Origin of the sequence: Streptomyces sp. NPDC058701 (assembly GCF_042715295.1) — a bacterium.
Classification (GTDB): Bacteria; Actinomycetota; Actinomycetes; order Streptomycetales; family Streptomycetaceae; genus Streptomyces.
This window is the reverse complement of the sequence record NZ_JBHXSY010000025.1, coordinates 55,574-110,737: the sequence shown is the minus strand read 5'-3', so window position 1 is coordinate 110,737 and position 55,164 is coordinate 55,574. Positions and strand designations below refer to the sequence as shown.

General features: G+C 70.6%; 52 protein-coding genes and 6 pseudogenes (1 of these 58 running past the window's edge). 31 read left to right on the top strand and 27 right to left on the bottom strand.

Features of this window, described 5'->3' with window-relative positions:
• The first annotated feature begins 386 nt into the window (after nucleotides 1–386).
• Entirely contained in the window at nucleotides 387–1,055 is a 669-nt protein-coding gene (locus ACFWW8_RS24925; protein WP_386531434.1) for a hypothetical protein, read from the top strand.
• 109 nt (nucleotides 1,056–1,164) lie between these two features.
• Here ACFWW8_RS24925 and ACFWW8_RS24920 read toward each other — a convergent pair whose 3' ends face one another.
• From ACFWW8_RS24920 to ACFWW8_RS24910, 3 genes and pseudogenes are all read right to left on the bottom strand, one after another.
• The gene (locus ACFWW8_RS24920; RefSeq protein WP_386531432.1) at nucleotides 1,165–1,956 is read right to left on the bottom strand and encodes a CAP domain-containing protein; all 792 of its coding nucleotides are present in this window, start codon (nucleotides 1,954–1,956) and stop codon (nucleotides 1,165–1,167) included.
• A gap of 810 nt (nucleotides 1,957–2,766) precedes the next feature.
• On the bottom strand, nucleotides 2,767–3,090 hold the full coding sequence (locus ACFWW8_RS24915) for a hypothetical protein (protein ID WP_386531430.1): 324 nt from the start codon (nucleotides 3,088–3,090) through the stop codon (nucleotides 2,767–2,769).
• Nucleotides 3,074–3,588 (bottom strand): annotated as a pseudogene (locus ACFWW8_RS24910) (IS5 family transposase); the annotation flags it as partial. The pseudogene ACFWW8_RS24910 and the gene ACFWW8_RS24915, both read right to left, overlap by 17 nt.
• A gap of 215 nt (nucleotides 3,589–3,803) precedes the next feature.
• Here ACFWW8_RS24910 and ACFWW8_RS24905 point away from each other — a divergent pair.
• The 4 genes and pseudogenes from ACFWW8_RS24905 (at nucleotide 3,804) to ACFWW8_RS24890 (ending at nucleotide 6,845) form a co-directional block, all read left to right on the top strand.
• A complete protein-coding gene (locus ACFWW8_RS24905) occupies nucleotides 3,804–3,977 on the top strand; it encodes a hypothetical protein (protein ID WP_386531429.1) in 174 nt (57 codons plus the stop codon).
• A gap of 21 nt (nucleotides 3,978–3,998) precedes the next feature.
• The gene (locus ACFWW8_RS24900) at nucleotides 3,999–4,610 is read left to right on the top strand and encodes an alpha/beta hydrolase-fold protein (protein WP_386531440.1); all 612 of its coding nucleotides are present in this window, start codon (nucleotides 3,999–4,001) and stop codon (nucleotides 4,608–4,610) included.
• Between the two features lie 9 nt (nucleotides 4,611–4,619).
• Nucleotides 4,620–5,349, top strand: a pseudogene (locus ACFWW8_RS24895) (Tn3 family transposase); the annotation flags it as partial.
• 95 nt (nucleotides 5,350–5,444) lie between these two features.
• Nucleotides 5,445–6,845 (top strand): SMI1/KNR4 family protein, encoded by a 1,401-nt coding sequence (locus ACFWW8_RS24890; protein WP_386531428.1) that lies wholly within the window; start codon nucleotides 5,445–5,447, stop codon nucleotides 6,843–6,845.
• Between the two features lie 221 nt (nucleotides 6,846–7,066).
• Here the strand turns inward: ACFWW8_RS24890 and ACFWW8_RS24885 are convergent.
• A pseudogene (locus ACFWW8_RS24885) lies at nucleotides 7,067–8,056 on the bottom strand (hypothetical protein); the annotation flags it as partial.
• A gap of 437 nt (nucleotides 8,057–8,493) precedes the next feature.
• Between ACFWW8_RS24885 and ACFWW8_RS24880 the strand changes: the two are divergent.
• The 3 genes from ACFWW8_RS24880 (at nucleotide 8,494) to ACFWW8_RS24870 (ending at nucleotide 10,029) form a co-directional block, all read left to right on the top strand.
• Nucleotides 8,494–8,727, top strand: coding sequence for a hypothetical protein (locus ACFWW8_RS24880; RefSeq protein ID WP_386531426.1), 234 nt, complete (start codon nucleotides 8,494–8,496; stop codon nucleotides 8,725–8,727).
• Between the two features lie 50 nt (nucleotides 8,728–8,777).
• Nucleotides 8,778–9,515, top strand: coding sequence for an ATP-dependent DNA ligase (locus ACFWW8_RS24875; protein WP_386531424.1), 738 nt, complete (start codon nucleotides 8,778–8,780; stop codon nucleotides 9,513–9,515).
• Nucleotides 9,516–9,885: 370 nt separating this feature from the next.
• Nucleotides 9,886–10,029, top strand: coding sequence for a hypothetical protein (locus tag ACFWW8_RS24870; RefSeq protein ID WP_386531422.1), 144 nt, complete (start codon nucleotides 9,886–9,888; stop codon nucleotides 10,027–10,029).
• Nucleotides 10,030–10,520: 491 nt separating this feature from the next.
• Here ACFWW8_RS24870 and ACFWW8_RS24865 read toward each other — a convergent pair whose 3' ends face one another.
• The gene (locus ACFWW8_RS24865) at nucleotides 10,521–11,126 is read right to left on the bottom strand and encodes a TetR/AcrR family transcriptional regulator (RefSeq protein WP_386531421.1); all 606 of its coding nucleotides are present in this window, start codon (nucleotides 11,124–11,126) and stop codon (nucleotides 10,521–10,523) included.
• 148 nt (nucleotides 11,127–11,274) lie between these two features.
• On the opposite strand from ACFWW8_RS24865, the gene ACFWW8_RS24860 reads away from it, so the two are divergent.
• Complete coding sequence (locus tag ACFWW8_RS24860; protein ID WP_386531419.1) at nucleotides 11,275–12,219, top strand: NAD(P)-dependent oxidoreductase; 945 nt, start codon at nucleotides 11,275–11,277, stop codon at nucleotides 12,217–12,219.
• 766 nt (nucleotides 12,220–12,985) lie between these two features.
• Here the strand turns inward: ACFWW8_RS24860 and ACFWW8_RS24855 are convergent.
• The gene (locus ACFWW8_RS24855) at nucleotides 12,986–13,432 is read right to left on the bottom strand and encodes a DUF6228 family protein (protein WP_386531418.1); all 447 of its coding nucleotides are present in this window, start codon (nucleotides 13,430–13,432) and stop codon (nucleotides 12,986–12,988) included.
• Between the two features lie 291 nt (nucleotides 13,433–13,723).
• On the opposite strand from ACFWW8_RS24855, the gene ACFWW8_RS24850 reads away from it, so the two are divergent.
• Both ACFWW8_RS24850 and ACFWW8_RS24845 read left to right on the top strand, forming a co-directional pair.
• Nucleotides 13,724–14,371: a DUF402 domain-containing protein gene (locus ACFWW8_RS24850; protein WP_386531416.1), complete on the top strand. Its 648-nt coding sequence runs from the start codon at nucleotides 13,724–13,726 to the stop codon at nucleotides 14,369–14,371.
• 84 nt (nucleotides 14,372–14,455) lie between these two features.
• Complete coding sequence (locus tag ACFWW8_RS24845) at nucleotides 14,456–14,980, top strand: alpha/beta fold hydrolase (RefSeq protein WP_386531414.1); 525 nt, start codon at nucleotides 14,456–14,458, stop codon at nucleotides 14,978–14,980.
• A gap of 389 nt (nucleotides 14,981–15,369) precedes the next feature.
• Here the strand turns inward: ACFWW8_RS24845 and ACFWW8_RS24840 are convergent.
• From ACFWW8_RS24840 to ACFWW8_RS24830, 3 genes and pseudogenes are all read right to left on the bottom strand, one after another.
• A pseudogene (locus tag ACFWW8_RS24840) lies at nucleotides 15,370–15,510 on the bottom strand (IS5/IS1182 family transposase); the annotation flags it as partial.
• Nucleotides 15,511–15,554: 44 nt separating this feature from the next.
• On the bottom strand, nucleotides 15,555–15,737 hold the full coding sequence (locus tag ACFWW8_RS24835) for a hypothetical protein (protein WP_386531412.1): 183 nt from the start codon (nucleotides 15,735–15,737) through the stop codon (nucleotides 15,555–15,557).
• Between the two features lie 1,129 nt (nucleotides 15,738–16,866).
• Nucleotides 16,867–18,150 carry a hypothetical protein gene (locus tag ACFWW8_RS24830; RefSeq protein WP_386531410.1) on the bottom strand — a complete coding sequence of 428 codons (1,284 nt, stop codon included), beginning with the start codon at nucleotides 18,148–18,150 and terminating at the stop codon, nucleotides 16,867–16,869.
• Nucleotides 18,151–18,594: 444 nt separating this feature from the next.
• On the opposite strand from ACFWW8_RS24830, the pseudogene ACFWW8_RS24825 reads away from it, so the two are divergent.
• Both ACFWW8_RS24825 and ACFWW8_RS24820 read left to right on the top strand, forming a co-directional pair.
• A pseudogene (locus ACFWW8_RS24825) lies at nucleotides 18,595–18,947 on the top strand (Tn3 family transposase); the annotation flags it as partial.
• Nucleotides 18,948–19,424: 477 nt separating this feature from the next.
• Nucleotides 19,425–19,766, top strand: coding sequence for a DUF5713 family protein (locus ACFWW8_RS24820; protein WP_386531408.1), 342 nt, complete (start codon nucleotides 19,425–19,427; stop codon nucleotides 19,764–19,766).
• Nucleotides 19,767–19,924: 158 nt separating this feature from the next.
• On the opposite strand, the gene ACFWW8_RS24815 is transcribed toward ACFWW8_RS24820, so the two are convergent.
• The 3 genes from ACFWW8_RS24815 to ACFWW8_RS24805 form a co-directional block, all read right to left on the bottom strand.
• Nucleotides 19,925–20,809 carry an alpha/beta fold hydrolase gene (locus ACFWW8_RS24815; protein WP_386531407.1) on the bottom strand — a complete coding sequence of 295 codons (885 nt, stop codon included), beginning with the start codon at nucleotides 20,807–20,809 and terminating at the stop codon, nucleotides 19,925–19,927.
• Between the two features lie 362 nt (nucleotides 20,810–21,171).
• Entirely contained in the window at nucleotides 21,172–21,348 is a 177-nt protein-coding gene (locus ACFWW8_RS24810; RefSeq protein ID WP_386531405.1) for a CsbD family protein, read from the bottom strand.
• A gap of 494 nt (nucleotides 21,349–21,842) precedes the next feature.
• Nucleotides 21,843–22,505: a GNAT family N-acetyltransferase gene (locus ACFWW8_RS24805; RefSeq protein ID WP_386531403.1), complete on the bottom strand. Its 663-nt coding sequence runs from the start codon at nucleotides 22,503–22,505 to the stop codon at nucleotides 21,843–21,845.
• Nucleotides 22,506–22,918: 413 nt separating this feature from the next.
• Here ACFWW8_RS24805 and ACFWW8_RS24800 point away from each other — a divergent pair, with 413 nt between their 5' ends.
• A complete protein-coding gene (locus tag ACFWW8_RS24800; RefSeq protein ID WP_386531401.1) occupies nucleotides 22,919–23,488 on the top strand; it encodes a DinB family protein in 570 nt (189 codons plus the stop codon).
• 105 nt (nucleotides 23,489–23,593) lie between these two features.
• Here ACFWW8_RS24800 and ACFWW8_RS24795 read toward each other — a convergent pair whose 3' ends face one another.
• Nucleotides 23,594–25,603, bottom strand: a complete 2,010-nt coding sequence (locus ACFWW8_RS24795; protein WP_386531400.1) for an ABC transporter ATP-binding protein — start codon at nucleotides 25,601–25,603, stop codon at nucleotides 23,594–23,596.
• A 690-nt stretch (nucleotides 25,604–26,293) separates the two neighbouring features.
• On the opposite strand from ACFWW8_RS24795, the gene ACFWW8_RS24790 reads away from it, so the two are divergent.
• The 3 genes from ACFWW8_RS24790 (at nucleotide 26,294) to ACFWW8_RS24780 (ending at nucleotide 28,114) form a co-directional block, all read left to right on the top strand.
• A complete protein-coding gene (locus tag ACFWW8_RS24790; protein WP_386531399.1) occupies nucleotides 26,294–26,836 on the top strand; it encodes a GNAT family N-acetyltransferase in 543 nt (180 codons plus the stop codon).
• Between the two features lie 339 nt (nucleotides 26,837–27,175).
• A complete protein-coding gene (locus tag ACFWW8_RS24785) occupies nucleotides 27,176–27,550 on the top strand; it encodes a hypothetical protein (protein ID WP_386531398.1) in 375 nt (124 codons plus the stop codon).
• Between the two features lie 189 nt (nucleotides 27,551–27,739).
• Nucleotides 27,740–28,114: an ArsR/SmtB family transcription factor gene (locus ACFWW8_RS24780; RefSeq protein ID WP_386531396.1), complete on the top strand. Its 375-nt coding sequence runs from the start codon at nucleotides 27,740–27,742 to the stop codon at nucleotides 28,112–28,114.
• Nucleotides 28,115–28,380: 266 nt separating this feature from the next.
• Here the strand turns inward: ACFWW8_RS24780 and ACFWW8_RS24775 are convergent, their stop codons facing one another.
• From ACFWW8_RS24775 to ACFWW8_RS24760, 4 genes and pseudogenes are all read right to left on the bottom strand, one after another.
• Nucleotides 28,381–28,911 (bottom strand): hypothetical protein, encoded by a 531-nt coding sequence (locus ACFWW8_RS24775; RefSeq protein ID WP_386531394.1) that lies wholly within the window; start codon nucleotides 28,909–28,911, stop codon nucleotides 28,381–28,383.
• A 500-nt stretch (nucleotides 28,912–29,411) separates the two neighbouring features.
• Nucleotides 29,412–29,954: a GNAT family N-acetyltransferase gene (locus ACFWW8_RS24770; RefSeq protein ID WP_386531392.1), complete on the bottom strand. Its 543-nt coding sequence runs from the start codon at nucleotides 29,952–29,954 to the stop codon at nucleotides 29,412–29,414.
• A gap of 632 nt (nucleotides 29,955–30,586) precedes the next feature.
• Nucleotides 30,587–31,327, bottom strand: coding sequence for an NUDIX hydrolase (locus ACFWW8_RS24765; protein WP_386531438.1), 741 nt, complete (start codon nucleotides 31,325–31,327; stop codon nucleotides 30,587–30,589).
• A gap of 369 nt (nucleotides 31,328–31,696) precedes the next feature.
• Nucleotides 31,697–32,024, bottom strand: a pseudogene (locus ACFWW8_RS24760) (alanine--tRNA ligase-related protein); the annotation flags it as partial.
• A gap of 40 nt (nucleotides 32,025–32,064) precedes the next feature.
• On the opposite strand from ACFWW8_RS24760, the gene ACFWW8_RS24755 reads away from it, so the two are divergent.
• Nucleotides 32,065–32,826, top strand: a complete 762-nt coding sequence (locus tag ACFWW8_RS24755) for an isocitrate lyase/phosphoenolpyruvate mutase family protein (RefSeq protein WP_386531390.1) — start codon at nucleotides 32,065–32,067, stop codon at nucleotides 32,824–32,826.
• 177 nt (nucleotides 32,827–33,003) lie between these two features.
• On the opposite strand, the gene ACFWW8_RS24750 is transcribed toward ACFWW8_RS24755, so the two are convergent.
• Nucleotides 33,004–33,402 carry a hypothetical protein gene (locus tag ACFWW8_RS24750; protein ID WP_386531388.1) on the bottom strand — a complete coding sequence of 133 codons (399 nt, stop codon included), beginning with the start codon at nucleotides 33,400–33,402 and terminating at the stop codon, nucleotides 33,004–33,006.
• A gap of 597 nt (nucleotides 33,403–33,999) precedes the next feature.
• Here ACFWW8_RS24750 and ACFWW8_RS24745 point away from each other — a divergent pair.
• Nucleotides 34,000–34,431 carry a hypothetical protein gene (locus tag ACFWW8_RS24745; RefSeq protein ID WP_386531386.1) on the top strand — a complete coding sequence of 144 codons (432 nt, stop codon included), beginning with the start codon at nucleotides 34,000–34,002 and terminating at the stop codon, nucleotides 34,429–34,431.
• Nucleotides 34,432–34,627: 196 nt separating this feature from the next.
• Here the strand turns inward: ACFWW8_RS24745 and ACFWW8_RS24740 are convergent, their stop codons facing one another.
• Complete coding sequence (locus tag ACFWW8_RS24740; RefSeq protein ID WP_386531384.1) at nucleotides 34,628–35,131, bottom strand: N-acetyltransferase; 504 nt, start codon at nucleotides 35,129–35,131, stop codon at nucleotides 34,628–34,630.
• 974 nt (nucleotides 35,132–36,105) lie between these two features.
• Here ACFWW8_RS24740 and ACFWW8_RS24735 point away from each other — a divergent pair.
• The 4 genes from ACFWW8_RS24735 to ACFWW8_RS24720 all read left to right on the top strand — a co-directional run bounded on the left by ACFWW8_RS24735 (nucleotide 36,106) and on the right by ACFWW8_RS24720 (nucleotide 39,507).
• Nucleotides 36,106–36,453, top strand: a complete 348-nt coding sequence (locus ACFWW8_RS24735) for an STAS domain-containing protein (protein WP_386531382.1) — start codon at nucleotides 36,106–36,108, stop codon at nucleotides 36,451–36,453.
• A 346-nt stretch (nucleotides 36,454–36,799) separates the two neighbouring features.
• The gene (locus tag ACFWW8_RS24730; RefSeq protein ID WP_386531380.1) at nucleotides 36,800–37,450 is read left to right on the top strand and encodes a hypothetical protein; all 651 of its coding nucleotides are present in this window, start codon (nucleotides 36,800–36,802) and stop codon (nucleotides 37,448–37,450) included.
• 821 nt (nucleotides 37,451–38,271) lie between these two features.
• Nucleotides 38,272–39,153, top strand: a complete 882-nt coding sequence (locus ACFWW8_RS24725; RefSeq protein WP_386531378.1) for a helix-turn-helix domain-containing protein — start codon at nucleotides 38,272–38,274, stop codon at nucleotides 39,151–39,153.
• A gap of 27 nt (nucleotides 39,154–39,180) precedes the next feature.
• Nucleotides 39,181–39,507, top strand: coding sequence for a hypothetical protein (locus ACFWW8_RS24720; protein ID WP_386531376.1), 327 nt, complete (start codon nucleotides 39,181–39,183; stop codon nucleotides 39,505–39,507).
• Nucleotides 39,508–39,566: 59 nt separating this feature from the next.
• Here the strand turns inward: ACFWW8_RS24720 and ACFWW8_RS24715 are convergent, their stop codons facing one another.
• Nucleotides 39,567–39,947: a MerR family DNA-binding protein gene (locus ACFWW8_RS24715; RefSeq protein WP_386531375.1), complete on the bottom strand. Its 381-nt coding sequence runs from the start codon at nucleotides 39,945–39,947 to the stop codon at nucleotides 39,567–39,569.
• Between ACFWW8_RS24715 and fdxA the strand changes: the two genes are divergently transcribed.
• Nucleotides 39,895–40,245 (top strand): ferredoxin, encoded by a 351-nt coding sequence (gene fdxA / locus ACFWW8_RS24710; RefSeq protein WP_386531373.1) that lies wholly within the window; start codon nucleotides 39,895–39,897, stop codon nucleotides 40,243–40,245. The genes ACFWW8_RS24715 and fdxA overlap by 53 nt on opposite strands.
• 472 nt (nucleotides 40,246–40,717) lie before the next feature.
• Here fdxA and ACFWW8_RS24705 read toward each other — a convergent pair whose 3' ends face one another.
• Nucleotides 40,718–41,167, bottom strand: coding sequence for a spore-associated protein (locus ACFWW8_RS24705; protein WP_386531372.1), 450 nt, complete (start codon nucleotides 41,165–41,167; stop codon nucleotides 40,718–40,720).
• 2,004 nt (nucleotides 41,168–43,171) lie between these two features.
• Between ACFWW8_RS24705 and ACFWW8_RS24700 the strand changes: the two genes are divergently transcribed.
• The gene (locus ACFWW8_RS24700) at nucleotides 43,172–43,996 is read left to right on the top strand and encodes a hypothetical protein (RefSeq protein ID WP_386531370.1); all 825 of its coding nucleotides are present in this window, start codon (nucleotides 43,172–43,174) and stop codon (nucleotides 43,994–43,996) included.
• Nucleotides 43,997–44,344: 348 nt separating this feature from the next.
• Nucleotides 44,345–44,566 carry a hypothetical protein gene (locus ACFWW8_RS24695; RefSeq protein WP_386531368.1) on the top strand — a complete coding sequence of 74 codons (222 nt, stop codon included), beginning with the start codon at nucleotides 44,345–44,347 and terminating at the stop codon, nucleotides 44,564–44,566.
• Between the two features lie 337 nt (nucleotides 44,567–44,903).
• Here ACFWW8_RS24695 and ACFWW8_RS24690 read toward each other — a convergent pair whose 3' ends face one another.
• The 6 genes from ACFWW8_RS24690 to ACFWW8_RS24665 all read right to left on the bottom strand — a co-directional run bounded on the left by ACFWW8_RS24690 (nucleotide 44,904) and on the right by ACFWW8_RS24665 (nucleotide 49,495).
• Complete coding sequence (locus tag ACFWW8_RS24690; protein WP_386531366.1) at nucleotides 44,904–45,518, bottom strand: pyridoxamine 5'-phosphate oxidase family protein; 615 nt, start codon at nucleotides 45,516–45,518, stop codon at nucleotides 44,904–44,906.
• Nucleotides 45,519–45,555: 37 nt separating this feature from the next.
• Nucleotides 45,556–46,641, bottom strand: coding sequence for a globin domain-containing protein (locus ACFWW8_RS24685; RefSeq protein ID WP_386531364.1), 1,086 nt, complete (start codon nucleotides 46,639–46,641; stop codon nucleotides 45,556–45,558).
• A 562-nt stretch (nucleotides 46,642–47,203) separates the two neighbouring features.
• Complete coding sequence (locus ACFWW8_RS24680) at nucleotides 47,204–47,569, bottom strand: hypothetical protein (RefSeq protein ID WP_386531362.1); 366 nt, start codon at nucleotides 47,567–47,569, stop codon at nucleotides 47,204–47,206.
• Between the two features lie 282 nt (nucleotides 47,570–47,851).
• The gene (locus ACFWW8_RS24675; RefSeq protein ID WP_386531361.1) at nucleotides 47,852–47,959 is read right to left on the bottom strand and encodes an ion channel; all 108 of its coding nucleotides are present in this window, start codon (nucleotides 47,957–47,959) and stop codon (nucleotides 47,852–47,854) included.
• Nucleotides 47,960–48,180: 221 nt separating this feature from the next.
• Nucleotides 48,181–48,918, bottom strand: coding sequence for a dienelactone hydrolase family protein (locus tag ACFWW8_RS24670; protein WP_386531359.1), 738 nt, complete (start codon nucleotides 48,916–48,918; stop codon nucleotides 48,181–48,183).
• A gap of 238 nt (nucleotides 48,919–49,156) precedes the next feature.
• Nucleotides 49,157–49,495 (bottom strand): hypothetical protein, encoded by a 339-nt coding sequence (locus ACFWW8_RS24665; RefSeq protein ID WP_386531357.1) that lies wholly within the window; start codon nucleotides 49,493–49,495, stop codon nucleotides 49,157–49,159.
• An 856-nt stretch (nucleotides 49,496–50,351) separates the two neighbouring features.
• Here ACFWW8_RS24665 and ACFWW8_RS24660 point away from each other — a divergent pair.
• The 5 genes from ACFWW8_RS24660 to ACFWW8_RS24640 all read left to right on the top strand — a co-directional run.
• Nucleotides 50,352–51,110, top strand: coding sequence for a hypothetical protein (locus tag ACFWW8_RS24660; protein WP_386531356.1), 759 nt, complete (start codon nucleotides 50,352–50,354; stop codon nucleotides 51,108–51,110).
• 2 nt (nucleotides 51,111–51,112) lie between these two features.
• On the top strand, nucleotides 51,113–51,547 hold the full coding sequence (locus tag ACFWW8_RS24655) for a phage holin family protein (protein ID WP_386531354.1): 435 nt from the start codon (nucleotides 51,113–51,115) through the stop codon (nucleotides 51,545–51,547).
• Entirely contained in the window at nucleotides 51,523–52,197 is a 675-nt protein-coding gene (locus ACFWW8_RS24650) for a DUF3618 domain-containing protein (RefSeq protein WP_386531352.1), read from the top strand. The genes ACFWW8_RS24655 and ACFWW8_RS24650 overlap by 25 nt, the downstream gene beginning before the upstream one ends.
• Nucleotides 52,198–53,059: 862 nt before the next feature.
• Nucleotides 53,060–53,566 (top strand): DUF5133 domain-containing protein, encoded by a 507-nt coding sequence (locus ACFWW8_RS24645; protein ID WP_386531350.1) that lies wholly within the window; start codon nucleotides 53,060–53,062, stop codon nucleotides 53,564–53,566.
• A 770-nt stretch (nucleotides 53,567–54,336) separates the two neighbouring features.
• Nucleotides 54,337–55,164 carry the beginning of a catalase gene (locus tag ACFWW8_RS24640; RefSeq protein ID WP_386531348.1) on the top strand. The gene runs 1,446 nt beyond the window's last position, so the window shows 828 of its 2,274 coding nt (coding positions 1–828); its start codon is at nucleotides 54,337–54,339; its stop codon lies off the right edge, out of view.

The following is a 55,164-nucleotide window of genomic DNA, read 5'->3' as shown; positions in this document are numbered from 1 at the left end:
GATCAGTGCCAGCAGAAGAACGAGAAGCAGGGGAACCATAGTTATCAACCTCCGAAGCACCGTGTGCCCGGCCCCGCCCCGGTCATGCATACCGGCACGTCATCGGCACGCTCTGGCCCGTCAACGGCGCCGCCGCGACGGGCATCGCCCGGGAGACCTACACGTCCCCGACCGCGGACGCGCCGAACGGCTCCCGGGTGGAGCGGGCCGCCCCCACGCTCCACGGGGCCGTGCGTGGCCTGCGTGCGCAGTACCCCGCCGGCCCGCCTCCGGGGGCCGCCCGCGTGCACCTCGGCGCGTGATACCGCCCCGAGGCCTTCGCACGCCCAATGCGATCATGGGGGCCATGAGCGTCGCCGTGCGGCGACGCGGAGGAAGGACGGGACGTGGCCCAGGGACGGATGACGTACGACGTGCGCTACGGGGCGGCCTCGCCGGTCGTTGTGCGCCACGGCGAGGGCGCCGGACCCGAGGGGCACCTCGTCGTCGGGACGCTCTGCCGCGTGCCCGACGACTTCGGAGATGCCGCGCACCCCTCCGCGCGTACCTTCGACGTCGTCGGGGAGGGCCGGGCCGCGATCGCCCGGGTGTCGACGCAGGACGTGGGCTCGTGGGTGCGCGGACGCCCCGCCGTGTACCGCGTCGACGATCCGTACGGCGTCCCGCTGGGCCGGATCACGTACCGGCGCGGACGCGCCCTGCGCGGGGCCCGGGCGCGCTGGACCGTCGAGTCGGCGACCGGCCACTCCGTGCGCGGCTTCCGCGGGCGCCTGTTCTGGTGGGCGGTGTGGTGGCCCGTCGGCCTGCCCGTGAGCCTGGTGTGGCTGGTGCTGTCGCTGCTCGGTGAGGGCGACGACGCCTTCGGCAAGCCGCGCAGGGTGATCTGGCGCGACTCCTCACGCCGGGCGCACCTCGTCTTCCGGGGTGTCGCGGACGAGTACCGGGTCCTCGACGGGAGTTGGGACCCCCGGCTGGTGGCCGCGCTGCTCGGACTGCACCAGTCGTACGATCCGTCGGAAGGCAGCGGCGAAAACGGCTGGTACGTCGGCCGCTGAGCCGGCGCGCAGCGGAAGGCCCCGCCGGAGACGTTCTGGCGGGGCCGTGGGGCGAGGGCCGCGGCCGGCTCGTTGGCCGGTGCTGCGGGCCGTACCGGTCTCCGCCGGGTCAGCGGGCGGCGCCGAAGTCCTGCGTCCAGTAATGGCCCGGCTGCGCGAGGCCGATGCCGATCTCCTTGTAGGAGCAGTCGAGGATGTTCCGCTTGTGGCCCGGGCTGTTCATCCACCCCTCCATGACCTTGGCCGCGGTGCTGTAGCCGTAGGCGACGTTCTCGCCGTACGTCCGCCACTGGTACCCCGCGCGGGTGATGCGCCGGCCCGGGTCGGAACCGTCGGATCCGGTGTGGGACATGTTGCTGTTCGCGGCCATGTCGGCGCTGTGGTCCTGTGCGGCCTTCGTGAGCTTCGCGTTGAGGGTGAGGACCGGACACCCGACGGCGGCGCGCTCCTTGTTGACGAGCGCCAGGACCTCGGCCTGAGCACCGGAGGGCGCCGCGGTGTCCGGCGGAGCCGCGGGCCCGGTCGCCTGCTGCGTGGGCTTCACGGGCTTGACGGGCGCCGCCGGCTTGACGGGCGCCGTCGGTGCGGCGGGCCGCGGTGCGGGCGGAGTGGTCTCGGCGGCCGGCTGCTCCGCGGGTTCGGCGGGCGCCTCCGGGGCGATGTCGGGTCCCGCCGGGGCGCTGTCCGGGACCGGGATTTCCACCGGCTGCTGCGCGGCCGGTGTCCCGAAGGGGGCGTTCTGCCAGGGGCGGCTGTCCTGCTGGGCCGCGGTGTTGCGTATCGGCCCGGTGTCCCGGGTGTCCAGGCAGGCCATGGCGGCGCCGGGCACGCCCACGACGGCCAGGGCTCCGACGGCTATGACCATCTTCCGGTGGTGCGTCTTCTTACGGTGCTTCTTCATGCGTGACCTCACTCGGTGATCCCGAAGCTCCCGGCGCCGGACCGCGAGGGCGCCGGAGGAGCCGCCATTCTTAGAAGGGCGGCAGCGGCCTGGCAAGCTCGGCACCCCGAGCCGCACCGGACGCTCCGGACCGGGCTTGAAACAGCCGGAAGGTCGTGCATGCCCGCGTGGCGGCAGCCCGGGGAGGACCTGACATGGCGCTAGAACCGTCTCTCGACAGCCGCGTTGGAAGCGGAGCGGCCGGAGCTACCTATTCCGTTCCCGTCGGAATGAGGCATGTCAGTGTCAAAAAGGTGCAAAGAGTGATATGTCGAGTGCGGGAGGGCCCTGCGGGATCCGCCGGACCGGCGGGGTGCGCCGTGACGCATCTCACGGGTTCCGGTGAGCGGGGGAGTGTCCGGTCGAAGCTCTGGAGTTCCTCAAAACATGCTTGGGGTGCGGGTCGCGAAGGGCATCTCCCCTCACACGAACGTAAGGGGGGTGGGGCACGTGGAGTTCTTGTTGATCATGGGGATCGGACTCGTCGTGGTGTTCATCTTGGTGATGCTCGGCGGCGGTAACGGCGGCGGCGGGTCGTCACGGGGCCGGTCCCGCAGAGGCGATGGCGGCGGTGGTCACGGCTGCGGCGGCGGGTTGTCCTGCGGTGGGGGCGGATCGTCCTGCGGGGGTGGCGGCGGAGGCGACTGACCGGCGGCGGCCCGCCGCTCCATGGCCGGGGCGGCGGGCGGCCGGTGGCGGGCGGCCGGTGGCTCTCGGATCGGGGTCGCGGGCACGGACCGACCCCTCTTTGCCTGCCGATAAGGGGCCGTTTCATTTGGTGCTGGGAAGGTTCCTCGACGCAAGCACAGCTAGCTGGTGCAACCGCCGGCAGTACTGGGCTCCTACAGGGTCATTGATCTCAGGGATGACTCGGTCCAGGTCCTCGATGCGGCTCTGCAGGAGGATCCTGTTCTTCGAGTCGAGGGTGCCGCCGTTGTCGAGCCAGCGAAGAACGCAGCCGACGATGTCCAACTCGAGGAGCCACACATGTGTGTCCCCGAACGTGGCATGTCGCAAGCTGTCGGGGAAGGGCTCTTGGCGGAATTCCTGCCAGAGACGACCTGTGGTCTCCACCTGCTCAGTCGATTCGTTCATTTGAGCCATCTTGCAGTAGCCGTTGAGCTGGTTTGGTGTTTATCTTCAAGCGGCGGTAGCAGATGAGGGCTGCAGCGATGCCTGCGAACGCCAGGAAGTGTTCGGCCTTGCGTTCGTAGCGCCGGCGTAAGCGACGGCAGCCCGAGAGCCAGGACATCGTCCGCTCTACGACCCATCGGTGCCGGCCGAGCCGGTTCGACGGCTCGATTCCCTTGCGGGCGATGCGGTGACGGATGCCGCGCTTGCGCAGCCATCTCCGCAGGTGGACGCAGTCGTAACCCTTGTCGCCGTGGAGCTTGCCGGGTCGGCGGGGACGGGGTCCGCGGAGCGACCGGATTGGCGGGATGTCGCGGACAAGAGGTTGAGGGCCTGGCTGTCGTGGAGGTTCGCCCCAGAGATTCCGACGGACAGGGGCAGACCGGTCCGCTCAGTGATCAAGTGGATCTTCGACCCGAACTTGCCCCTGTCGACAGGATTCGGACCCGTCAGGTCCCCCTTTTCAGGGCCCGCATGTTGACGGAGGCCGCGATGGAGCCTCCGGCACCACCCGCTGGAACAGCTCCCACAACTCATCCGGCACCAGCCGCTCAACGATCCCCGCCATGACCGGCAGCCTACCCAAGCCGCCAAGTGAGATCGCTTCTAAGGAACTGGTTCACCCTTTTCTGACTTCTAGAGGAGGTATACGGCCTTTACGTGTGTGGAGTTGTTGAATGAAGCGTCAGGCAGTCCTGCTGGTTCCGGCCCTCGTTCTGGCCTCGGCGCTGTCCCTGGCCGGATGTTCCGGCGGCTCCGAGGAGGCGACGTTCGACCAGCGCCCGCCCGCGGGTTCGGGGAAGAACGGGCAGAGCCCGCAACCGACGGCCTCCGGGTACCCGACGAACTAGTGGTTCGGCTCCGGCTTCACGCTGCAGGAGCGCATCGTCGAGCAGGTCGACCAGGGCAAGTCTCTGCCGTTCATCGTCATGATGCCGGTGCTGAACGCCAAGCTGGACCAGTACTGGGACAGCAGCGACATCCCCGGCCAGCCCAAGATGGGGACCTGGATGTCGGACGACGTGCCCGACCTGGCCCGCGAGAACTTCCGGACCTACAAGGACCCCAGGGGCTGGGGATTCTTCGGCTCCTCCGCAGGCGGTTACGTCGGGATGAAGATGGTCCGCCAGTACCCCGACCGCTTCAGCACCGCCGTCGCGGGCGGACCCGATACGGCCTCCGACGCGCCCTTCTGGAAGGGCCACGACCAGGAGAAGCGGGCCAACGATCCCAGCTACCTCGCCGAGCAGCGCGGCAAGAAGAACGGGCCCGAGGTGCACCTCTCGTTCCTGCTCGGCGACAGGGAACCGGGCGACACGGTCAAGGCCTTCAAGGAGAAGATCACCAAGGGGCCGGTCGAAACCGACCTCCACATCATCCCGAACGCCGGACACGACGGCCACAAGTACGCGGACGGACTCTTCCAGGGGCCCCTTGAATGGATCAGCAAGCGCATGCTCGGCCCCGTCCCGGCCGGCCGCTGACCACGCCACCTGCTCACGCTCGCCGGATTCGCGTACGCGCCGCAGCTCGCGGACCTGCCTGATCAGAAGATGTGGCGTATCGACCGCACGACCGACTACGGGGCTTTTTAGGACGCGGCCCGTGGCCGGGTCGACCTCGCCCGCATCGAGCGGCACTGGGAGGACATCCTGCGGATCATCGGCTCCATCCACACCGGTGCCGTCCGCGCGTACGACGTGATCCGGATGCTCTCCCGCGACGGGCGCCCGACCCCGCTCGGCGACGCGATCGCACACTACGGGCGGATCGCGACTGCACATCCTGCGCCTGGCCGACGAGCCCGGCCACCGGCGGCAGATCAAGGTTCAAACCAACCACCAGGAAGGCCGGCACGCGCTCGCCCGGACGATCTTCCACGGCCGGGCCGGGCAGCTCTGCCAGCGCTACCAGGACGGCATGGAGGACCAGATCGGCGCCCTCGGCCTCGTCCTCAACGCCCTGGTCCTCTTCAACACCCGGTACACGGACGCCGCCGTCACCCAGCTGCGCGCCGACGGCTTTGACGTTCGGGACAAGGACGTCGCCCGCCTCTCCCCGTTCGTGCGGCACCACGTCAACATGCTGGGCCGGTACTCCTTCCAGCTCCCCGACCTGCCCGGCAGCCTGCGGCTCCTGCGGGACAAGAACTCTGCCTCCGAGAGGAGCAGGTGCCGACGCGAAGCCATCGGGCGGAAAGTCGGACCAGGCCGTACGCGGTGACTCCGATCCATGGCTTGCGAGTCCGACTGCTACCTGCGCGAGCAGCCCGGCCTCCTGTGACTCCGGGTGTCAGCCGCCCCGCGTACGGTCTGCGCATGGCTACTCAGAAACCCCCCGGGCAATCGATACGTGACTTCGCGACCTGGCAGCCCGTGCTGAGACTCTTGCGGGCCGCCAAGGCGGACAAGGCCGGTGCCGAGCCCATGCGCGTGGCGGGTCGCATCGGGCGAAGCGGTTGGAGTCTGGCCCTCCCGCACCCGGTACCACCGCCCGGTCGAGCCCTCCAGACCGAGGACATACAGGACGAGCTCGACGCGGTGGAGCGGGTGCAGACCGCGATGACGGAGGCTGGTGTCGACGACGTCTCGTTCTCGGCGAAGATCGAACCGACCGGGACGACCGTGCTTCGTCTGCTCGGCCCCAGCCCGGCGGTGGAACCCGGGATCGGAAACCCTCATCCCGGTGCACTCATCCTGATCGAAGACTCCCTTCCCGAGCCCTGGCGCCGCCTCCCCGATCCGACGCACGAAGCGAGGCCGGCCTCCTCAGCGGACCCGGAGTTGCTGGAGCGGATGCTGCGAGAACGGCTACCCGACGCCATCGGCGCGACGGAGGGGGAGATCGCCGCCGCCGAAGCACGCCTGGGCGTCTGCCTGCCCGAGGAACTCAAGGTGCTCTACCGGGTGACCCGGGCGCGCTGGGAGGACTGGGGCGACGACTACGAGACGGCGGATGGTGTCTTCGAAGCGGTGCGCTGCGAACTCTCCTCCGTGGACGACCTGTACATCGCCGAAGCCTCGACCCGCCACTGCCGCTGGGAGCACGCTGCCATGAAGGCGGTCGTCACGCGCCCCGACGCCGCGGTACAGGGCGTCGTCGGGTCACCCGGGTGGATCGTATTCGGCGAGAACGGCGGAGGAGATCAGCTGGCGGTCGACCTGACGCCCGGCCCCCGCGGACACACCGGGCAGATCATCCTGCTCAGCCACGAGGAGAGCGTCGGCGCCGAGTTGCTGGCCGACTCGCTCACCGACTGGGTCCTGGACCGGGAGACGCACGAGCACCGGCACCGCAGGGAGGAGCCACCGCTCGTGGCCCACGTCAACCACGCGAGCATCAAGAGCGTCCGGGAAGCCGCCCACCCCGGCCTGGAAGTCCTCTCGATCGGGGTGTGGGACGGCGCGCCGTTCAGCCTCGCCCCGGTCATCGGGCTGCCCTGCCTGCGCACCCTCGCCGCGTACGCCGGTACGCTCGCCGACCCGCTGGAGATCGCCGAGCTCACCAGCCTGGAATTCCTGGAACTCGGCCCGCAGGATTGGCGTGTCCTTCTGGATGCCGGCGCCGTCCCCCGGAGCCTGTTGGCTGCGTCCATCAAGGCGTACGGCGACCACGACCCCCTCCCCATCGTGGCCATCGCCAACGAAATTCTGGCTCTCTGGGACCGGCCCCAGATCATCCAGACTGTCCTGGAAGGAAACCTCGGACCCCTTGCATAGGCCCGCAAAGTCAGGCTTTTCACTCCTCTAGCTGAAGCGGTCGAGGACATCCTTCACGCCGAGACGGCCGACGGCGGGATCACGCGCCTGCGCTGGTACTACTTCTGCCCCGACGTCCTCACCGCGGTCGGCGACCGGCTGGCCGTGCCCGTCCAAACCCACTGGCACGTCGTGTAGCACCCACAGGCCGGTTGGCACCCCGGCCAACCGCTGCGCACCCAGCGGCGGCTGTCGCCCGGGGCGAGCGGGCTGGTGAGCTCGGCGATCGCGTCCGGGGACGGCTTGAAGTAGCGCCGGACGTTCTCCGGCTTCTTGTGCCGAGACTTCGCCATCAGCATCAGCATCAGCATCAGCATCAGCAGCGACGCGCCCTGCTCGCCGAGGTGAGTCAGGGAGGAGTGGCGGTACTCGTGCAGATCCCAGCCCGTCCCAGGTCCGCGTACCGCGGTGTGCTCGTCCAGCAGGGCGCGGGCCTGCCCGTACGAGAGACGGGCGAACCCGGTGTCCGGGCAGACGTCGCGTGGGCTGACGACCCTGCCGGGACCAGGGCGGCGGTGGGTGACGAACACCGGTCCGCGGGTGCGGTTCTTCAGCAGGCGGGGCAGGAGCCGGGCGGTGCCGGCGTCCCAGTACACGGTCTCCAGCACGTAGTCCTCACGAGCCTGCCCGCGCCGGCGAGCCTTGGTCCGGGCGCCCTTCGCCTTGATTGGGCAGCGGCGCCCGGCGAAGTCCAGGTCCTCGATGTTCACGCCGAGGATCTCCTCCGCCCGGCCCGAGGTCTCGTAGAGCATCCGCCAGAGGGTCTTCTCCCGGAGGTGCACCTCGCGCCGGGCGATCAGCCGGTCGACGGCCATCTTCGAGCGGGCCGGGGTCTCGGAGTCCGGCACCGCCAGCCGCTTCGTCCAGGCCGGGACCTTCGGGCCCTCGTGCCCGCGCTCGGAGCACCAGCCCGTCCAGGACAGCACGGCGCCGCGGCGGGCATTCCACGTATTCACCGCCGAGCGGCCCCACAGCAGCTCCAGCGCCTCACCGATCTCGGCGTCCTCTACCGAGGCGAGCGGTCGGCCCTCGCCGAGGCGCTTGGAGGTCTTCCCGACGGCGATGCCGTAGTTCCGGACGGTATTCGGGTTGCCGAGCTATTCGAGGAACAGGTCGGCCGCCGTCCGGACGGTCACCGCCTTCCCGGTCGGCAACTGAACGAGCGTGGGCACCGTTTTCCCCTTGCCGCAGATAACAGGGCCGCTTCACGCAGCCGCCGGGGAACTTCACCGCAGGTGACAGATCAAGCTACCGCAGATATCGGGGTGTTATCTGGGGAAGACTTCAGACCGGTCCTGCCGCCGACGGCCCGCCGGCCTCCCCCCAGGACCGACAGCGGCTTGGCGCACGATCTGACATTGATGTTCGTCAGACCCCGAGTAGCGCAACGTCGCCGACCGCTAGGTGCCGGTGCCCTGGGCCGGGGCAGCGACAGCGCCAGGCGTTCGGAACGCAGCAACGAGCGTGGCCTCGGCGCCGTCGGCCTTGCCCTGTGAGAGCGGGTGGGAAGGCAGGCGCTGCTGCTGGGAGCACGTCGCTGTTGTGGGCAGGGCTGTCTCCGGCTGGTTTGGCAGACAAAGAGGGTCAGGCAAGCCGTGAGGGAGGCCCCGTGACGCTTAGACCGCCGGTTGAGCCGATGCTGGCGCAGGCCGCGGAAGCCGTTCCGGGCCCGGCCGTTTTGCGGGCGTGGGTGGCGTACGAGCAGAAGCTGGACGGTCACCGGGCGCTGTTGTTCACTCCGGTCGGCCCCAGCGGCACGGTGGTAGTGCAGACCCGCCGCGGTGCGCTGGTCCAGGACCGGTGGCCGGACCTGGTGGCGGCCGCCGAGGCACAGTTGCCGTAGGGCCTGGTCCTCGATGGCGAACTGGTCGTCTGGGCACCGAGGCGGGCCGGTTGTCGTTCGAGGCGTTGCAGCGCCGGGCCGCCACCCGAGCCCGCGGCGCCCTGGCCGCCCGGTGGCCGGCCTACTTCGTCGCGTTCGACCTCTTGCAGCACGACGGCCAGGAGCTCCTCACGCGCCCGTACGCCGAGCGGCGCACCCTGTTGGAGAGCGTGTTCTCCGAGCACGCCCTGACCGCGCCGTGGACGCTCTGCCCGATGACGACGTACCTGGCCAAGGCGCGGGAATGGCTGGAGTCCTGGACGAACGTATCCGGTGTGGAGGGGATCCTGATCAAGCCCCTGACCAGCCGCTATCTGACCGGATACCGCGGCTGGACCAAGATCAGAAGGCGGGACGCCACGGAGACGATCGTCGGCGCGATCACCGGCACCCTAACCCCCGGGCAGCTCCTCGTCCTCGGCCGCCACGACCAGAACGGCCGACTCAGCGCTGTCGGCCGCACGGTACCGCTGCGCCCCGGCGCCTCCCGGCAGGTAGCCGAGCACCTCACCGCGGCCGCACCCGGGCACCCATGGGAGGGGGTGCGCTTCTCGGCGACGGGGGGAGCCGCAACGTCCTCGAAACCAGCCCTCGTCCACCCCACCCTGGTCGCCGAGGTCAGCGCTGACCGTGCCATCGACCACGGCGGCGTCTACCGACACCCACTCCGGTTCCAGCGGCTGCGCCTGGACGTGGGGCTCGAAGACGTACCCGGGTTCGGCGAGGGTCCGGCGCCGGCCGCCGGCTGATCGGGCGGGGGTCGGGTGCAGTGGTGTTTCGCCGGTGAACCGGCGTGCTCGGGCGGGTGAATCGGGCCGGGCTGACCGGTGCGCGAGCAGCGTCAAGACCATCGACGACGCCGGGTACTCCGGGCCCCGGCCCGACAACTGGGAGATCGCGTGCAGGTGTGCGCGGCGCGGGCCAACGTGACCGTCTACGCGTACGCCGAGGCACGCTGGGACGGTCCGACCTACCCGGTCCTCGACGACCCGACGATCCTCGACGGCGCCAAGCTGCGCGTGCAGTCAAGCAGGCCCGGGAGGGCACCGACCCACCCGGTGGTGGTCGAGCGCGACTTCACCGCGATCGAGAGCCGGATGGAGAACAGCGACTCCCAGGGTGACCACAACGGCCGCTACCGCACCCCCCACCATCAGCCACCGGGCCGCGCCCGGCGCCCTCGGCGACGCCGCCCTCTTGGACTGGCACGGCGTCGGACGCGGCTACCAGCGCCACGAGTACACCGGATCCCCGACCGTCTGACCCGCTGCGCCCGCGTACGGGCCACGGCGCGGGCGGCGTCGTACGACGTCGGCCTGCTGAGCTCGTACTGTCGCTGTCCTGGAGCCGGCTCTTGCCTGGGCGGCCTCGGGCGTCTGCGTCCTGCAGCAGTCCCTGCCCTACCCCTTCCGCAACGTCCTGCGCTACGCCGACACCTACAACCGACCCGCCCACCGGGTTCTGCTCGCATACGCCCAGCTCCTGCGGATCAAGGCCCCGGCCAAGGCCGCACCCTGGTTCACCGCGCTGGTCTACCTCAACCCGACGGACAACCTCGGCGCACGCTTCTGCGACCCGGGCGGCCCCTCAGGCCGATTCCGTGAACCCGGAGGAGTACCCCGCGATCGCCGCGCGGGCCAAGCTGGAGACCTGATCCATTGTCGGGCGTGTCCACCCACGGGGACATTTCACCACTCTCCGACACCACCGATGTGACACAGGGTCGTTCATTGGGCACTCTCCGGAGGTGGCGGTCAGTCGGCCTTGCTCACCGCGGCGTCGAGGAGGGGGCCGAGTTCCCGGGTCACCGCTGTGAGAGCGCGGATGTCCCGCTCGGCGCGGGCGATGAGGATCGCCCCCTCCAGGGCGCTGATCATGAGCGTGGCGAGCGCTTCGGCCCGCTCCTCGGGCACGCCCATCTCTGCCAGGGCCAGGGCCGTCGAGCCGTTCCAGGTGCTGAAAGCGGCGGACGCGGCCTCCCGGGTGGACACGGTGGACTCCGCGCAGTCCACCGTGGCGGCGGCAACGGGGCATCCACATGCGAAGCCGGTGGCCTCGTACTCGTCGGTCCACTGGCGCACCATCTCGGCGAACAGGCCGCCGGGTGTCGGCTCGGGCAGCGCGGCGAGGAAGCGGGCGATCCGGTTCCCCGCGTATCGGCCAGCCCAGCCCACCGCCTCGTTGACGAGCTGCTCCTTGCCGCCGGGGAAGTAGTGCTGGAGCGAACCGCGCGGCGCCCCAGCGCCTGCGGCGACCTCGCGCATACCCGTGGAGGCGACCCCGTCGCGCCGGATGAGCTGGGCTGCGCTGAAGACCATCCGCTCACGTGGTCCGCGTCGGGGCATCTCTGTTGCCGCCATCCTCGACCTCCACCGCCGTTCCACCGTTCCGGGAGTTTCCCAAAGAACACCCTATGACCACCGTCATAGGTCCGAGTACTATGACCGCTGTCATAGCCGGAGGCAGTGAAGGCTCGGTCTCGTCGTGGGCCGGAAACGGCGGTGCATCATGTACGTAGGCTTCTTCGGTCTCGGGGTCATGGGGAGGCCCATGTCGATCAACCTCGTACGAGCGGGGACGCCCCTTGTCGTCTGGAACCGCACCCTGACCGGATGCGAGCCCCTGCGAGCCGCCGGAGCCGAGGTCGCGGCGAGCCCTGCCGAGGTCTTCGAGCGAGCCGACATGGTGATCCTCATGCTGGCCGACGAGACCGCCGTCGACGCGGTCTTGGGACGCGGCACCCGGGACTTCGCCGCACGCGTCGCCGGACACACCGTCGTCCACATGGGGACGACCTCGCCGGAGTACTCGAGAAGCCTTCAGGACGACATCCGGGCTGCGGGCGGGAGATACGTCGAGGCCCCGGTCTCCGGTTCCCGCGTCCCGGCGGAGCAGGGGCAGTTGGTGTCGATGCTGGCGGGTGACGACGACGCCGTGGAGGCGGTGCGGCCCTTGCTCGCCCCCATGTGCCGCCAGACGTTCGACTGCGGCCCGGTCCCGGACGCCCTGCTGATGAAACTCTCGGTGAACCTGTTCCTGATCACGTTGGTCACCGGTCTGGCCGAGGCGTTCCACTTCGCCGACCGGTACGGACTCGACCAGCGCCTCCTCCTGGACGTCCTGGACGCGGGCCCGATGGCCAGCGCCGTCTCCCGCCTGAAGGCCCCCAAACTGCTGGCCCGCGACTTCGCAGTCCAGGCGGCGGCTGCGGACGTCCTGAAGAACAACCGGCTGATCGCGGACGCCGGCCGGAAGGCCAAGCTTGCCTCTCCTCTCCTCGACGTTTGCCACACCCTCTATGCGGAGACCGTGGCGCAGGGTCACGGCGGCGAGGACATGGTGGCCGTACTACGCGCAATCGAGGCCCGGACCGAAGGCACACGCCCCAACGGCGCCGCTTCGTCCGTGAGTTACGGCTCTGGTCCACTTTCTGTGCAGGCTCACGGAAAGTGATGTCAGCGGGGTGCGCTGGGATGGCCGGACCCTACCGTTGATCTGCTGGGAGGCCACTTCGATGCCCGTACATCCGTCTCTGACCCCAGTGCCCTGGCCGAGGCTCCGGTATTCCGGAGCCACCGAACATGGTCAACCTCAAGTGCGGTCACCGGATACCCGTCACACAGAGGAGACCCAGCATGGCCTGGGATGCGACCACCGAGCCGCAGCCGGTGGACCGTCCGAGAGCGCGGTTCGATCGCGGTGACGGGTGGCTTGCGGGTGACCGGCCGGGGCCGCCTCGGCGGCCGGGGTCGAGCTGTCCTGGCCCGCCCGCGTGCGGGCCGCCGACTCCGCCGCGGGCATCGTCCGGCACAGCCTGGCGCACGCCCCGGGGGAGGAGTGCCCGTGCGCGCGGCACGCCTGCGGCGGGATCGTCCCCGCCTCCTGGTGCACGGAGCACGGGACGGCGGCGTCACCGGTGATGGAGTGGCACTCCCCGGCGGGGGCATCCGCTGCGCAGAGCTGACGCAGGCCCGGGAAGAGGCGGCCCTGACCGCCTCTCCGTAGCAGGGGCGCCCCGCCGGTCGGGCGCGGCCCGGACGGCCGTTAGGGTCGGTGCCAGCCCGCACCGACATGGGTGTGCGGGTCAGGCCCGGTGCTCGCTTCGGCGGGGGCAGTGCCGCCGGGCCGCCCCCTTGTGCTGTGCCACTGAACCTGGACCAATTGCCAACGACGTGGGACCGGCAGCTGAACCGGTTCGTGAGGTAGCCCGCCGTTCCGGCTACTCGGCCTCACTCGTGAGGAGGGCATGGATCTCGGCGGCAAGGCGCTGCATGTCCTCGCCTGCCGCGTGCACCGTGGTGACTTCGAAATGCCATTCTTCGGCGGGCGGCCGGTCGTGGATACCCCACGTCAGATGGACGTGGCCGCCAGACCGATGCTCTGCCGAGAGGGTCAGGTCGTATTCGAGGGAGTGCCAGGTTCTTGCTCCCTCCCAGCCGCGGAAGTCCTCTACCAGGGAGGAGAGGAAGGAGTCGAGGCCATCGCCGTCCCATGTCCGCACCAAGGTCTCGATGCTCACCCATCGGCCACGGGCCCGCACGATGAAGTCGAGGGTCGGCTCATCTCCGTAAGGCCGCGAGGGTTCGCAGAGCAGCAGGTGGACCGCCTGCGCTCCTGGGTCTCCCACGCGGACGACCAGGTCAGCAGAAGCGTCATCGGCGATCATTCAGACAGGTTAGGAGACACGCACGACCAGCCGTAACTTGGTCTAACTTCGATGCCAGTCGATCCAGTTCACTGTCACAGGACACCCATCCTGCGCGCTGCACACCGCCGCAGCGCGATACCGGAGAGCGAGGCCACACGATTCCACGCAACGCTCGGTGAGCGTGGTGTACCGCATACAGCCGGCCACCATCCGGTAGATCAGCCCAGCTTGAGGGTGGACAACAGCCCTATGGGGCAGGCTCCGGTACCGGAACGGCCGGGACGCGGTGAAGACGAGCGGGGTGGCCAGGTGAGGGAGCAGTCCTTCGGCAGCGGCGAGACGGTCGTACGGCGGGACATGCACCGCGGCCGGGTCTGGAGCGCCCAGGCACAGCGCGTCATCACCGACACGAAAGATGTGCTGGTGACAGCCTGCGCGCCGGGTGCGGAGGTTCTCTGGCCGGCCCTGTACGCGAGGACCCGCACAGAGAACAACGCGACGTTGCGCATGGCGCCGTTCGACGAGCTGGCGTCGGGGGAGTGGGAGCTGACAACTGCGCGCTGGCAGGAGACCGAGCTGCTGCTGTGGAAGCCGCCGGAGGCCTGGTTCAGCATCAACGCCTTCTACACGGCGGCCGGTCTGCGGAACTGGTACGTCAACTTCGAGCGCCCCATGCGCCGCACCCGGGCGGGGTTCGACACCTTCGACTTGGCCGTCGACCTCGTCATCGGCCCCGGCCTGGACCGGTTCGCGTGGAAGGACGAGGACGAGTACGCCCACGTGCGGCGGCTCGGGGTCATCACCGACGCCGAGCACCAGGAGGTGGAGGCCGCCCGCGGCCAGGTCCTTGCGATGCTCGCCGACCGCACCGGGGTGTTCGCGACCGCCGAGTTGTGGGCGTCCTGGCGCTGGGAACCCGGCTGGCCGACACCTCGCCTGCCTTCGGCAACCGCCTGATACTTCCGGCAGCGAAGCGGGCGGCCACCCAGGAAGCCGAGACAGGGCAGCGCCGCCCACCGAGCACAGGATCAGAAGGAGGCTGTGCTCACGTCTTCGGAATCCCCGTACGAGCTGCTGTGCCAGGACCCCGCACTGCCCGTACGCGGACGCGCCGCGCTGCGCTGGGTTCTCGACGACCTCATCAGCCACACCGACGACCAGCAGATCGACATCTGGATGCGCTGCTTGAGGCTCCTTCGAGACGCACCTCAACCCACGGCGATCACAACCCCCCTGCTGGCCGTGACCGGCGAACACGACGTCGTCTCCCGGCCGCCGGAGTGCCGCGCCCTGGCCCCATTGTCACCGGGCTCGGTATTCGCCACCATCAAGGAAGCCGACCACTTCGTCTTCCTCACCCGTACACGCGAGCACCTCGAAGTCACACGCCGGTTCCTCCTCGACCAGCCCCTGGAAGACTTGCCCTACCTCGCCGCACTCGAAAAATTCCCTCACCTCGCCCGACAACAGCCGTCATGCCGCGGGGCGAGCGGGCACATGCCCAACGATCAGACCGTCCGCCTACGGTGCCCCATCCACGGCATGCCCGGCACACATCCGGGCTGAATGCTGGCCTGCGGGTGTTACCGCTAGGACCGGGGATCGTCCTCGTGGTTCCTTCTGACTTCAGGTGTGCAGCCGCTGGGCGGAGTCGGTGGCCGGTAAGGGCAGCGTCAGCACGAGCGAAGCCGCACCACGCCTGCCGGCGGTGGAAATGCGGGGCGCCGGCAATAGGATGTCGGGTGCGGCTGCCGAGTGGCTCCGTGCGGGCTGGGGACCGGGTAGCGGTTTGCCGATGTTGCGCCGGTTACTGCCTCGGTCCTCGGCGGGAGGCCGGGGCCGACCACGTACGCGAAGCACACCCGGGCGCCTGCCCGGACATGGCCCTGACCTTGGAGCCGATCACTTCCGTCCCGGGTATACCGGCCTTCGACGTGGCCGTGTGCAACCGGCGAAAGACTCCAGGGCCGGCCCGGCCGCATGGTGTCGGCATCTTCGCGGCGGAGGACCGTGATCAGCTTGCGGAAGCCGTGCGAGCTCAGCCCGGTGAACGGGGCCATCCAGGACGACTCCGACGCCGTGGTCACAACACCCATGGCTGTGATCATCCCACCCCGTCACGGGGCGACCACGGGTTCCGTCACCCCCACTCCGACCTGTCGGCCAGGCGGCGGTACCACCAGAACGGTGTCCGCCACTGGCGCCGGTGCACGAACGGGTCCGGCAGAGTACGGCACAAGAACGCCGCATCCACAGGCTTCACGAGCCGGCCCAGCTCGGCACGGGCTCGTTCCGGCAGCCGCTCCAGCACCTCCTCCAGCACGTCGCGTGCATATCTGACGTCGTCGAAGGAGCACCAGGTGCACGAGCAGTACGACTCCCGCGGGTAGAGCGGACGTCTGCCCGATGGGTGGAGGAACTCGCGGTACCGCCGCAACGCACGGTCGGTGGCACCTGGGTGGATGTAGAAGCTGTCGCTCAGGTGCTCGGCCCGGTGCACGGCCAGGCTCGCCCTGGCGGAGAGTCCATGGATCCGGAACGGTGGGGTCGGCCCCCAGACACGGGAGACCGAATGTTCAGCGAGCAGTGCGCGCGGCCGTCTACGCGGCATCGGCCTTTCGACAAATGATCACGTGAGCCATGATGCCAGGTGCCCATGGCCTGCTGTACCCGGTTTCCGGCGTCTGCCATGTGCCGCTCCCGCTCCTGGGGGCGGGGCGTGCCGCGTATGCGGCGAGGACGTTGCCGGTCCCGTCGACGACGGTGATGAGGGAGGGGACGACGGTTCCGCCGGTGACGACGAGTTGAGGCACCGCGCCCCGGTAGCGCAGGCTGAACCGAGTAACACCCCGGGGGCGGAGCAGCCTTCACCCGTGCCGCGGAACAGGACCTCGACCACACCGCGCCCCGGAAGCCGGCCCTCCCGCCGTCACGTACTGCGCGAGCGCCTCCACGCCCTTCTGGAACGCCCCACCCATTCGGCCCCACACCCTCACTGAAGAAACGGCACTCCGGCCAAGCGCCGCCCCTCGGGGACAGCAGCGTCCCGGCAGGCCTGGGCCCGGCATGCCCGGCGCCCCGGGACGTGGGACGTGGGACGTGGGACGGTGATGGGGATGTGAAACCGGCCGGTGGATTCACCGGGGAATTCAGCGGCTCGTCCGTTGCCTTCTGACGGGGTCGCCGCCCGTGCCTTCGGCGGAACGCCCGGTATCGATGGCGTCTCGGGTGAAGGCGATCCGGCATCGCCGTCTCTGGTGGCCCGAGACTTCCATTCCGTGGAGAGACACATGACGAATGACGACGACCGCACGCTTCCTGATCCTCCCGGCCCTCGACCTCGTCCCTACTGGTGACCCGGGCCTTTCGAAGGTGGGGAATGGCCGACCTTCCGCAGCCTGCGCGAGCTGCTCGTGCGTACGAGTCCTGGGGCGGACATTGGCCGGCTCGGGTTAGTTGGCCTCCCCCAGGTAGCTGAGGGCTTCGCGGAAGTCATCGAGGGCGGCCCTGAACTCGCGCGCGGCGGTGTGGAAGGTCGATCGGTCGATCAGGATCCTGGCCAGTGTTCGCGTTCCGTCTGCCGGGTCGTGCTGAGACAGCCGACGGGCCAGGCCCACTCCGTCGTCGAACAAGGAGCGCACCCGCTCCGCGAACAGATGGGTGCGATTCTCCCAATACACGGCGGAGCGGACGGTCAGGACCCGGTGCAGCCGAACAAGTTCGGCCAGATGCTGGTCCGGATCCTCGGCGGCTCGCGGAGCCATGGCGTCCACCTCTGCTCGGAGGGCATGACGGCTGTCGAAGTAGCGCCGCTTGCCAACGGGCGACCAAGGCATGGGCGCCGCCCCCGAAGGCGGACACGGTCCATCGGGCGCAGGCCGATCGCTTTCGGCGCCGGAAAAGGACAGCAGCACCGCCCAGAACGTCGCCTGATAGCCACTCCAGGACTTCCGCTCACCGGTATCGGCCAACTCCGTCAGCAAGGCGAGTGCCTCTTGCCGTACGAGGGCTGCCTGCTCCCCCCGGCCGTAGGTATCGAGTATGAGCGCGTACCCGATGAGCGCGTAGAGATGGCAGGCCATCGAGCCGCGATCGTTCGCGGCTTCGTCAGCTTCCATGCTGACGAGTGTGTCGAACGCGGCGAGTGCTTCGCCGGACCGGCCGGCGTCATGGAGAGCGGCGATCCACTCCATGAGTGTCCAGGCGAGACCCCCACCGCCAGGCCCGTTAGGCAGGATCGCCGCGACCAACTCGGTCATGGCATCGGCAGCTTCGGCGTATCGGCCTGCCTCGGAAAGACCGGCAGCCCACTCGTGCAGCCCCTTGACCACGGGGTCTCCGGAGAGTTCGGCCTGAGCACGGCCAATGTCGAGCATCTCGGCGCGCATAGCGAGCCCTTCGGCACGACGACCCAGGCCATACAGCTCGCTTTGGCAGCTGTCGAGGGCCCTGTACAGAGCATCTGCACGGGAAGGTTCGGTCGGATCGATGGACCGCGCCACGGCCACCGCCTCCTCGCACAGCGCGAGACTGGCTACATGCTTCTTACCGGTGCTGGTGTCGTAACTCAGACGTTGCAGCGCCCTGGCCAGGAGCGGCAAGTACGAGGCGGGGCTGACCTGGGCGAGCACCCGGTAGGCGTCGACTTCCTCGCGCGGCGTGCGGTGTCCCGACGCGAGCAGCACATTCCGCGCCCGCACTATGTCGTCCTGATCGACTTTCCCCGAGTGATTCATAACGGAGATTCTGGGTGCCCCGGAGAGGACCGGACAAGGCTGGTCGCCTGTGCCGTTAGTCCTACGAAAACGCCTTCTGACCTGTCATGATGGGTGTGACACCACTTCCCCGGGGTTTACCGGTCACTGGCCTATCGGTTCTTGCGGAGTTCCCTTCGTGCCACCTCTGCCGCATATCCCGGGCGAGTGCTGCCTGCTTCCCGGGCCCAGAGCGTGGCGGTGTTGATGTGGATGCCCAGGAGACCGCTGAGGACAACGGCTGGGAGTTCGCGGCCAGTTCCATGAGTGCGGTGTTGCGTCCGGCTCGAGCCTTGATCCCGACGCGGTTCAACCGGGCCGTGATGGAGACGCCGTCCATAGGGCGTCCGGGGAATGCGCCGGGGAACAGCCAGGGCGTGCTGTCCGTGTGGCCTACCACGGCGTGCCCCTGGCGCGTGCGAACGAGTGCGGCTCGCGACCTACCGGGCCGCGAACGCCACGCTCATCGAACACCAGGCGTCCATCGACCTCGCGAGCGCGTGGGGCGGCGGCCTGGTCGCCTCGGTCGACGGGATGCGGTTCGTCGTCCCGGTCCCTCGGTCTACGCGCGGCCGAACCCGAAGTGCTTCGGCCGCCGAGGCGGGGCAACTTGGCTCAACATGATCAACGACCAGGCGGCGGGCCTGGGCGGGAAGGTCGTGGCCGGCACCCCGCGCGACTCCCTGCGCGTGCTCGACGTCCTATACGACCGCGACGGAGGCAAGCGCCCGGAGACGATCGTCACGGACACCGCCTCCTACAGCGACATCGTCTTCGGACCACCGGCGCCGCCGCCACCGACCGGAGGGCCGGCCGACTTGGGGCGGGCCCGTGCCTGGCCGCGCCGGACGGCGCACCCGGCGACCGGGTCGAGGCGGGCGTCCGGGGCCGCGACAACGACGGACGGCGCCCGCTTCTTCGAGGTGCCCTCCGACGCGCCGGCCGTACCGAACGACCTCACGGCGGCCGTCCCGCTCACCGGACGGATCGCCGCGGAGCAGAGCGCCGCGCTCCTCGCGGCGGCCGACGGGCGCTGCCCGATGCCGAAGGTGGTGCGATCCCGGCACGGCATCGCACTCCGCGCCGCGGCCCCCGACGGCGCCGCGGCCACCGCCTGAGCGCGCGGCGCCCCCGCGTCGGAGAGCCTGGCGGTCCCGGTCGTCATGCGGACCGTGGTTCTTCCCCGGGGGGGGGCGGGGTTGTCAGTCGCATGGTGCAGGATCAGCGCGTCAGTTCGCCGAAGGATGGGGAAACCAGTGTCGATCACGAACCAGCAGGTCAACGAGTACGTGTTCCTGCGTGCGCTGTACGCGGACGCGTACTACCCGGATCGCGTCCTCGACAAGGGCCGCGCCGTCCTGCTGGGCCTGTGCGAGCGGATCGAGGCCGAACGGCCCTCCGACCTGGCCGCGTTGTACCACCTCACCGCAGTGGCGACGGAGGCGTTCAACGAGCTGGAGGCCGAGTTCGAGGCGGCGGGAAGCGAGATCGAGACCGTCGCCCGCGAAGAGATAGCGGAGGACTTCGGCTTCGTGGCGTCCGCCTACGGGTTCGGGGACGCGGACGTGGAGGAGCTGATCGCCGGGCGCGAGTGGTGACGGGTGCCCGCGGGCGCCGACCCCGGAGCCGGCGCGGCGCCCCGGCCACACGACACCGCGGCTGAGGCGGGGGGACGCGGGACGCCCGGCGTCCCGGGTCCCGCCTCACGTGGCGATCACCGCTCCCCGTGGGGGCCCACGGGCCCGAGGGCTGCGGGTCAGTGGCCCACGGGCGGCAACACCTCGCGGAGCGTCTGCGCGAAGGCGTCCGGATCTCCCTGCTGGCCGAACTCGCCGCCGAGGAAGCCGCCGTGGTGGCTGGGGAAGAGGGTCAGCTCGGTGCCCAGCCCGTCGGCGATCGCCGACGCGGCACGGGCCGGGAACTCGCCCTGCGACTCCTTGCCCGCCGCGACGACGATACGGGTCGTGGCCGCGCGCAGGGCGGCGAAGTCGGGGCGGTACCCCGTGCAGCCGCGGATGTTCTGACCCAGCAGCGGGTCGTCGCGCGACCCGTCGTCCTCGGTGGGCAGCCCGAAGGCGGCGGGATCGGGCGCGGGCTCGTCCGCCCAGTCGGCGGGGAACGGGCCCTGCCGGCCGGCCACGGCGATGAACTTCGCCATCGCGGGCCCCGTGCCGTCCCGCAGGTACGTCGCGTGGATGTCCGCGCAGACCTCCAGTGCCGCCTCGCGGTCCGGCAGGACCTGCGCCGTGGGCGGCTCGTGCGCGACGAGGGTACGCACGAGTTCCGGATGCCGTGCCACCAGGTCGAGCGCGTTGACGGCGCCGCCGCTGCTGGCGAACACGTCCACGGGACCCGAGCCGAGCGCTTCGATGACCCGGCGCAGGTCGTCGGCGTGCTCCTCGGGCATCGACTCGGCCGCGCCGTCCGTACGGATGCTGCGGCCGGTTCCGCGGGGGTCGTAGGTGACGACGGTCCGGTCGGTGAAGTGCGAGGCCAGCGTGAGGAAGCCGCTCGCGTCCATGGGCGAGCCGATCAGGAACAGGGCGGGGCCGTTGGCGCCGCTGTCCGGGAGTCCGCTGCGGACGTCGTAGCGGACTGTGGCGCCGACGGTGTCCAACGTGTGGGTCACGAGCTCGGTCATGGGGTCTCCTCGGCAGGCGTACGGTCGAAAGGGAGACCGGCGGCCCCGGCGGAAATCATCGCTCCGACCCGTTCCGCTCCATCACGATCCGGTCTCGTTGCGGAGAGGAGCGGGCATTCGATCCTGGCGGGCCCGCTTCTCCAGCGACCTCAGGCCTGCCTCGGCTCCCACCGTCGGCCCAACCCCGCCACCACCGGACTGACGCAGATCGACACCTGCCGCCCCTGGACCTGCAGCGCGCCCTGCCGGACCGCGCGCAACGCCCGTACGGACCCGTCACCCCCCTGACCGGCAGGGGCTGCGGCGGCCGTGACGCGGCGAAGGGCCCGCCTCGCGGAGGCGGGCCCGTGCCGAGACCTGGTTCAGCGGTGGTCGCGCTTGTCCCGCAGGGAGTCCTTGGCGCCGGTGACGGCGTCCTTCGTCTTGCCCTTCGCCTGGTCCATCTTCCCCTCGGCCTTCATCCGGTCGTTGCCGGTGGCCTTGCCGGCCGCTTCCTTCGCCTTGCCCTTGATCTTGTCCATTCCGCCCTTGTCAGCCATGTCCTGCTCCTCACGTCTGGGAATCGATGACGATGACAAACTAGGACGTAAATGGGCATCCCGCCTGTCGAGTGCTCCGCGGTCCCGTCCCGCTCGGTTCCCGGAGCCGTGCAGGTGGCCCGGTTCAGGCCCGCAATCGGACGCGGACGGGAGCCCCCGGGAACATCTCCGGCGCGGCTTAGGTGGAGGCGGCCGGCGGGTGACCGGTGCGATCGGCGCTGGCCACGTACCGGACGGGGAACGGTTCCAGTACGGGCCGCAGCGGCGACCAGCGGGGACCAGCGGCGCCGAACAGAAGCGCCCAGCGGTCCTTGCCCACGGGAGCGAACCAGGCCGGGTGGGTTCCGCCCCCCGGGCGCAGTGGGGCCAGAGGGGTGATCCGCTCAGCCTCCAGCAGCCTCCCGGCCACCGCCACGCCGTCCGCGTGCGGGTTCGGCCTCCCGAGCTGCCCGAGGCCAACCCGCGGCTGGCCGTCACGGCCGCCGCGCCGGCGGTCACCGAGGGGTACGTGGACGACCCCGGCCGGGGTCGCGCCACATCGCCCAGAGGGCCGGGCCGCCGTCCGGCAGCCGAAGCTCGCGGGTGACGCGGAAACCGAGCCGCTCGTAGAAGGGAACGTTCGACGGCTTGCTGGACTCCAGGTACGCGGGCCGGCCGAGGCGGTCGCAGAGGGCGGTCTGCTGGCGCACGAGCGCCGACCCCGCCCCGACGCCCTGGAAGGCGGGGTCGGTCCCCAGGGTCGGCAGGTACCAGTGCGGCGTCTCCGGATGGGCCGCCTGCAAGGAGTTCTCCACGTCGGCGGCCCGCCGCAGCCCGTCCGTGCCGAAGGCGCGCGCGTAGAGCGGCAGGGTCGCCAGCTCCCGCACCGCCGAGGGCTTCCAGCGGCCGGGTCCCGACCACAGCGCGGCCGCCAAGAGCCGGCCCTCCGCGGTGGCGGCCACCCGGACGCCGCCGGCCCGGGGGCGCTGCTGCCGCTGCAGCAGCATGAAGAACCGGGAGGTCCTGCGCTCCCGGTCGGACGGTTCGGGGAACATCCACCCCATCACCGGATCGTCGGCGAAGGCACGGGCGAGGAGTGCGGCGATGGCGCCGGATTCCGTCGGCCGCGCACAGCGGATCCCGTACCCGGCGGTCAGTGGCGCTGTAGGTGCGTTCATCGGGCCACGGTAGGCAGCGACACAGGGTGGTCCCGGCGTTCCGCGCACGGACACGCGGGACACATGCTCTGATCACTTCCCACAACGCGTCCAAGTGCACCGATCTGCCATGCCGCTTACGGGTCGTCAGGCGCGAGGGGGGCCACGTCGGCAGAGGGAAGCCGGTCCCGGCCGCCCTCGCCGTCCTGTCGGCCGCCACCGGGTACGGGAGGGCCGGGTACGCGCTGTCGCCCCAGCGGCGGACCACCCGCACGGCGCGCCACGCCACGCCACGCCTGCGCCCGGGAGGACTGGCTGGTGTCCCGCCCCGTCCCCGGCCCCGGCCCCGTCCCCGTCCCCGGCCCGTCCCCGGCCCGGCGCGCCGACCCGCTCCCGTGCATATCCCGTGGCGCGCCGCTCCCGTACGAACGAACATGGCACGCATGAACGAACAACCCGCGCGATGGACCCGGTCAACCGTCTACCCCGACATGTGGGCGAACCCGGACGACGACCCCCGCAACAGCGAGGGGGCCGGCCCCGAGGGCGAACTCGCCACGCTGCGCGGCTACCTGGCCGACTACCGCATGACCCTGCGGATGAAGTGCGAGGGCCTGGACGCGGAGCAGCTCGCCCGACGTTCGGTCCCGCCGTCGACGATGTCGCTGCTCGGACTGGTACGGCATCTCGTCGAAGTGGAACGGGACTGGCGGAACTGGATCAGCGACGCCGATCCCGTGCCGAAGCTCTACGGCGGAAGGGACGCGGACTTCGACGGAGCCGTCGGCGAACAGACCGAGGTCGACGCGGCGTTCGCGGCGCTGGCGCGGGAGCAGGCCGCGACGGACGCCGCGCTCGCCGAGCACCCGGACCTGGGCGAACGTCTGGCGAAGGACGGCATCGCCGTCCGGGAGCTGATGGTGCACAGGATCGAGGAGTACGCCCGCCACTGCGGGCACGCCGACCTGCTGCGCGAGTGCGTGGACGGAAGGGTCGGCCAGTGAGCCCCGGCTCCCCGTGTTCCCCGGCCACCGCGTGCGGGGCGGGCCCGCCCCGCTGAGCGGGCGGGCAGCCGGGGCCGGCACCGGGGAGGGCCCGGAGCGGCGGCTTCACGTACGGTCCTCCGCCCGGGTGTCCGCGGCGCGGTCGCGCTGCCCGGGGAGGCTGTCGGCGAACGCGGAGGCCTGCACCGTGTAGGCGGCGCGGAAGTCGCCGGTGCCACCGTCCTCGTCCATCAGTTCGGCGAAGGTGCCGGACTCGGCGACCCGCCCGTCCTTCAGCACGTGGATGACGTCGGCATGGCGCACGGAGTGCAGCCGGTGCGTGATCAGAACGATCGTCTGGCCGGTCGCGGCGAGGGCCCGGATCTGGTCGAAGACCTTCTGCTCCGCGACCGCGTCGAGGGCGCTCGTCGGCTCGTCGACCACCAGGATCTCGGCGTCCTTGTACTTCGCCCGGCTGATTCCGATCTTCTGCCACTGTCCGCCGGAGATCTGGTGTCCGCCCCGGTAGCCGCGCGCCAGCAGCGTGCCCAGTCCGCGGGGCAGCTCGGCGAGGACGCCGTCGGCGCCCGAGTAGGCGGCTGCGGTCTCCACCGCCCCGTCGTCGATCGGACGGGTGGGCCGGCCGATGCCGATGTTGACGCGGAACGTGAACGGCCAGTGGTAGAACGACTGGCTCATCAGGGCGACCCGGGCGAAGATCTGCCCCCGGTCCGCGGTGGCCGCGTCGACGTCGTCCCACCAGATCGTGCCGCCGCCCTCGTCCGGGAGGTACAAGCCGGACAGGAGCTTGATCAGGGTGGACTTGCCGGACCCGTTCTCGCCGACGAGGGCGACGACCTTGCCCATCGGGAAGGCCAGGGACACTTCGCGCAGGGTCGGCTCCACCCGTTCGCCGGTGGCGCCCGGGTAGGTGAACGTGACCTTCTCGAAGCGGACCTCCCGGAGGCGCTCGGGCAGCGGTACGCCTCCGGCCGGGATGGCCCGGGCCCCGGCCTCGGTGCACAGGCGCTCGTAGTCGGCGACGAACAGTGACTCCTGGTGCAGGTCGGTGATCTGCAGCACGAGGCTGTCGAGGCTGGACACGCCGGTGCGGATCGCGAGGACCGCGGTCCCGGCGACGGCGAAGTCCATCCTTCCGCTCCACAGCAGCAGCCCGAGCGCCCCGTACGTGAGGAGCGTCGCGATCCCGCCGGCGCCGTCGGCCCTCAGCCCGATGCGGGCGGCGTTGCGGGCCAGGCGGGTCTGCTCGCGCTCGCTGGTCTCCGCCATGCTCCTGAAGTGACCGAGGAGGAACGGGCCGACCTCGTGCACGCGGACCTCGGCGGCCGCCTCCTGCTGCGTCAGGAGCTGGCCCAGCAGATGACCGGCGCGTGCGTGCTGGACGAAGGTGTGGAACGAGACGTAGCGCTGCTTGGAGATCGTCAGGGAACTCCACGCGCTCGGCAGGGTCATCAGCACCAGGAGCGGCAGCAGCCCCGGGTGGAGCACGGTGAGGACGCCGGCCGCGGCGACCAGGGAGATCGCCGAGTTCAGGGTGTTGGTGCAGTACCGGATCATCCGGCGCGCGGAATCGGCTCCGTACCGGGCGGCGTCCAGCAGACGGTGGAACTCGTCGTCCTCGATCGCCGACAGCTCCACCCGGTGCACCAGCCCCAGGTACCGCTCGGTCGCCACCCGCTGCACCTTCGGCTCCAGCGCACCGGTCGCCGCCGTCGACGCGGAACGCAGCAGCGAGCCCGTCAACGCCGTCACCGCGATCACGATGAGCGCGGGAACCGCACGGGCCAGCCGTTCGTTGGTCGTGCCGCCGGACAGGATGTGGCCCAGCACGCCGTTGACCGCGACCAGCCCGACGGCCTGGGCGATGCCGCGCCCGAGCTCGGAGCCGAGGACCACGCGAAGGGAGCGGGCGTCGGCGCGGTGCGCGAGCCGCACCCCGGTACCGACCATGCGCGGCATGCCCTTCGCCATGTCCCACAGGCCGAGCTTGAGCCAGGCGCCCTCGTGGCGCTCCCATCCGATGTCGTAGGCCAGCTCCCCGCCGAAGAGCAGCCGCTCGGATTCCGACACGGCCTGTACGTCGGGCTGCTCCGGGCGCTCGGCGTCCTGGCTCATTCCCCCCACCCCGCGTCCGGCCGGGACGGTGCGTTGTCGTGGGCGACGGCGCCGGGGGCGGGGGCGTCGGTCCGGGGGTGCGCGGGGGCGGGCGTGGGTGTGGGCGTGGGATGCACGGGGGTCCTCCGGCAGGGGACGTCAGGGAACGGGACTCGGGCGACGGGAAGCACAACACGCTTGCCCAACAAGGCACTTGACCTCCGCCGCGTGGAGCGGAGGAAGCGAGTACAGCGCAGGCCGGAAGGTGGAGCAGCCGGATCTGGACGACCTGGGTGAACGGCACGGCCCAGACGCCGGAAGGCGCGCGTCGGGGCGTGCGGCCCCGCGATCGGGACGTGGCGGTGCGGAGGTTGGCCGGAAGTGGTCGACAGGAGCCGCCCGTCGTGGAAACCACTTGCGCCGGAGACGGCGGGAACCGGGCTGGTCGAACGACCGGGGCGGCCCGGACCGGACGGTGCCGGTCAGGACTGCGGGAGGAGGTCGCGCAGGCCGGTACGGGAGACCGGCGCGGGCCGGAAGCCACGGAGAGTCCGGACGCCACAGAGACCTCGCAGGCGCGCGCAACCCCCCTCGATCTGACCGATGCGTTCGCGACCTCCAGGAAACCACCCGCCCGGGCGACCTGCCCGATCCGGCATCGCGGCCCCCGGCTATCCTGCCTCGTCCTGACCAGACCAGGGAGGCCCCACCATGAGCAGCACCACGCCGTCCTTCCCCGAGCGGATCGAACTCACGGGGGAGGGGCTCGTCCTCCGCGACTGGACGGAGCCCGACCTGGCCGCGATGCCGGAGCTGTTCGACCACCCCGACATCGCGCACTGGACGCCGATCGTGTCGCCCTTCGACGCAGCCGCCGCCCGTGCGCGGCTGGAGCGGGCCCGGCAGCTGCGCGCGGAGGGCACCGCGGTCCTGCTCGCCATCACCGTCGACGGCGGTGCGCCGCTCGGCGAGGTCATGCTGCGCCGCGCCCCCGAGGGCACGGAGCTCGGCTACGCGGTCGGCCCGGCACACCGCGGCCAGGGGCTGGCGGCACGGGCGGTCCGGGTCATGGCCGCGTACGCCTTCGAGGAGCTGGGCGCGGAGCAGGTGATCCTGGAACTGGAGGCCGAGAACGCGGCCAGCGTCTCCGTGGCCACCAAGACGGGCTTCGGACTGCTCGACGTCCCGCTGATCACGGGCGAGGAGAAGGGCCGCCCCTACGCCCTCCAGACGTGGGGCCTGAACCGCCCCTGACCGGCTTCGCGGCCCTGTGTGCGCTCGGGACACCGGGCGCCCTCGACGCTCGACGCTCGGCACGGGCGCGCGCCGGTCGGGCCCGTCCCGGCTGGCAGCGCTCCTTTTCGGACGGCCGCGGAAGGCGCCCCCGCGCGGGTTTGGAACGCCGCACGGGGCCGGGTCAGCAGCGGAGTCCCCGGCGCCGTCCCGGGCAGGGGGTGAATCGCGCCAAAGCCTCGGTTTCCCTCCCGTCGGCGGACGCGATCACTAGCGTGGTGGGCGCAAACGGTCCGGTGCCGGAGCGGGCGGGCGACGCGGGTGCCGGGCGTCGACGGAGAAATAAGGGAGTGGGCGTCGATGGCGAATGTGGAAGTTTCCCTGAAGGAGACGATGACCTCGATCGAGGGCGCGTTGGGGGTCGCGCTGGTGGACTACAGCAGTGGCATGGCGCTGGGCACGCTCGGCGGGGGGAAGGATCTCGACCTGTCGGTCGCCGCGGCCGGGAACACCGACGTGATCCGGGCGAAGGTCCGGACCATGGAGATGCTGGGCCTGCAGGACGACATCGAGGACCTGCTCATCACCCTCGGCACCCAGTACCACCTGATCCGGCTGCTGAAGGGACGGGGCAGCAACGGCCTGTTCCTGTACGTGGTGCTGGACAAGTCGAACTCCAACCTGGCCATGGCGCGCCACCAGCTCAAGCGCATCGAGGCCAATCTGGAGGTCTGACCACCGTGTTCCCGGGCCCACGCATGCCCACGAGTTGAAGAAGTCTTCAACTCGGCACATCCGAAAGCGCGCATACCCGGCGCGCGTGGGCCGACCGGGCGGAAGGCTGGAGAACGGCAGTCGTGCCGCAACCCGGCCGTCCCGCCGCCTTCACCCCTTCGACCCTCAACAGCAGGAGCATGCGTGGGAATGAAGGTCCCCCTGTACCAGGCGAAGGCCGAGTTCTTCCGGATGCTCGGGCACCCCGTCCGCATCCGTGTCCTGGAGCTCTTGCAGAGCGGACCCATGCCCGTGCGCGATCTCCTCGCCGAGATCGACATAGAACCGTCCAACCTCTCCCAGCAGCTGGGAGTCCTGCGCCGATCCGGCATCGTCGTCTCCATCCGCGACGGGTCGACCGTCAGCTACGCCCTGGCGGGCGGTGACGTCGCCGAACTGCTGCGCGCGGCCCGCCGCATCCTGACCGAGCTGCTGGTCGGCCAGAGCGAACTCCTCGCGGAGCTACGGGAGGTGGCACCCGAACCGACCCGCACGGGAACGGCCGCGGACTCCACCCGGTCCTGACGCGGGACATCCGGCTGCGCGCACCACCGGATGGGTGGGCCCAGGGTGTGGCTTCACACTCGGTCCTGGTGGGAAGCGCAGCCCGAGACGGGCTTTGGGGCGTGACCATTCTTCGCCGTCGAACGGCAGCGTCGACCTCCGCACCATCTCCCCGGCATGCGGACAGGAGCCTGACTACCGCCACCTCCGGCGATGGCCGGCTTCCCACGGCCCCTGGCTCCACCTCGGCTGCCGAGGCCACCCCCGTCCTGCCAGTCGAGTGCCGGCTAGAGCCGGTCCCCCACACCGGCACGCTTCGGAGGATGCGTCCCGCCGCCGTCCTTGCCGTCCTGCTCGCACGATCGTCCGTCGTGGGACTGGTCATTGGGGATCAAGAGCACTCCGGCAACCTGCCCTGGGTGTTCGACGGCTAGCCAGTCGTCGCCTGTACGGGCACCGTCCGGCTCAGGCCAGGCGCCGGACGAATGGATCGTCTTGCACATCAACGCCACGCGCTCTGCGTCGACCGCGCAGGCGTCCACCGCGGGTCCGGATCCCTCCTCGGCGCCGTCGAAGCGGTAGCGGAAGTGGACCTGGCTGCCTTCGGAGGGCACTTGCGGGTGAGGCTCAAGGCGCCAGTCAACGGTATGGGCGGTGACGCCGAGAGGCCGCCCGGACGTGTCGAGGACCTGCACCCGGGCACCGGCCTCACCGCGCTCCGCCGTGCTGTCGGTGCAGCCCCAGTGGGAGGAACAGCCGGAGAGGGCGAGAACCGCCAGAGCCAACGAAGCACCGGCACGTGCCTGTACGGGGAACACTCAGGTGACCTCCAGTCAGGGTGCAGCGGAGCAGTCTAGCCCGGAGCCCGGAGCCCGGAGCCCGGAGCCCGGAGCCCGGAGCCCGGAGCCCGGCACCCGCGCGTGGCGGCGGCGAGCGGCGGCGCGAATGCGCCCGAGACGTGCCCGGGGGAGCCGTCGCCCCCGCGAAATCCATCCGCCGATGCACGACGGCAGGGCCGAACCGGTGGCCGATCCCCAGGAACCCGTCCTTGAGCTGTCGTTCCCAGGCCGTGTCCGCGTCCTCGTCGGTCACACCGGACGGCCGTTCACGGCAGGCAGCTCGTTTCCCTCATCCGTCCACTGTTGGTGCGGCTACCCGCGGGGACATCCCCCGGGACGAGGAACTGTGCCGGTCGGCGCCCGCGGCGGCGCCGCGAGGTCGTGACCGCGTGCAGTACGGGGGATGCCGCCGCCGCGGGGCTCCCCATCACCGAAGCCGTCGTCACCTCCGGGGTGGATGGTTCACGGCTCGTCGTTCCTCACCCGCGGGGCCGGTGATAGCGGACTTCGCGGACGGGCGAGCCGCCCACGTCGTCGGTGGCGACGGCGCCGTCCGGGGCGAATCCGGCCCGCTCGTAGAAGTGCCGGGCGCGGGCGTTGCCCTCCACGACCCACAGGCGCAGCGCCGGCCAGGATGCGGTGCGCAGGATCACCTCGGCCAGCAGGGCCCGGCCGACGCCGGTACCGATCAGGTCGGGGCGGACGTACAGCGCGAACAACTCCCCCTCGCCCGACGCCAGTCCATCGGCCCGGACGGGTCCGAAGCAGGCCCAGCCGACGACGCGGCCGGTACCGTCCTCGGCGACCAGGTCGGTGGATGTCGAGGACGGGTCGGTGAAGCGGATGCGTTGCCACGCGGCGACGTCGGGAACGCTGAGGCCGTCGAGGTACTCCTGCGGCATCAGCCCGGCATACGCGTACCGCCAACCGCTGACGCGCACCGCGGACACGGAGTCGATGTCCGGCTCCGCCATGCGGCGGACGGTGATCCTGAGCTCGGGGGAGGAGTCGGGAGCGGTCATGCCGAGCAGTCTGGCACGGGACGGCATCGCCCCACGCGTCCGCGTCCCACCGCTGCGTCCCGCGCGCGCGGGTTCGTCACACGAGCACGTTGACGGCACGGGCGAGGGTGGGGATGACCAGAGAGACGATCGACTGCAGCATCATGACGATTCGGAGGCGTTCGAGGGGACCGAGGCGGACGAGCACCCGGACCCCGCCGTTGACCGACTGTCCGCATCCGGATGATTCCGCCAGACCTGGCTTTGCGCCTGGTGCTGCGAGCGGTTGCAGCCGTCCGGAGCCGAAGAACCTGCTCAGAGGTTGTCCCACAGCCTGCGCCAGAAGTTTGCGCGTACGTCGCGGATCCAGTGGCCGGCGTTGCAGTGGAGCGTGCGCCCCACGGGGAAGCGCTGCGGTACGGGGCGGCCGCACCACCGGCACGGCTTCGTGCGCCGTGCGGGAGAGTCAGGTTCGGCGGGCCCACCGGACGCGGACGGACCGTGCGTACCCCCGCGAACAGGACGAGGCCCCGGGACGTTCGTCCCGGGGCCCGGTGGTCCACTTCGCTGACCACCCCGTTCAACGACCGGACGCACGACGTGTTACGGCCGGTCCGTGACGGACTGGGGCACCGCGCCCGGGTGGGAAGCCCTCACTGCTCCGCGTACCGGTCGGTGACCGCCGTCAGGTAGTCCACGTGCGGCCCGCCGAGGTCGGCGAGGTCGGTCCGGGACCGGATAAGGACGATCCGGTCCAGCTCGGGCTCGCGGCCCGATGCCCTCTCGGCCGCCACCAGCGCTGCGAACCGCTCCCGCAGCGAGGCGGCCGAACGGGGAGGGGCAAGGAAGTGGAAGCCGATGTTGCCGTTCCCACCCCGTGTGACGGCCCACGAGGAGAGGCACTCGGACGGGATGTCGATGCCGATCTCCTCGACCAGCTCGCGAGCCGCGTGCCGGCGCAGCACCAACAGGTCGAGCGGCCCGTCGCCCGCCGGTGGTTCGGCCGACCCACCCGGGAGCTGCCAGCGGCCGGGCGCCGCGGTGGATGCCGAACCCCGCCCCACCACGAGTTCTCCGGTGTCCGTCGGCTGCAGAACCGTCACGAACACGGACGACGGCCTCCACCCGCCGTACCCGCGGAGGCGACGCAGGGCACGGTGCCGGTAGGTTGCCCTCGCCCACGACAGGACCAGCTCGCGCTGTTGCCACTCCAGCCCGACGCAGGTGACGAGCGGCCCGTCGAAGAGGTGCGGACTCCGCGCGATCTCCGCCTCCCAGATGCGGTCCATGGCGAGCAGTTCCTCGGGGGACACCTCGGGCGTCGCGGTCTCCGTCAGCCGGATGCTGCTTGGGTCCAGGAACTCGATACGGGTGCGCAGGTGAGGATCGGTCACGGGTTCATGCTGGCACGGCTGTGCGGGCACGGGGGCAATCGCCTCCATCGGTCTCCGCCGGCCTCCATCGGAGGCCACCGGCATCCACTCGCGTTCAGTGTTCTTTCGCGGACGATGCCGACGGTGCGAGCCTCGTCGCGTCGTTCGGACCAGCGCCGGTGGCGGAGACGTGACGGGTGGGGGACGGCACGGGAGGCCGGAGCTGACTCCGGGGAAGGGCCGCCACCGCGGTTGCCACGCGGTCGGTGCGCGGGCCGCCTCCCTGAGCCAGTTGGGGGTAGCCGTAGCCGCAGCCGTCGAACAGCTGCTGACCAGCGCGGCCGCGTTCAGGCAGGCCTCGCGGGCCGGCCCGTTCAGCGCTACGACGCGTAGGACGTGGGTGCCCGAGTGGGCTTGGCGGGCGCCGAGCCGCCACTCGGGGTCGACGGCCGCGTGCACGGCGTCACCCGGAGCGAGTTCGCCCACCAATGACGCGTACGCGTACCTGGTGGGCGGCCGCGCCGGGCAGCGTGCGCCGCGCGTCGAGTACCTCGGCCTCCACCGACGTGCCGGTCAGGACGCCCGCGGCGCTGTCCTGGCCGCCCGACTCGGCGCAGAACGGGGTGCCGTCCAGGACGACGGTGACGATCTTCCCGGCCCGGGCCATCGGGACCGGTCCCTGCGCGTCGAGGACCGCGAGGACGCGGGACTCGGCGTCGGCGCGTTGCTCATGGCGATCCGGGGGTAGCGTCCTCACCATGGACTTTCGAACGACCGTTGAGCGCGCTCAACGCCTCAGGCAACTGCACGCCCAGTACAAGCCGCTCGTGCTGCCGACCGTCTGGGACGTCTGGTCCGCACGGACGGCAGCCGACGCCGGGTTCCCCGCACTGACAGTCGGCAGCCATCCGCTCGCCGAATCCAGGGGGGCCGAGGACCACGAGGGGCAAACCTTCGAGGAGGTGCTCGCCGCCGTCAGGCCGATCATCGCGGGGGTCGACGTCCCCGTTTCCGTGGACCTGGAGGCCGGGTACGGACAGAAGCCCGCAGACCTCATCGCCGGACTCACCGAGGTCGGCGGCGCCGGCCTCAACATCGAGGACACCGTCCACTCGGACGGCGGACGCGTACGCAGCGCGCAGGAGCACGCGAATTACATCGCCGGCCTGCGCGCGGCCGCCGACGATGCGGGAATCCCGCTCTGGATCAACGGGCGCACCGACCTCTTCCTGCACGCGCAGGATGCCTCGGGCGTCCTCGACGAGGCGATCGAGCGGCTGCGGGCCATGGAGCGGGCCGGCGCCGACAGCGTCTACCCGGTCGCCATCCAGGACGACGACGAGCTGCTCTCGGCGGTGACCGGCGCCGTCGCCATTCCCGTGAACTCGACAGCCCATCCCGTCAAACACGATCTTGAGCGCTTCCGCCGCCTCGGCGTCGGCCGGATCACCTACGGCCCGCTGCTGCAGATCGCGATGACGGATGCGATGAAGGGCGTGCTCGGACCCTGGGCGCCCTGACGCGCGCCCGCTGGAGAGCGGCGAACCCGGACTTGGCTGACGGCCGGTCATCAGGCCGCTGGCGAACCTCGGATGCCGGCGGGACGGACCCGTTGCCGTGTCCGGGTGTTCTCCCCCCTCCTTCACTTGGATGACCGGGCATGACGTCCCCACGGGCGCTCACGGCGCTCATGGCGCTCACCCCTGGTGGGCACGGGTGGTGTGCTGCCTGCGGCTGCCGCGCGTGGCGGAGACGGTGGCGACGGTCCAGGCCGTCGCCCCTACGGCGCCGAGGAGCAAGGCCGCGAGCGCGGTGGGCATATGGGGAGGGGTGGCACCGAGGCCCGGTGCCAGGCCCGCCGCGCGGGCGCCGAAGCCGAGGACGCCCGCTCCCACCGTGGCGATGCCCGCCCAGGAGACGACGAGCACCGGCCAGCGGACGAGTGGGGTCCGCGGCAGGCGGACGAGGAGCCGCGCAACGACGGCCACGAGCAGACCGAGGGCTGCGTTGGCCCGTTGGGCGGTCTCCGGTGCCGGCCGCTCCCGCGCACACACCCCGGACGCCCTGGGAAGGCGGCCTTTCCCCTCGGTGCCCATGGCACTCCAAACCGGCTCGCCACTGACGCGCAGGGCCTCAAGAGGTCGACGGCGCCGCTCGGGGGTTGCCGCCGGTCGGCCTTCTCTGCCGTCTCCCCGGCTGCCTTCGCCTCCACCAGGCCCTCGACCTTCTCGCGGAAGCTGTCGTGGAAGGACGAAGCCGGCCACGGGCACACGCCCCGCTCGGCACCGAGCGGGACGGACAGCGGGCCCGGTCGACGTCTGACCTGTCCTGCCTGCTCAAGGACCCGCCCACCCGGGCGGTGCCTTGAGCGTGTCTGCTCCTTGCGCCAGTCCGCGGTACTTCGTGGCGGTCGGGGCCAACCGCAGGCGCGGCCCCGGTAGTCGTGCCGGGAGAAGCTCCTGCGCCCGTCGCGCCGGCCTTCGTTCCGGCTACGCCAGTAGACCGGCCGGACCGGTGGCAGGGCTCGTAGCAGGTCAGTGCGGCGCTGGGTTTCCGTCTGCGGGAACGGCCACGGACCCGCACCACCGGGGTCCGGGCCGACGAACTGACCATGCGGCACCCCATGGTTGCCCGAGCCCCGGCACTGACTACGGTGTGGGGGCTCTCCCATTCCTGCACCCGAGGAGTCCGCCTTGATCACACGCCGTCTGCTGCTGACCGCATCCCTCCTTGCACTGGCCGGATGCTCACTGGAGACCCGTCCGAAGGGAGACCTCGCCGTGCCCGACCGTCTCACACCCCAGCCCCACGGGTTCTACCACCAGGACGAGGCCAGGGACGGCGAACTCTTCCAGACATGGGCAGCCTTCAAGAACAACGCGGACTGGTCCGTCGTGAGAAACGTGAAGGCGGTGCGGCGCGTGGTGGAGGGAGACACGGTGTACGCCTACATCCACACCGACCTGAACCCGAAGGAGGACCACCCCGACGTGCAGGCCCAGGCGATCGGTGAGGCGTATACCCAGTGGCCTCAGCGTGCCACGGACGCGGTCCGGATCGGTGTCTTCGACGCACAGGGCAAGCGCATGGGAAGGTCCATGATGGTGGAGCCCCAGCGAAGCTGACGACCTCACCGGCACGGCAGAGCCGAGCGCGGCCATCGGCACGCAGGACTGCGACACCAAGGCCTCCTGATGCTCGGTGATTCGATACCGGCGAGCTGATCAGGAGGCCTCCTCGCGTGCGCCTAGCACCCGACGCCCACCCGATCGGGACGGCCGTTCGAGCACCACGCTCCCAGAGCAATACGACACAAGCTACTTACGCGTCGGGGTGTTTCGGCAGGGCGAGCCAGTCCGACCAGGAGATCTCCCGGCCGAGGAAGCGCGGCTGCTTGAAAGGCCAGTCGGCGGCGATCCACTGCGGCACCAGTTCGTCGAGAGCCTGTTCGACCTTGCTGTCCACCAGCTCGTCCACCACCCACCAGGAGATTTCTCCGTCCGCGCCGGCCTTCTCCGGTGGGTCGATGTAGACGCAGCCGAGCAGAGCTGTCTCCGCCTCGTCGAACAGCGCGTAGTTGAAAGACTGGTGTGCGGCGATCTCCTTCTCGTGCCGCAACAGGTCGGCCTGGTCGGCCTCGTAGGTCATGGTGGCCGCGGGCCAGCCCCAGACTGGGCCGAAGATGGTCCACAGCCGTTCGCGCGATCCCATCACGGCCGGATAGTCGAGGGGGGTGTCCGCCTCCCGGATCGGCCGCAGGTGATGACCACTGCCCGGCAGCGGTACCAGGACGGGATGGACGAAGTTATCGGGGAGCCAGCTCATAGCGCCTGACCGTAGCAGCGCGCGGCCGCCCGCTCCCCTGGATTTTCCCCGTAAACCGCAGGCCCCGCTCCCATGCCGGGCAGTGGCCGCGATCACCCGGTCGAGACGCCCGTTCGATCGACAGTCCCCATGATCGGTATGGCAACGGCTTCTTACTCGGGGACGGAGTGAAGCCCACTTCCTTGAGGGCGGGGCGATGGCCGGGGTGCGAACTCGACACGGCTTCGCTCAGCGGCCGTCGATCAGCGCTTCGGCCAGCTGCGGGGAGAAGACACCGGCCGCCGCAGACCCCGCCGGGCACTGCGAGGAGTTGCCGTCGGAGTCGCCGGGCCCGTTCACGCCGAACCGGCCATGAGGGCGGGGAGGAGCACCTCGGTGAAGGCGCCCTCATGCGTCTACCGAGCCTCCCCCGTCGCGCGAACCCCACTCCATGATCACCTGGCGCTGCGTCACGGCACCACAGGAGAGGGCGATGTGTGACCTCACCCACAACACCTTCCGCCCCCCCGGTTCTGGGGGGTGGGGGCGGGCCGAGTCGGCGGCGATGAGGCTGAGGGATACCCTTCCAGACTCACCGCCCGCTCGCCCGACCGGCCGCTCGCCGGACGCTGCCCGTTCGGTCCGCCGTCCGCGCGTCCCGGTGCTCCCGTACGACCTCGGAGCGCAGTTCCACATCGCCGAGCCCGTCGGTGGTGGCGAGCGGCAAGAGCGGCTCGCCACAAGGGATTCCGGCGAGCGGGCCGCCCACTTCTGTACGGGCAGCCGGAATCGCGCTGATTGTGTCCATGCGTCAGCAACAGGACGGACTGCGGGTCATCCCGTGGTGCGGGCGGCGTTCCGCCCGGAACCAGTCCTCTTCGGTGACCTTGGCGAGGTTCCCCAGCTGTCCTCGCGTGAGTGCACCCCGGCCGTGGCCGCCGAGGAAGATCCTCAAGTACGGTCACCAGGACCTGTCGACTTAGAGGAGATCCAGCATGGCGACGGATGCGACCATCGAGCCGCAGTCAGTGGAGACCGAGATACGAGCCGAGGTGATCGTGGTCCGACCGACCGGCGAACTCGACGTGGACCAGGCACCCGCCCTGCGTACCGCCCTCCTGGGGGCGCTGGCCCATCCGGGCGGTCCGACCGACGTCGTCGTGGACCTGAGCCGCGTCGACTTCTGCGACTCCTCGGGGCTGAACGTCCTCATCCGCGCCATGCTTGTCGCCCGCGAATCCGGCCGCGCCCTGCGCCTGGCCGCCCCGTGCACCCAGGTGGCCCGCCTGCTGGCCGTCACGGGCGCCGACAAGACCTTCGACATCGACCCCACCGCCCCCTGACCCGGGCTCCCCCCGTCCCACGGCACTCCCGGACTGCATCGGTGGCGGTGGTACCGATGTCAGGCGTCCGGTATCGATGCAGGCACAGGTGCGCCAGGTCTCCGATCCGGGGACGGTCCTGTCAGCCTGCTCGTCCCGGTCCCTCCACCCGTCGGTGAGGATGATCGAGGTGGTGGCGCGTAGTGCGGTGGGTCCGCGGCGGACGGCGACGGTGTGGACGACGGCCACGGCGATCCCGAGTCCTTGTCGCGGTCCAGGGCCGGGGGGCCGCGCGTTGCCGATCGGCGTCCTCTAGGCTGTGCGCCGGTCGGCCCCGGGCGCGGGGTCTCAGGGGGCGGGGAACAGGATGTCCGTAGAACGTCACACAGCAAGGCTGCTCCAGCAGATCGCCCGTCAGCAGGCCATCGTCGAGATAGCCCCGCAGGGCTCCACATCGAAGGCGGCCGCCCTGGCGTACGTGGCGGAGCAGTACGGCTATACGTACGGCGTGGCGTACAGGACCGGGTTCAAGAACTCGCTCGTCCAGGTCCGGATGTACCGTGACCCGCAGCCCGACGCGCGCGTCCGCGAGGCGGCCACCATCACCGCCCATCCGCAGGCGGGCAACGGCGGGACAGTGCCGGGGCTGGGGCAGGGTTCGCTGCAGCCGCTCCCCGAAGCGGTCCCTGCCGTGGCCGTGCTGAAGGACCTCATCAGCTTCGACGTCATGGCCCAGTACGTCGCCGGCCGGAGCCAGAAGGTGATGTGCTACCTCGCCTGCGCGGTCCTGACCGTCCTCCTGCTCATCGACAGGTCGCCGGTCGAAGCGTTCGCCTCCGGCGGGGCGGTCGCGCTGCTCATCACCGTGGCGTTCAAGGTCGGCGAAATCCGCCGCGGTCAGATCGCACAGCGGCTGACGGGCGCCGGGTTCCTCGCGGTGCGCGACGAACGGGGCAGCCAGCGGTTCCTGCGCCCGGGGCAGCAGTTGCCAGGCCACACCGACCCGTTCGCCGCCTGAGCCTGGGCTGCGGCGCAGGCAGGACCAGGTGCGGCGGGTGGGAGCCTCCGGAGGGGAGGGGAGGGGAGCGGAGGGGGGCGGGGGCCGGACCGCCGGGGCGGGGCGCTTCGCCGCCCGGCCCTCCAGCACCCGCCGCCCCGCCCGCCGTCACTGTCGCCCGTCGCCGTCGGACGTCGGCGCCCGCGGCCCGGCCCGCGGCGTCGACGCGGCGCCCGGCCCGCAAACGGGTCGTTCCGATCATCGCCGCCGCGCCCGGTCGGCGCGGGCCGCTCGCGGTCCTGGACGGTGGCGGGTCCGCGTACGGGGTCAAGGGCATCGTCCTGGACTGCCCGGCCACCACGCTGCCGGAACGTGGTGGAGTGACCCCTGAAGGAGGCCGGGCTCGGTGCTCCGGCGCCGAACCGCAAGGGTAAGGAGTGTGAGGCACTGGCAGCCGGCTCCGGCGGAAGCCCCGATCCCCGCCCACCGGCAGCAGGCCGCTCCGGCCAGCGCCGCGGGGCGTGCGCGGTGACGGCGGCGACACCCGCACCCGGATGCCGGGGGAGTACGCCGTGGGAATGCCCGCTTCCGTACCCCCGAACCGGACGGCTGACCGTAGCGCGGCCAGGCATTTCCTTCTGGTGGGAAACTGTCCCCGCGCGGAGAGGGAGACGCACAGTCGGCTGCTCGTTGGGGCTGCCTGGGTGAGCCCGGCTCGCGCCGGGTGACGCCGCGCAGAAAGACTCGTTGATCGTTTCTGCACGGCGAACGCGTTCGGCCGGGCCCGGCCCTGGCGTCTTCGCGGCCGGCAGAGAAGGTTCCGAGCCGGAGGTAGACCGTTCGTGGCGGTGAACGCAAACCCCACTATCAGAAGACGCCGGCTGGGTGCGGAACTGCGCCTGCTCCGTCTGGCAAGCGGCTTGACGAGTACGCAAGTCGCAGAGCAACTGCTGATCTCCCAGCCCAAGGTGAGTCAGTTGGAGAACGGCCGCCGTGCCATCAAGCCCCGCGATGTGCGGGATCTGTGCGTCCTCTACGGAGTATCCGACCAGAAGGTCATCGACTCGTTGATGCGGATGGCCCGTGAATCGGAGCGGCAGGGCTGGTGGGTCACCTACGGCGAAGTCCCCTACGCCGTCTACATCGGCCTGGAGACGGCGGCCGCCTCCATCCGCTCCTACGAGCCTCTGGTGATCCCCGGCCTGCTGCAGACGCCCGCCTACGCGGCCGTGGTCATCGAGGAAACGATCCCCCTGGCCACGGCTGAACATATCGCCACGCGCCTGGAGGTCCGACTGCGCCGTCAGCACCGGGCCCACCATCCGGCCCGGCCTTTCCGCTTATGGGCCGTGGTGGACGAGTCCGCGCTGCGCCGGGTGGTCGGAGGCCCGGACATCATGCGCGAACAGCTTGAGTTCCTGAACCACCTCGGCGGGCAGCCCCACATCACCGTGCAGGTCCTCCCGCACGGGGCGGGGGCCCACCCGGGCCTCTCTGGGCAGTTCTCCATCCTCCACTTCGCGGACGCACCCGGGGTGGGAACGGTGTATCTGGAGCGGTTCACCAGCGACCTCTACCTGGAGAAACGATCCGACGTGCAGCACTACAGCGTCATGCACGAGCACCTTCAGGCCCAGGCTCTGAACCCGGAGGACACCCGCCGGTTCATCAGCGGTGCCGCCGAAAAGCTCCTGGCCACCGCATTGCTGCCCGGCCGGCCGTGAGCAGCGACCCGCCGCAATGCCGCTCCTTTGGGCCGCGCCGGGAGGAAGGTCCGCGCCCTGGCCGACCGCGGCGCGGTCCGCGACTTCATCGACGTCCACGCCGCCTCCGGCCACCGCACCACCACCGAGCTCGAACGCCTCGGGGAGCGACACGGCCGCGGCGAGTTCCGCCTCCAGGGCCTCCGCGACCGCTTGGCGGGAGCGGACTGGGCGGACGGCGACGAGTTCGCCGCCTACGGACTCACCGAGGACCAGACCGCCGGGCTGCGCACCTGGGCCCGCCACTGGACCGACGACCTCGACCGGCGCCTGCACGACCCCGAGCACGATGACAACCCCGGCCACGACGTCTGAGCGGTGGGCGCTGAGGCTGAACGATCTCCCGCGCCGGTCTCCTGGCGCGATGCTCCGTCTCACAGCCGTCGGGGGCCGACACCGTCTTGAGCGAGCGCGTCTCCGGGGTTCAGTAGAGCGCATGCCTTCATGGAGAGACATCCGCATCCGATACATCCGGTGAGTTCGGCCTCGAGCCGCTCGATGGTCTGTCGGCGCTCCTCCAGCCGACGCTTCCAGCTCCGCGATGCGCGCTGCCATTCCTGGTGGCTCAGTGGGCGGTCGAGCGGCACGTCAGCGAACGCCTCTCGCAGGTCCTGCAACGGGATGCCGATCCGTTTGGCCACCGAGATCAATGCGACACGGCGGAATGGCCAGTGGGAACCACCTGGAGAGGACGTCAGTTCGATGACGTTTGTAATCGCTCTGCCCTGTGTGGATGTCAAGGACAAGGCGTGCATCGATGAGTGCCCTCTCGACTGCATCTACGAGGGCGAGCGCATGTTGTACATCCAGCCGGACGAGTGCATCGACTGCGGAGCCTGCGAGCCGGTCTGCCCCGTCGAGGCGATCTTCTTCGAGGACGACACCCCGCAGGACTGGCAGCACTTCAACACCGTGAACGCCGAGTTCTTCTCCGACCTCGGGGCCCCCGGCAGCAGTGCGAAGCTCGGTCCGGTCGGACGGGACCACCCGATCGTGGCAGCGCTTCCGTCTCAAAGCCGTTCTTCCCATACCCAGGCTTCGCCGACGACTTGACGATCAGTCACCGTGAGGTCTCACGCATCAGCAGACTTCACTCATGCTGCTCTAGTCCGAGCTCGGACAGCGTCGGCCTGCACCCCATCACAGCGATCGCTTCTGAGCCCCCGGCCGTGCCTGGCCAGGAGCTGCGTGAGCTCGTGAACCGAGTGAGGGTCCCGGGTCACGGTGCCGTCTGACCCGCAGGGCGATCGCTGCCTCCACGTCACCATTCTCCTCCAGCAGCTCCGCCAGCTGCCGTACGGCCGCCTCATCGATGTTGCCCTGGCGCTCACAGACCGTCGCGAGCAGGCCAGTTCTACGACGGTCGAGAACCCGAGGGCCGAACGCGCCCTCGCCCCGGCAGAACTCGGCGAGTCTGCCGGGGCGAGCCGGACCACGGCGGTTCCCGTACGGTCGTCGGGTCGTAGGTCCTGCCCCCGACGACCGTACGACGCCACAGGACATCGCGGTCAGGAGGAGCTCAGGGTCAGCGAACCTCGGTGACCCGCTGCTCCTTGCGCGCGCCACAGTTGGAGTTGTACACCTGCACGTGCACGTTGCTGATGCCCCCGCCCCAGTCGACGCAGTGGCCCTTGCCGTACACGTAGGCCGGGCCTGCGTACGACGTGTACCGGCCGTAGTCCTCGCCCCGCGCCGAGGTTGCGTGGACTTCGATCCAGAGGGCCATGTCCACAGCCGCGCCCGGGTTGTTGCGGATGGTCGCGACGCAGTTCTTGCCGTTCGAGGCGTTGTACGTCAGGTAGACGGTGCCCAGCGAGCCGACCGCGGCCGAGTTCACGGTCTTGTAGGCGCTTCCGCACACCTTCTGCGGCGTGGTGTTGGGCGCGGCGGTGGCGGGCGCCGCCAGCGCGGTCGTGGCCCCCAGGGCCAGGGCGGCGAATGCGGTGGTGGTAAGGACGGAACGGGTGAATCTCATGTTTCCCCCTGGTGGTCATTGGAGTTGGTCGCTCCTGCATGGTGGGACATGAAGAACGGCGGAACGGTTGCGCATCGTCGGCAAAAGATGGGATCGCGCCGCCGGATCGGCACCTTTCCGCCGCTCCCGAGCCTGGGCTTCGAGAGTGAGCAGCCCTTGCTCCGAGACACGGCGGCCTGACGGAGCCCCGGAGCGAGATGCCGTGCCCCGGGGCCAGTCGGCAGAGTCCCGGCCCTGGGGTTCCGGCGGGGCAACAGGCTTCGGCGCAAGCCGTCGTTTCTGCCCGCCGACAGCGGGCGGCACCCGGCCAGGTGTGCGGGACGTGCGTGCTGCGGCGCGCTGGATTGAGCTTGCCGTTCAACGACTCTGCTGGGCAGACAATGGTGCTGGGGCAGCGATCGACGGAGGCCTATCCCCAACAGCGTCTTACCCACCATCCTTCGTCGGGCGAGGCGAAGGGGTCGGGCCAGGTTTTGGCGATGTAGAGGTCATCGAGCGGTTTCACCAGACGCCGCAGTTCACGCGCCGCCTGTGGCGGAAGAGAGTGCATGGCCGCATCCAGAACGCCCCGCTCGTCAGTTGTGTAGAAAGGGTTGCACAAAGGGCAACCGCAACCGCCGGCGAGAGCACGACTGGGGCGGTGGGCTGTTCGCGACCACTGCTGCAAGGCCTGGGCTATCGCCCCAGGCCAGAGCCGATCGTGCTCGAGGCGGGAAACCGCTGCGGCAAGCTTGCCCGAGCCACGCGGCAGCCCAGGTGTTGGTGTTTCATGCGTCTGCCGCCTCGGGTGACGTCCGGAGGCGCGGACTTGGGACGGCCGATTACGCGGCATCGTCCTTTCTGATCTTGTTGTTCACGGGGCCAGCATGCCAGATCCGGGGACGGCTTCGCACCCAGGATTAGGCGTCGGAACGGCTCGTCGCGCCAGTGCGCCGGAGCTTGGTTCCTTGCTTGTGGCGCGCGGGGCGAGCGTAGGACTCGCCGGTGGCGAAGACTCGTCCGACGTCGTAGCGGGTGGCGGGTTGTCGGTTCTTCGAGCCGAGCGGGCGACCGGGGCCGGAAGTGGTGGGTTGCGGTGCACCGGCTGGCGTGCCCGTCTTCGCCCACAGGTTCCTGAACCCCGCCTCACTTGGGCCGGGGTGAGTCTGTTCGGTTCCCCAGGCCGCTCCCACGCCCGTCGGAGGTCTCTCGCGAGCGGGCGAGCGAGACGGAGTTGGGCGTGTGCGGCCAGGACGATCCAGGTCCAGCGGTCGGTCGCGGCGGGGTCCCGGAGCTTGGGGCGGGCCCATCCGAGGGTCTCCTTGAGCAGCCGAAACGTGTGCTCCACGTCGTACCTTCGCATGAACGCCTGTCAGCACCGATCCACGTCCTGGGCGCTCGCGGCTGTGCCGGACCACCAGAGTCAGACGGGCTTGTTCACCCCGCCGCTGGGCAGTTTCGCCACCGTCAACCGGATCACAGGGCTCTCGATGATCGGCAACGGGCCCCCGTGATCGCCCACGCTGCCCGACGCGTCAGCCGGGGGTGCAGCCGGTCCCACGCCTGCGCGGTCGCGGTCCCGTACCGGTCAGTGTCGGTCACGGTCACCGCGGTGACCTCGCCCCAGGTCTCGGGTTGGCCGAAGACGAACTCACCGCCATGCCTCGGCGGACGTCCACCCTGCGGCGCGCAGATCCACAGCAGCGGGACCGACTTGCGCATCACCCGGTCCGACCGGAGCCGGCCCAGCACCTCGATGGCAGGTCGGCCAAGAGATGGGCAATGCGGGGTGCGTCGTACCCAGCGTCCAGCATGACCAGGACATCCAGGTCTCCGTCCTGCCGCTGGCCCCTCCATGCCCCGCCGACCTTTTCTCGCAGGATCAAGCCGCGGCCCCACTGGCACGCCGTGAACAGGAGAAACCCCGAACAAACTCGAGCACTGTTCGATGGTGGACCAACACGACAAGCTGAGGACACACCCACCTCACACCCGGTAGTTGACCATCGTGGGGGGTGCCGAATCGTGATCCACCAGGCTTTCGATCGCACGTACGATGCCGAGGTGATTGTTGCTTACGTGGACACAACCTCCCAGAGCTTTGCCATCGGGCGAGTGACCGGCGTTCTCTCCATTTTCGGCGTCGCCATCGTGCTGCTCTGGCGACTTACCCGGTCCTGGCGCGCGCCGTCGACCCCGGCGGGGGGCGACCATGCCGCCACCCTTCACGAGGAACGGAGGCGTCGACTGATCATCATCGGTCTTACAGCGCTGATCGCGGTGGGCGCGGGGATACAGGCCGTGGCCGCGTACAACCCGGAACCCCGAGCCTCCGAAGCAGTGGAGACCGGGCCCGTTTCCGATAGCCAGGGTGGACAGGCCGACACGTCGCGCACCGTCGTTCTGCCGGACAGCTTCGGGGAGTTCCGGCTGATGACCGGCGAGGCCGCGAAGCAAACCGAGGCAGCGGTGCTGGCGGGCCGCAAACCACCCCAGGGAATGAAGACCGGCTACTACGACAAGGACGGGGACGAGAACCTCGACTTGCTCGTCATGGTCCGCAGCGCCGAGTGGTACCCACAGATCCGCGAGGAGAAGGCCACCAACTCGATCTCCCAGGAGTTCCTCAACTACTTCGCCGGTGCGAAAGCCCACGACGTGACCCGCTTCGACCCGGGCCAGTACGGCGGGGGTCTCGCCTGCGGCCTCTCCCAGGGCCTCGACGGCGACCAGGCGGTGTGCGCCTGGAGCGACGCCACCACCTTCGGCGCGGTCCGGATCGTGCCGTCGACCACCCTCGCCGACGCCGCGCAGGCCACCCTCACACTCCGCAACACCGCCACGCACTGACCACTATGGCGGCGCGGTAGACCTGCCCAGCCTCCTCCCACGTGGGCGGCCGTGGATAAGGTCCAAGGTGGCGAGACGCCGAACGGCGGGCCGACAGCCTGTCGTACGTTCGGCGGGTGCCACCGGGGCGCACCACAGCAGTCCAGGACCTGCAGGTCCTGGACTGCGTCCGTCTCACCGCGCGGACGAGCACATTGGCAACCGTGGCTCGCATCCGGATCCAGCGCCCATGCCCCTCGACGGCTTCAGACCGGATCGCAGTGGGTTCACCTACCGAAGAGGTACGGCAACTGGCGAGGCGTATGCAACCGGCTGTGGACGTGGGCCGTCGACGGCATCTGGGAACGGGTGTTCGCCGCACTCGTGGTCCGGGCCGACGCCGACGACGACCTGAACTGGACCGTCTCGGTGGACTCCACGATCGTGCGCGCTCACCAGCACGCGGCCGGGGCCCGTGCAGAGGGGCCCCGGCAGGCGAACCGGACGACCATGCCGCCGGCCGGTCCCGCGGCAGACTGCAGCGCCGAGCGCAAGTCGGGATGGCGGTGGACGCCCCGGCCCCGGGTGTAGCGGCGGAGGCGCTACGTACTGCGCCGACGCACCCGGGAGGTTCGTGAGCGGTGAGTACGAGGGGGCCGCGGAACCGGGCAGTAACCGGACGAAACGGGCTAGTGGCCAGGCTGTGGGGCAGGCGTGACGAGCAGGCGATGTGCCGCTCCGGGGGACCGGCGCGGTGGGCGGGACCGGCCCCGCCTGGTGCCCTCCGCCCGGTACCCCGGCCCCGCCCGGCCCGGCCGTCGCCCGGCCCCGGTCCCGCCCACGCCCGGTCCCGCCCACGCCGGCGCGGGCCTGGCTCCGGCCCTCCGGGCCCCGCCCGGTGCCACGCGCGTCGTAAGGTTCCCCCTGCTTACCGGGTAGGGCGGGACTCCTGCGCAGCCCGCGCGGTGAAGTAGTCCGCGTCCTTCGGCCGTTCGGCCGGGTGGGCGGGGCGGGGGCCCGGCACCAGGTGCGGTATGTACTTGGAGCAGTGGATGTAGGCCTCTTCGACGGTGAGGCGGACCCACATCTCGGGTGCGCGGCCCGGCGCGATGTCCTGGGGCAGGCGGGGGTGCGCCGAGCGGAGGTCGGCGTCCAGGTGGAGCTGGGCGACGCCGTTGACGTGCAGGCCGACGTGGTCGTGCGTGAAGTCGACGAAGAGCATGCCGAGGTGCGGGTTCTCCGCCATGTTGCCGGCGCTGGCGAGCACGCCGTTCCCCCGGAACTCCGGATAGGCGAGGGTGTGTTCGTCCAGCACGTGCACGAAGCCGGGAGGACCCGACCGGAAACTGGCGTCGCATTCCCCGCGAGAGTCCGCGGTGGCCAGGAAGGCCATGCTCTGGCGGCTTATGAACTCCTGCATCTCGGCCGTGAGACGGGGGTGCACCTGCTGGTCGTAGAACCGTGCGGCGCGGTCGGCGCTGCCCAGGTGCTGCTGCAGCCGGTGTTCACCTGCTGATCCGAAAGCGGGCGGGGGGAAGGTCACGGGGGCGTTCTCCTGGCAGGTTCGGCGCGGGTGTGTCTCAGGAAGCGGACAGAACGGGGGTCTCGAAGGGGTCGTGGTGGATGTGGTCGGGCGCAGTGCCGTGCTGCGTGAGCGTCTTGCTCGCGGAGACCACCATCGGGGCCGGCCCGCTGAGAAAGACGTCGTGCTGGTACCACGGCCCGTACTCGGCGAGAACCTCCGGCAGGGATCCCCGGATGCCGGGGATGTGCTCGTGGGAGACGGCGCCCCTGATGGACAGCCAGTGGTGCTGCTGCGCCATCCGGAGCATGTCGTCGACCCCGTACAGCTCGGCGCCGGTACGGGCCCCGAGGAACAGATCGACCTGGTGCCGTCCGCCGCGACGGGCCACCTCCTCGACGATCGCGCGGATCGGTGCGAGACCGGTGCCGCCCGCCACGCAGAGCAGGTCGCTGTGGACGGCGGCGTCCAGCACCATGTCCCCCATGGGTGCGCCGAGTTGGACCACGTCTCCGACGGCGGAGCGGTGTACGAGCGCGTCGCTGACCGAACCCCCGCTCACCGCGCGCACGTGGAAGGTGAGGGTGCCGTCCCGACGGGGTGCATTGGCCGGCGAGTAGTAGCGCCACTGCTTGGGCCACCAGGGAGTTTCGAGGCTGACGTACTGGCCGGCCGCGTACGGGTACGGCATGTGGGGCCGTACGGTCACCTCGGCGATGCCGTGTCCGCGCAGGACCTTGTGCACCACCGTGGCGGGCCACACCGCGGGCCGCTGGGCCTCGTCCTGCTCGGCAGCGCTGATCATGACGTCGGCGACCAGCCCGTACGCCTTGGTCCAGGCCGCGGAGATGTCCGCGGTCCAGGCGGGGCCGGCGTAGCGGGCCAGAGCGGCGAGGAGGCACTCGCCCACGGCGGGGAAGTGCGCGCTGAGGGTGCCGAACTTGCGGTGGTCGCGACCCAGGTGGCCGCAGAAGCTGACCAGGCGCTCCGGGTCGTCGACCAGGTCCACGATGCGCAGCAGCGCGCGTAGCAGGCGCCCGCGCTGGGCGTCCATTCCCGGCGGGAACATCGGACGCACCTCGGGGTAGCGGGCGAAGAGGATCGCATAGAAATAGACCGTCATGTCCGCGGCGAACGGCTCCACGACGGAGACGGAAGCCCGTATGAGGGCGATTTCGTGGGCCGAGAGCGGCGGCTCGGCGCCGGCCGGTTCGCCGACGGCGGCGGCCTGGGCGGGAACGGCGGGACCGGAGCCCTCCGGGTCCGGGTGGGGGTGTGCGTGTGTGTGTGCGTGTGCTGGCGGGTGTGTGGACGGGTGTGTCGGGCGTCCGATCCGGAACTTCAAGAGACCGGCGCTCCTCCCGTCGATATGCGAGCCGGCCGCCGGCGTCCGACGCTGTGGAACGCGTGGTCACCGCCTCGCAGCTTGCGGTGGGAGGCGGAGGCGTCCTCGCCCGATCTGCCTCCTGGGAGGGTGGCGGTCGTGGCGGCGACGGGGGCAGGCATGAGTCCTCCTGTGGGGCGGGCATCGGAAAGCGGATCAAGCGGTTCCGGAGGCTACCCGATCATGGGTGTGACTCAGAAGTAGCCATCGCCCGCAGCAACCGGCGCGGCTGATTCCGCCAGTAGCCGATACCCCGCCCAGGGGATTTCATCTGTCGACCGTCCAGGAGATCTGGTGGGTGGCCGATGGGCTGGCCCTGTGGTCAGGATCGGTCGCCGGTGACGTCCATGGCCACCTCGTAGGAGAGCTCGTAGTCCGCGCCGCTCTTCACGAATCGTGCGGTCTGGATGCCTGCCCCCACATCCGCGTCGCTCAGCGTCACCGAGCCGATGACATCCCACACGCTGCCCTCCGCCGCCGGCCTCACGGCCAGTGCGAGCGTGCCCGACCCCAGCAGGGGTCTGGTCACCTCGGGCGTGTTGGTCTCACCGGTCCCGGCTTCGCCCTGCCAGATCTCTTCCCCAGCCCAGAGGATCTTGACCCTGTCGACGCCCTGGCTCCCGGGCGCCTGCGGCGACGAGCAGAAGACGAAGGGGATCCTGACCTCGTTGGCGTGCGACATCGTCATCTCCGCAAGGGATGGGTGGCGGCAGTTCTGAGCCCTGCGTACGGGTCGGGCCCTGGACGGGCCTCGCCCGTACCCCACCACCCTCACCCGGAGGTCCGCGGTCGGCCACAGCTCGCCGCCAGCCAGGTGAACGGGGCTTGAGCGGACGCGGGGGTCAGGGATTCACGGCTCAGGCCGCTCGGGTGGCGTGGAGGACTGACGTCGTTCCGGCCTGATCCGGACGGCCCTGACCATGACTTTCGGAAAAGCGGCTTCTGAGATCGGCCGCCACCCGGCACGTGGTCAGCAGCGCGCCGTGTGCGAGACGGGCACGTTGTCGCCGAAGCCGACGGTGGTGAAGACGGTCACGGTGAAGTACATGGCATCGTCCCTGTTGAGCGAGGCGGACAAGGAGCGTGATCTTGATGCGACTTCGCACGTGGTCAGTGCAGTGAAGCCGCAGTACATGCGTGATCCTCGCTCTACCGGCCGGAACGGACCGCCACAGACCGTCACGATCACGGCAGGGGTTCCGTCGCAGCAAATCCGGTATGTACTGCGGCAGCCGCGGACGCCTCTCCGCGCTCGAGTACCGCCCGAATGTGGTTCTGGCGCCAGGCTGTTTGCCCGGGTCATGCCCCCGGATCCTCTGTCACGGGCAGGCACTCGGTGAGCAGGTCGACGACGTCGCGCCAGGCTCGCTTGGCGTGCTGAGGGTGGTAGCCGACGCCGGGGACCGTGGGGTGGTCGACCGGCGGGTGGTGGAAGGCGTGCAGGGCGCCGCCGTAGACCGTGAGGCGCCAGTCGACGCCCGCGGCCTGCATCTCGGCGGTGAACGCGTTCCGTTGTGCGGGCGGCATGATCGGGTCTTCCGACCCGACCCCGGCCCACACCGGGCATCGGATGCGTGCTGCCTCGCCCGGTCGCCCCGCGGTGGTCGCGTTGACCGTCCCGATCGCGCGCAGGTTGACGCCGTCGCGCCCGAGTTCCAGCGCGATGGCGCCCCCGGTGCCGTAGCCGATGGCGGCGATCCGGTCGGGGTCGGTTCGCGGTTCGGCGCGCAGCACGTCGAGTGCAGCATGGCCGATGCCCCGCATCCGGTCGGGGTCGGCGAGCAGCGGCAGGCAACGGGCCAGCATCTCCTCGGGGTCGCCCACGTAGCGCCCGCCGTGGAGGTCGAAGGCCAGCGCCACGTATCCCAGCTCGGCGAGCGTGTCGGCCCGGCGCCGCTCGACGTCGCCGAGTCCCATGCCCTCCGGTCCGAGCAGCACCGCGGGCCGACGGTCGGTACCGGCAGGGAGCGCGAGGTGCCCGACCATCGTCAAACCGTCCGCCGGGTACTCGACCGTACGCGTCGTGATCGTCGTCATGAGGCGGGAGCGTAGTGATCGTCGGGCCCGGTCCGGCCGGTGTTCTGCCGCTGGCAGAACGAGCGCGTGTCGCCCTGGAATATGGGGGCCGGGCGCTCAGAGCTGCAAGATCATCTCATTGGCTCTTTGGCGCGTACCTCGGTCACGCCCCCAGGTGTCCGCGAACAGCAGCAGGAAGAGGCCATCAGTCCGCCGGTCGCCCGCAGGCCCAGGACGAGCACCGTCGCCACGCATTGGGTCAGACACGGTCGAAAGGGGAGCGTGTAGTAGCCCGCGGCAGCCGCTGCCACCACGACCGCCGGAGCACAGGAACGGCAGACGCAGGCGCACCGGCTGCCTGGGGCCGGCACTCGGGGATGGCGCGGCGCAGGTAGTCCTCGCGTACGGCCTCGCGGTCCGTCGGTGGCGGGACGTCGGCGGGGGCGTCCAGGGCTGCGGCCACCACCTTCCGCCGCGTCTCGGGCCGGCCGGGGCCCTCGTCGAGGATGGGCCTGCCCGAAACGACCGGGCCGGGTGCGAAGCGGTACAGCTCGGCCGGGTAGGCGTAGCCATTGGTGCCGGCCTCGGCGCAGATCACGCGCTGCTGGTGCGGGCCCGGCTACCCGACAGGACACGTGAGGGGGCCGCAGAGCACGGGTAGAAGTGGGGTCGCCATCCCAACGATCAGGGCTGCATCATGTGGCGGTGAAAGGCCCGCCCGGCAGCCCTTCTGTGACGGCCCAGGCTACAGCGGCGCTGCCTGCGGCGAACGATGCGTCTCGCCAATGGCGCCGTACGTCCCACGCTGTCGCAGGTGGCGTGCGGCCGGCAGGTAGACGGCGCGAACCGTCACTCGCGGCTGCGACCGTGAGTGATGGTCCAGTGACGTCGTCGACTAGGTGGCAAGTGGCTCTTGCCCTCCGCATCCTGATTTCCGGCATGTCCGCTGGTCGCTCTTTCCGCCCTGGTAGCCCTCTGGATGCCGGGGGCCTCGGACGCTGTACCGCACCCCGCTCTTCGCGGGCGCAAGCCGCGAGCCGTGGATGCACGCTCTCGTCCGTCGTTGACCCTGAGGCAACGGCGTCCGCGAGGCGAGCCTGCTGCCCGCAGGCGCCGGGCATGCCGTGCTGGCCACGACCCTGAACGTGATGCCACCCCCAGGCACGGCCTACGCCCCCACCGATCTGCCCGCCGGATCCCAGCTCACGTACTACGCGGCGGTCTGGTCGAAGGCGCGCTCGCCACCGTCGTGGCCGGCCGCCGGACGACGCAGTGAATGCCCGGCGGCCCCTTCGGCGGCCGCGTTCCCCCGGTGCGTGCGGCGGGTGCTCCCGGCAGGGGCTGTGGATATGAGCACACGATGAGTTCGGTATATGAGTGAGGCGTGAGTGAGGCGGCGCAAGGAGGGCAGGCGACTGTTCGAGACACATCACCGCCATTCACCAGGAGGAGCCTTGAGTGACTTCGAGGATGCGCGCCGTCAGGACGAGAGCAGGACGACGGCAGCAGCACACACGGTGCAGGAGAAGGCCGGCGAGAGCGTTTCTCTGGTCGGTGACAAGGCCGCCGAAGTAGGCGGGACGGCCAAGGAACAGGCCGCCAATGTCATCGGCGAGGCGACCGCGCAGGCCCGTGACCTCGTCGGAGAGCTGCGGACCCAGCTGACCGGCCAGGCCGAGACCCAGACGCAGCGTCTCGCGGAGAACGTACGCCGCCTCTCGCAGGAGCTGCGGGAACTGGGCGAGAACGGCAAGCCCGACTCCACCATGGCGGACGTGGCACGTCAGCTGGCCGACGGCGGACACCAGGTCGCCTCCCACCTGGACAAGCGCGGCCCGGACGGACTGGTCAGCGACCTGCAGAACTTCGCCCGTCGCCGCCCCGGTGTCTTCCTCGCCGGAGCGGCACTGGCCGGCTTCGTCGTCGCCCGCGCCGGGAAGAGCGTCAGCGCCGCAGCCTCCTCGGAGACCGCGGGCGCCCCCGCAGCCGACAGCGGCAGCGCTTCATCGGCCGGCCGACCGACCCCAGGGTCCGGCACCCCTGAGCCAGTCCGGCCTCCGGTCGCCGACCGCAGCGGCATACCGGCCGGGTACGAGGACCCCCTCGACACCTACGGCCAGTCGCAGCCGCCGCATGTCACCCCGGAGCCCCCGGCCTACCCGCCGACGAGCCCGCCCGCCACCGGCTCCCCGCGTCCCGGGGGAGGGATCTGAGCATGGCCCTTTCCTCCCACGAACGGCCGGCGGCGCCCGCGCCGCCCCCGCCGACGGCACAGGAACCCTCCCTCGGCGACCTGATCGGCGAGATCGGCCAGGACCTCTCCCAACTCGTGCGTGACGAGATCGAGTTGGCGAAGGCCGAGATAAAGCAGGAGTCCACGAAAGCAGGCAAGGCCGTCGGAATGCTCGGCGGCGCAGGCTACGCCGGTCACATAGTGCTGCTCTTCGGCAGCCTGACCGTCGTCTTCGCCCTCGCCAACGTGATGGACCCCGCTTGGGCCGCCCTGATCGTCACCGCCCTGTGGGCCGTGGCGGGAGGCGTCCTCTACGCCAAGGGCCGCAAACGCCTGCGTGCCGTCAACCTCAAGCCCGAACAGACCGTTGAGACCTTGAAGGAGGATGCCCGATGGGCACGACACCCGATGAGCTGAGGACCGACGTGGAGTACCGGCGTGCGCACCTCGCGCGCAACGTCGACCTCCTGGCCGACAGGATGACCCCGAGCAGGATGGCTCAGCGCAAGGTCGACTCGATGCGCCACCGGGTGAGCGGAGTGAAGGAGCGCGTCATGGGCACCGCACAGGACACCGCGCAGGGAACCTCCGGCAGCCTGCACCAGGCCGCCGACAGCATCAGCGAAACAGCCCGGGAAGCGGGCAGCAGCGCCCAGGAGGCCATTCAGCAGGCCCCCGCACAGATCAAGCGTCAGACCCAGGGCAGTCCGCTGGCAGCCGGCCTCATGGCATTCGGCGCCGGCATGCTCGCCGCAGCTCTGCTGCCGACCACCCAGGCGGAGGAACAGGCCGGTCAGCGCCTGCGCGAGCACTCCGACGAACTGCTGGAACCCGTCAAGCAGACCGCCCTCGACGCCGCCCATGAAGTCCGCGACGAGCTGAAGGAACCGGTGGCCCAGGCCGTCGAATCGGTCAAGGGCACGGCCCAGGAGGCCGTCACGACGACCACCGAACATGCGCAGCACGCCGGCCATGAAACCGCGGACGGACTGCGTCAAGCCGGACAGGACACGGCCGCCGAAGTACGCAACGACCCTCGCACGCAACGCCCGCCTGCCCAGGGTTGATCGTACGACCGGTCCGAGGCGGGCGCGCCACGCCGCCAGAGGTGCGCCCCTGGCATGCGCCCGCCCCAGTCAGGCTCTCGGCGCGCGCCCGCGCCGAACGCGCCCCCCGCCGCCCTGAACCCCCCCGCGGGGCGATTCCGCCCGTCTTTGATGGCCCGCCTCGGAGCCCTGGCCCACGCCGGAGACACGACAGGCCCACCGACGTCGTCGTGGGCCTCAGCCGCGTCGATTCCTGCTACTCCTCCGGGCTGAACGCCCTCATCCGCGCCATGCCCGCGGCCCGGTCCGCGAGTCCGGCTGGGTCTGCGCCTGGCCGAGCCCTGCACCCAGGTCTCCTCGGCGCCGGCCGGGCACGTACTTGCGGGTGTTCGGGACCAGCTCGCTGACTCGCTGCCCGTGTACGCGGCGGCGTTGTGTTCTGCAGGGGGATCGCGTGGCGGTGTCAGCGGCGGTGCCTGCCGCGTTGCTGGGGTTCGGCTACAGCCAACAAGACAAGCGCCAGTCCGAGGGGCAGCAAGAAGAGCAGGAGGATATGCATTCAGCTCTCGTGCCCCGACACGAGCGTGGGATGCACGACCGTGCTCTGCTCGCGCGGGGGCAGGCGCGCGGTCTGCTCGTCAGGGGGACCCGATCTCCGGCCCGGCCTTGGAACGGTTGCCCTGCAGGCTCCGTACGTGCCCCACGTCGCCCGACCCGCCGCGCCGCCGTCTCTCGGCAGAGCTGCGCGCGTGCACCTCGATTTCAGCTCGTAGGAGCGGTCCAGGGACGAGCGGGGGAGGGGGCGTGGATGGCGCTTGTTTCCGGGCACAAAGGTTTGTGAGACCGTGCCGCCGGGCCGGACCGTCGAAAGGATGTGATCGTCGTGACCGCCGAACTGCTCGCTTCTCCCCGGACCGACGAGTCCGGCATCCCGCGGGCGCCGGGGGCCGTGTCCGAGTCGGCGCGGTCGTGGGCGGTCGGCATGCTGATGGCGACCGTGCCCAGCCCGGCCCGACTGGCCGAGCAGGCTCTGTCCACCGCGGCCGTACAGGCCGGTCTGTCGGAGATCGAGGTGGCTCGGGCCATGGTCGCCGGATCCCGAGGTACGCCCATACCCGCGGCGATCGAGGAGGCCCTCAACGACGCGGTGCGGGCTGCACGCCGGCCGGTCGGTTCTCGCAGGTCCGGGTCGTTTCTCATGCCGACGCGGGTGGATGCCGATCGGGCGCTCACCCGGTTTTTCGACGCCCGGGTCCGCCTGTATGCGGCACCGGGCGACCCCGGCGCGCGCCGGGCCGTGGACGACGCCGTCTACACGCTGTGTGTGCTGATGGCGCAGCCCTCTCCGTACGAGGCGGTCAACGAAGCCGTTCGGTACACGGCTCCCTGACCCGCCCCCGGTCGCCGAGTGCCCCCGACGGGGCACAGCCGGCGGTCGGATGCGTCCGGTCAGTACTGGGGTGGGGTCAAGGGGGCGCCGTACGGGTCGGCCGGCGCAGCCGCGCCCTACGGCGGAGAGGCGGGCCGGGCCGGGCCTGCCGCAAGGGCGTGAGGAGCGTACGTATGCGGCCGCGGCGTGTGCTGGTCGCGCGTCCCGGCGGGGGTGGGACTGGTGGCCGCGCCTGCCGCGGCGGCGGCTCCTTCGGCGGGGTGGTCAGTAACCCGCCCTACGTTCCTGCTCCCTGCCCGCGGGCTCCGCGCCGCGGTGCCCGCCGGGCCCGGGACGCGGGGCTGGACGGCCATGCGCTGCCGGACCGCATCTGCGATGGCGCACCGGCCGTGCTGCGGCCGGGGGAGTGCTGCTGATGGTCCACTGCGCGGCGAGCGCCCGGACAGCAGTGTGCGCCGGCTCGGAGGGGTTGGGATCCATGCCTCCGTCACCGGCATGCCCGTCTCTTTCCGCCCGGTGATGACAAGACGGCTCCGCCGGCGGCGCGAGCGGGGCCTGGTGGCGCGGCAGGCGCCCGCGAGGAATCGGTGGTCATCCGCGCCCCCAAAGAGGAACTTCCGCGCCGGGGAGGGCGGCGTACCCCGCCTCGGCACGTTGCCATGTCCTGCAGACGGTCAGCGGCGAGTCCCGAGACTGCGGCTCTGCTATGTGCCAGATTGCAAGGACTTTCTCCGGTTCACCCGTAATCCGAAGAATGAGGGAGTGAAAAGGTGAACGAGCAGAATCCCATCAAGGCCGCGGCCGAAAAGGTCGCGGGTGCCCTGCGCGGTGACGCACCCGGCCCGCAGGACGGTGTTCCCGGCAAGCCGGCGCCGGTGTCCCCGCAGCTGACGGAGCCGGTGGAGCCGGTCGAGCCGCTGCCGCCGAAGGCGGACCAGCACGGCCCGGAGACGGTCAGCCCCACCGGCCAGCCCACGGGGGCGGAGCAGGCCCGGATGGCGCAGAGCGGCGCGTACCTGACCACGGCGCAGGGCACCCGGCTCCCTGATACCGACCACTCGCTCAAGGCCGGCCCGCGCGGGCCGGTCCTGCTGCAGGACCACCACCTGCGCGAGAAGATCATGCACTTCGACCACGAGCGGATCCCGGAGCGCGTGGTCCACGCCCGCGGCGCCGCCGCCCACGGCGTCTTCCAGGCGTACGGCACCGCGACCGGCGTCACCAAGGCTGCCTTCCTGGCCAAGGACGCGGAGACACCGGTCTTCGTCCGTTTCTCCACCGTGCTGGGCTCCCGGGGCTCCGCCGATACCGTCCGCGACACCCGTGGCTTCGCGACGAAGTTCTACACCGAAGAGGGCGTCTTCGACCTGGTCGGCAACAACATCCCGGTCTTCTTCATCCAGGACGCGATCAAGTTCCCCGACGTCATCCACGCCGGCAAGCCGCATCCCGACCGGGAGATCCCGCAGGCGCAGAGCGCCCACGACACGTTCTGGGACTTCGTCTCCCTGCACACCGAAGCCACCCACCACACGCTCTGGAACATGTCCGACCGCGGCATCCCCCGGTCCTACCGGACCATGGAGGGCTTCGGCGTC

Coding starts and splice junctions, on each gene's coding strand:
- ACFWW8_RS24780 (WP_386531396.1), top strand. CDS start 27,740: ATGAAGGTCCCCCTGTACCAGGCGAAGGCCGAGTTCTTCCGGATGCTC.
- ACFWW8_RS24755 (WP_386531390.1), top strand. CDS start 32,065: ATGGACTTTCGAACGACCGTTGAGCGCGCTCAACGCCTCAGGCAACTG.
- ACFWW8_RS24795 (WP_386531400.1), bottom strand. CDS start 25,603: ATGAGCCAGGACGCCGAGCGCCCGGAGCAGCCCGACGTACAGGCCGTG.
- ACFWW8_RS24680 (WP_386531362.1), bottom strand. CDS start 47,569: ATGACGATGTCGCACGCCAACGAGGTCAGGATCCCCTTCGTCTTCTGC.
- ACFWW8_RS24890 (WP_386531428.1), top strand. CDS start 5,445: ATGGCTACTCAGAAACCCCCCGGGCAATCGATACGTGACTTCGCGACC.
- ACFWW8_RS24805 (WP_386531403.1), bottom strand. CDS start 22,505: ATGAACGCACCTACAGCGCCACTGACCGCCGGGTACGGGATCCGCTGT.
- ACFWW8_RS24790 (WP_386531399.1), top strand. CDS start 26,294: ATGAGCAGCACCACGCCGTCCTTCCCCGAGCGGATCGAACTCACGGGG.
- ACFWW8_RS24650 (WP_386531352.1), top strand. CDS start 51,523: ATGGGCACGACACCCGATGAGCTGAGGACCGACGTGGAGTACCGGCGT.
- ACFWW8_RS24865 (WP_386531421.1), bottom strand. CDS start 11,126: ATGGCGGCAACAGAGATGCCCCGACGCGGACCACGTGAGCGGATGGTC.
- ACFWW8_RS24800 (WP_386531401.1), top strand. CDS start 22,919: ATGGCACGCATGAACGAACAACCCGCGCGATGGACCCGGTCAACCGTC.
- ACFWW8_RS24860 (WP_386531419.1), top strand. CDS start 11,275: ATGTACGTAGGCTTCTTCGGTCTCGGGGTCATGGGGAGGCCCATGTCG.
- ACFWW8_RS24785 (WP_386531398.1), top strand. CDS start 27,176: ATGGCGAATGTGGAAGTTTCCCTGAAGGAGACGATGACCTCGATCGAG.
- ACFWW8_RS24730 (WP_386531380.1), top strand. CDS start 36,800: ATGTCCGTAGAACGTCACACAGCAAGGCTGCTCCAGCAGATCGCCCGT.
- ACFWW8_RS24770 (WP_386531392.1), bottom strand. CDS start 29,954: ATGACCGCTCCCGACTCCTCCCCCGAGCTCAGGATCACCGTCCGCCGC.
- ACFWW8_RS24830 (WP_386531410.1), bottom strand. CDS start 18,150: ATGAATCACTCGGGGAAAGTCGATCAGGACGACATAGTGCGGGCGCGG.
- ACFWW8_RS24670 (WP_386531359.1), bottom strand. CDS start 48,918: ATGACGACGATCACGACGCGTACGGTCGAGTACCCGGCGGACGGTTTG.
- ACFWW8_RS24705 (WP_386531372.1), bottom strand. CDS start 41,167: ATGAGATTCACCCGTTCCGTCCTTACCACCACCGCATTCGCCGCCCTG.
- ACFWW8_RS24815 (WP_386531407.1), bottom strand. CDS start 20,809: ATGACCGAGCTCGTGACCCACACGTTGGACACCGTCGGCGCCACAGTC.
- fdxA (WP_386531373.1), top strand. CDS start 39,895: ATGACGTTTGTAATCGCTCTGCCCTGTGTGGATGTCAAGGACAAGGCG.
- ACFWW8_RS24740 (WP_386531384.1), bottom strand. CDS start 35,131: ATGAGCTGGCTCCCCGATAACTTCGTCCATCCCGTCCTGGTACCGCTG.
- ACFWW8_RS24920 (WP_386531432.1), bottom strand. CDS start 1,956: ATGAAGAAGCACCGTAAGAAGACGCACCACCGGAAGATGGTCATAGCC.
- ACFWW8_RS24915 (WP_386531430.1), bottom strand. CDS start 3,090: ATGAACGAATCGACTGAGCAGGTGGAGACCACAGGTCGTCTCTGGCAG.
- ACFWW8_RS24905 (WP_386531429.1), top strand. CDS start 3,804: ATGAAGCGTCAGGCAGTCCTGCTGGTTCCGGCCCTCGTTCTGGCCTCG.
- ACFWW8_RS24750 (WP_386531388.1), bottom strand. CDS start 33,402: ATGGGCACCGAGGGGAAAGGCCGCCTTCCCAGGGCGTCCGGGGTGTGT.
- ACFWW8_RS24655 (WP_386531354.1), top strand. CDS start 51,113: ATGGCCCTTTCCTCCCACGAACGGCCGGCGGCGCCCGCGCCGCCCCCG.
- ACFWW8_RS24735 (WP_386531382.1), top strand. CDS start 36,106: ATGGCGACGGATGCGACCATCGAGCCGCAGTCAGTGGAGACCGAGATA.
- ACFWW8_RS24715 (WP_386531375.1), bottom strand. CDS start 39,947: ATGCACGCCTTGTCCTTGACATCCACACAGGGCAGAGCGATTACAAAC.
- ACFWW8_RS24855 (WP_386531418.1), bottom strand. CDS start 13,432: ATGATCGCCGATGACGCTTCTGCTGACCTGGTCGTCCGCGTGGGAGAC.
- ACFWW8_RS24810 (WP_386531405.1), bottom strand. CDS start 21,348: ATGGCTGACAAGGGCGGAATGGACAAGATCAAGGGCAAGGCGAAGGAA.